Origin of the sequence: Chitinophaga sp., assembly GCF_035538455.1 — a bacterium.
In the GTDB taxonomy this organism is placed as follows: Bacteria; Bacteroidota; Bacteroidia; order Chitinophagales; family Chitinophagaceae; genus Chitinophaga.
Window position 1 is genome coordinate 1 of sequence record NZ_DATLKJ010000191.1, and the last position, 57,671, is coordinate 57,671.

Genomic DNA, 57,671 nt, shown 5'->3' on the forward strand with positions numbered 1-57,671 from the left:
ATAAAAACGAAGACCCCGTTAAGTGAATAACCTTAACGGGGTCTTCGTTTTTATAAATAACATACCACTATCTTCGTACATCAGAAGAATCAAATCAATCACACAAATCACAGTTCCATCCCATTACCTGCTTCCACACACTTTCCAGCTCCGTGGAAAAATGTTTGCTCTTCCAGGCAACAAACCCGTCAGGCCTTACCAGCAAAGCGCCGTCATTGCCTATTCCGGCGGTCGCAGTGATGCTCTTTTCTTCAGGTATGAGATCTCCCTCAGCGCCGATACTGAATACGGTAACGGGCAAACGAAGAATAGCAATCAGCTGCTTCCAGTCAGTATTATCTGTTCCCGTAAACAATACGAAGCGCTTTCCCAGCAAATCCAGTGTGGAAATATTCAGCTGCTGATGTCTCACCGGTAGGTGTGGCATACGCGTACCGGCCGTGCCATCCAACGCTCTGGCACGGCGGTATTCCTGTGATGGTGTGTTTCCGTTAACGATAGCGGTGGAGGTATATTGGTAATCTGGGAGTCCTGCTATATAGGCTATGTTTCGCATACAGAGGCGGCTGCTTATCTTATACAGGCCCAGCATTTCTGCCATGCCCGCACGTAGCGCGGTACTGACGAGCCCTGTTACTACTGCCAGGTTCTTCACCAGCAACCCGCGTTCATCGGCCCACCTGCCGGACTGCAATGCATTGTGCAACCCTACCGGCTGCCGCTCTGCACTATAGGTTTTCAGTAGGGCAGGGCCAGCCCTCCTGTTTAATACAGCCGCTATTTTCCAGGCAAGGTTGTGCACATCCTGGATGCCACTGCTGGCGCCTTTTCCGCCGTATGGCGGCATCACATGCGCGGCATCGCCCGCCAGGAATATACGCCCGTGCTGCATGTCATTAACCACCTTCACAGTAGGCTGCCAGGGCAATACGCTGATGATACGGATGGGAATATTACGCAGCCCTGTTACCTGTCGCAGGATAATAAGCAATCTTTCCTCCGACAGATCTTCCGGTTGGGCGCTCGTATCATAATGCAGGTGAAATACCCAGCGGTTACTATTGTTAATGGCTGTGAGCATGCCATACATATCCGGCTCCCTGACCAGCAGGATACTGAATTCACGGCCTTTCACAAAAAATTCCAGGTCTGCTTCAAAATAAATATTCAGTAGGTTCCCCAGCACGCCTGTACCGGTGACAGGCGCCCGCAATGTTTCCCGGATACCGCTTTTAGCGCCGTCGGCAGCGATCATATAGTCCGCCCTTACCGTCAAGGCTTCACGGGTATCACGGTCGCGGATATACGCAATAACACAATCATCGTGCTGCGTGAAAGACTCCAGCTCCGTATTAAAACGTACATCTGCTCCCCGCTGCTTCGCGGCGGCCACTAATACAGGCTCTGACAGATCCTGTGTACAACGCGCGCCTTTCTCAGGACTAAGCCCCGCCAGTCCTTTCAGCTTCATCAGCTTTTCCGGACCCGATTTCTTACCAGGCTTTTTACCCTCCAGGGCAGCAGCCACAGAAGAAGCATGCAGTATACCCCAGGCCGGCGCCAGCGCTTTCCCTGCTTCACATATCTGCCCGCTTATCCCCAGCTCCCGGAAAATCTCCATGGTACGCGCATCAAACCCTCTCGCACGGGGATGGATAGAAGTACCTTTATGCTTTTCCACCAGCAATGGTGTAATGCCCTGCTGCTGCAGACATAGCAATGCCGACAATCCTGCCACGCCGCCACCTACGATCAGAACCGGGACCTGTATATCCGCTTTGTCCGTTGTATTCATAACCCTCTTTGTTTTGATTCTGTTGTAAAAGTGAAGATTACATGGCCTTTGTATTGGCATAAAACGGATAATTTTGTACCTTAAACGGAGCTTTTAAATAACGGGCTATGGACAACGGGCAACAACAAGACGCCAACCACTTTCCCACATTCGAAGAATACTGCACATTTGCCGACCGCGATGAGCCCCTTATATACCAGGTCAGTTTCCCGGAAGTAACAGGCAACCTGAGAATGATGAAAATGGGTAGCATAGCTGTTAGTGACGGCTATCTCAAAATATCGGATAAAGCAGCAGGACATGGCAAACTAAAACACTTCAATGAACTCCCACTCGTGGAAATGAACTTCGTCATGGAAGGGCGCATTAACCAGCAGCTTAGCTATCTCAAAGAGCCGTTGGTCCTGACGAAAGGCTATCACAATGTCATGTACAACCGCGGCGAATGGGAAAGCAACCGCTTCATCGGCAGCGGCGCCCATAATACTTTCACCATCAATATCGATACAGAACGATTCATACAACTCTTCGCCGCTTATTCCACAGAAATGGATCATATCGTGGAAAAGGTAGCAGCAGGTAAACCATTCCTGGTACAACAACCCCAGGCTCTCTACACTCCCTATATGCAGTCCGTCATTCAGTCAATATGGGACAGCCCTCTCAAAGGCAGTCTCAGAAAGCTGTTCCTGGAAACAAAAATGATGGAACTGATGTTATTGCAATGGTCGCTGTTCACACAACCACAGAATAAGGAAAGCATACTGAAAAACAGGCAGGACAAAGAGCGTATCCATCTCGCCAGGGAAATATTGCTGAAAGATATACAGCAGCCGCCCTCGCTGACACAACTGGCAGTGTTATGCGGAATGAACGAGTTCAAACTGAAGAAAGGATTCAAGGAAGTGTTCAATGATACCGTATTCGGATATTTCAACAAGATCAGACTGGAACAGGCGCGGCACCTGCTGCTGCACACCGACAAAACGATCACGGATATCGCTTACGAAACAGGATATGCGCATCCGCAACACTTCAACCGCGCTTTCAAAAAACAGTTCGGCATTACGCCCGGCAATATAAGAGCATAATTATTTCTTTCTTAAACCTTAATAACTGTTATGAAAGTTCTGCTTTACATTCTCCTCGTTATCGCAGCCCTCATCGGCCTGTTGCTGATAACTGCGTTATTCGTTCCCAAATCCTATACTGTTGAAAGGGAAGTTGTCGTCAATAAACCGAAACAGGCAGTATATGATTACATTAAATACCTGAAAAACCAGGACAATTACAGCAAATGGAATCAGCTGGACCCCAATATGAAAAAGAGCTACACCGGAACAGACGGTACAGAGGGCTTCTCCTATGCATGGGACAGCGATAATAAAAATGCAGGCAAAGGATCGCAGGACATCGTCAAGCTCACGGAGGGAGAAAGAGTGGACTTTGCCATACATTTCATTAAACCATTCAAAGCAGATGCTACTGCCTACATGACCACCACCGCCGTCTCTGATACCCAGACTAAAGTGAAGTGGGGGTTCAATGGCAACATGACTTATCCCATGAACCTGATGCTGGTCTGCATGAACATGGATAAAATGGTGGGTGACGACCTGCAGGTCGGTCTCAACAATCTGAAAACATTGCTGGAAAAACAATAAGGAAACAAGGTTTAGCTGATAGCCATGAGCTATCAGCTAAACCTTGCCAAAAATGACGTAATACCCCCCATTATTGTCGTAATTACAACCCATGTAATCAAATACGACATACTAGATTTGCAATACAAGAGTTGCAAACAATTCCACTCATTCATACATGCCTGATGGTTACAAAACAAAAACGGGTAGTGATAACCTGCAGGCATCGTCATGCATGAACATTGTTACGGGCTGCAACTCTTGTATTATCTATAGCAGACAACTTCTTTCATTTTTCTATTGATACGCTACAACGATACCACTTATGACCACTCCTGCAACAAACGGACATCATGCACTTGCCACGCGGCGTGAATGGATAGGATTAGCCACTATTGTATTACCACTGATGGTCCTGGCAATGGACCTCACCATTCTTCACCTTGCAGTACCTACACTGGCAACTGCCCTGAAACCTTCTCCTGTACAACTGTTGTGGATGGTAGACATCTACGGCTTCTTTCTGGCCGGATCACTGATCACGATGGGCAGCCTCGGTGACCGTATCGGCCGCAGAAAATTATTGATGGCAGGCGCAATCGCTTTCACAATTGCTACAATACTGGCAGCCTTTGCCACCAGCGCCAATATGCTGATAGCTGCACGCGCCATACTGGGCATCGCCGGCGCTACCCTGGCGCCATCTACGTTATCACTCATCCGCAATATGTTTCACGATGATCGCCAGCGCACCACCGCCGTGGCAGTCTGGGGTACCAGCTTCGCTGCCGGCGGTATGTTAGGTCCGCTGGTAGGAGGGTTACTGCTCGAACATTTTCAATGGCATGCTATCTTTCTCGTGCCCGTACCGGTGATGCTGGTATTGCTGATAGCCGCGCCACGCCTGCTTCCTGAATACCGTAACCCGGCCCCTGGTTCACTGGATGTATTCAGTGCAGTGCTGTCCTTGTCCGCCGTATTATCCCTGATCTACAGCTGTAAACACATAGCGCAGGAAGGCATGAATGAACTGTCGCTGATTTTCTTCCTGCTTGGTCTCCTGCTGGGAATATTCTTTGTGCGCCGGCAACACAGGCTGGAACATCCGCTGATAGATCTGCAACTCTTTCGCAGCCCGGTTTTCAGCGCCACCGTGCTGATACTGGTAATGAACGCCTTTTCTATGTTTGCTGTCTCGTTCTTCAATGCACAGTACTTCCAGCTGGCATTGGGGATGAGTCCTGCCATCGCCGGACTATGGACACTCCCCGGCGGTATCATGGTGATCATCAGCTCCATGTTCTCTCCGGTATACGTGCGCCACCTGGCCCGGCCTGTTGTGATAGCTATATGCCTGATGATATGCGCACTTGGATTTGCGGTACTCACCTTTGCCAGTCCGGGCGGACTGCCGGTGATCATTGCCGGCATGTTACTGATTTGCATAGGCGCTGGTCCTGTAGGCACGTTGTGCTCTGACGGTATTGTCAGCGCTGCCCCGCCCGAACGTGTGGGAACGGCAGCTGCATTGCCTTCCACAAGCGCCGAGTTTGGAGGCGCGCTGGGCATTGCATTGCTGGGCAGCGTAGGTACAGCTATCTTCAGGCTGGATGTTGCAGGCAAAGCATTATCAACCACCCCTTCCACTATGAGCGATGCCATTACGCTGGCACAGCAACTGCCGCCCGATGCCGCCGCCGCTGTAATGAGCGCCTCGCGGCATGCATTTGTTCACGGCTATGCCGTAGTTGCGGCCATCAGTGCAGTATTGATGGTGATGGCAGCAATTATTATGTTAACAGTGGTATACCGGAAAAAAACTTCGGTGCTTTCTATCGTACACTGATCACGCCACCTTCACCACTGCTATCAGCGCAGCAGCAACCGTAAGCCCCAGTAACCAGAACAGTTGCTTCCTGCTCTCAGGCTTGTTGCCATTCATCACATTAATAACCGTCACAGCGAGGAACAGCCCCAGCTTGGGAACCACCTTGTAATAGTTGATTGCCGGGTATTTCATCCCCACAAGTATAAAGCCGGTAACCAGTATGATGATGCCGAGTACAAGCCCCTGCTTGTCTTTGGGTGCTCCCGGCCTGGCGAGCAGGTTCACCAGTTTGCATACATATACCAGGAAGGCCGCAAAATGAATAAGGAGGATGATGTTGAACAGGATCATATCGTTGCTGTTGTTTTTACGTGAATAACTGACGCAAAACTAACACCAACGCAAAAGCTTTTGATGCACCTGGGTTAATAAATCAGGACGAAGCCATTCTTTTACGGATACGGCTCAACGATTGCGGCTTCACCCCCACGAAGGAAGAAATGTAATATTGCGGGATACGTTGCTGAAGGTCCGGATAGCTGTTGATGAAACGCAGATAGCGCTCCTCCGGGGAATCTGCATATAAGGAGGTAATCTTCCTGATGGCGTCAACGTACAACTGTTCACACACAAGCCGGCCAAACTTCTGCCCTTCAGCCACCCGTTCATACAACAGCTGCAGGTCCTCATAAGATATCGTCAGCAAAACAGCATCTTCAATAAATTGTATGTTCTTGGCCGAAGCAGAATGATCCAGGAAACTTTCATAATTGCACACAAAATTATTCTCCTGCCCGAATTCATAGACCTTATCTTCCCCATCTGTGACCTCAAAATACCGGATCACCCCTTTGAGGATAAAGCCTACTTCTCTGCATATCTGTCCTTCCTGCAGGAAATAATCTCCACGGTTATAATGCTTCTCCCGGAAAATATTCTTCACAAACTCTTTCTCCTGGTCATCCAGGCGGATAAAGCTTTCTATGGCGTAAATTAGATTGGTGTGCATGCCACAATATTAAACAAAAAAATGTAGTGTTAAAATGGCTTAAAACACCTCTTTATTGTCGCAACTCCACCGCAATTATTTTACCATAAGCAAGTAGGTTTGTAACATCATTTTACCACCTAAATTTATCAAAATGGATAAGCAGGAATTATTGATAGAAGTAGAAAATACTTCGGCAGAACTACTGAAATTATTTTCATCACTGGATGAAGAACAATTGAACAAAGTACCCTTCGAAGGTAGCTGGACAGCCGGGCAACTGGCAGAACACCTGATCAAAGCCACATCAGCAGGATTATTATATACCAGCACAACACCTACCATCCGCCAGCCGGATGAAAAGCTGGAACCTATCCGTAACTTGTTTATGAACTTTGACGTGAAGTTTGAATCCCCTGACTTTATTCGCCCTACCAGCACTTACCATAAGAAAGATGAAGTGGAACAAACATTGCAGAGCCGCTGGAACGAAATGCAGCAGGCGGCAGAAACACTTGATCTCACTGCCACCTGCACCGGTTTTGACCTCCCTGGATTCGGGCAGCTTACACGCATGGAGCTTATCGGCTTTGCCGCCATTCATACACAGCGGCACATCCGTCAGCTCAGGAATATCATCAGCAAAGTGAAAGCAACGCCCTCACTTCAGCCATAATTCCATGTGAACGTTGGCACGCGCATACGGGGAAGGCTCACCTTTTATCTTCTTGAAGCCCAGTTTATGATACAGGCTGATGGCAGGTTTCAGAACCGTGTTACTTCCGAGGTATAACCGCTTTGCACCCAGGCCTTTCGCTTTATCAATAATAGCCTTGCCAAGCAGGTAGCCGATACCCTTACCGCGGACACGCTCTGTTACGGCCATCTTAGCCAGCTCATATGAATGATCATCCATCTTAATCAAAGCGCAGGTGCCTACCGGCTCACCATCGTAAAGCGCCATAAGAATATAGCCCCCCTTACTGAGAATGTGCTCTTTGGGATGATCCAGCGCCTTGTAATCAGAAGCCTCCATCGTAAACAATCGGGTAATCCATTCTACATTCAGGTTCCTGAAATCGTGATGGTACTTCGGCTGATAATCAACAATCTCCACAAGCCTGCCTTCGCGGGCTTTCTTTTCTTCCACCACCCTGCTCACCAGCTCTTTCTGGTCCAGCATAAATTCCCACTCCTCTATCGCTTTCCAGAGATTGTAACTGCTCTCATCAAGCATGTTCTTAATAATGGCCGTCACATCTTCGCACTGCTCCTGCATCGTACGGTTGGCAACCTTCCCCTTCTCCGACAATACAAACTGGCTTTTGCGGCCATCCCCCTCTTCCTGCTGCACAGTCACATAACCGGCCTTTTCCATCTCTTTCAACGTTTTACTCACCGATGCATGACTGTGCCCAATCTCCTTAGCAATATCCGTCACACATTTATTGCCCTCCTGTCCCAACATATAAAACACCGGAAACCATTTGGGATGAAAATCAGTATGATACAGACTGCAGATCTGCTTCGCCTGATCCGTCATTCTTTCATTTAACCTGCGGAGCCGGCTGCCAATAGCCATTACGCCAGCTTGTTGATAAAACTCCATAATATAAAGGTATTTACGTAACCAGTTACATAAATATAAATACTATTCCGGAAAATATCAAATCAACAGCGTGACTGGATAAAAATTTTATGGCGAATAATTACTTTTTGAATGAAAAAAGGAATATTTTTCCATCCGGACAGTACAGACCAATCATACCCCCTGATATCAACGATTGAAATGAACAGATTTTTGTGTGCCATTATCATCGTTCTGTTATCAATCGCATGCCGTAAAAATCCTGGAGAGAACCAAAATGAAATACTGAAAAACAAAATAGAGACGGTAGCAAAAACCTACCGTATCCCTACGCTTTCAGTATTCATCAGGAACCAGCACGGCGAAATGGCGTTTAGATACATGGACAATGAACGAACTATTGCTCCGGTGGAAACATACGGGATTGCCAATGCGACCAATATGCTGGTGGCACTGCCGTTATTGAAGCTAGTGGAAAATCACAAAATAAATCTGGATAGCCCGGTAGTCAAATACCTTCGCCAGACATCCCTGAGCAAAAAAATACCCTGGATGAGTGCCATCAAGATCCGGCATCTGCTGTCACATACCAGCGGTATCCCCGACTTTACACGCCACCGTTCCTGGATGACGCTTCTCCTCGCAAACCGCGCTCCCAGAACATACGCAGAAAAGATTGCACTCATAGAAACACCAGACAGTACACAAAAACTGGATCGCTACTGCTACAGTGCCAGCGACTATGTAATCCTGGAAAGAGTGGTGGAGATTGTCACTTCCCAAAAGGGACCAGCGTATTTCAAAAATTTCTATGCAGATCTTGGCCTGCCGGGCATCACCCTCGACAAGCCTTCAACAGGCACACAAACCTTCTATGCACAGCAGGTGGGCGCCATCACCAATAACACCAACTACAGCGAAAACTACAGCTATGAAGGTGGTGCATATGCCAAAGCACCAGATCTGGCCCTGCTGCTCAAAAAAGTGTTTACAGATAAAAGTGTGCTGAGTCAGGAAAGCCTGGACGAGATGCTCACCTGGAACGACATGCAGAAATACAGGATCAGTTACAGTAACGTACAGATCGCCCGTTATGGCGGAGGATTAATGCAATGCGAAATGCGCGACCAGCAATACATCGGACATGCCGGCATCTCCTTAAAATACCAGTCGTTCATTTTCGTGGATCCCTCCACAGGTTACACAATCATCGTACTGACTAACTGCAGCGGCAAATTCTTCAACAACGCCTTTGCCGTAGAAATCATCGACAAACTTATCGCACAACAGTAATATTTCTCACAAAAACACAAAGGAAGCAAAGAACTTTGCGCTCCTTGCCTCCTTTGCGTCTTGCGGGAAAAACTACTGGCGAATCTTCACCACAAACGTTTCTGCGGGAATATCTCCCGGCTTCAGGGAAGACAGATCAATAACACAATCCTTTCCCTCCTGCTGCCACTTCACAGGCTTGTCACAGCCAGGAATACTTACAACTGCACCTTTACCGGCATTAAAATCACGGATGCGCAGCTGCGGGCGGTAGTAAGGTACAATACAATACAAGGTGTTATCTTTCCGGGTGAAGAACATTTCAATATAGGCATTACCGTTAGCCGGTCGTACCATTTTTGCCACATCATAGTTTGCCATATAGCTGGCCTCTTTCACTTCAGGTTTTTTGCCTGGGCTCCATTGCCGCGTAAGCTTCCAGGGCTTTGTATCATAAATCGCCTCTCCGTTCACTTTCAGCCAGTTACCTATATCAATAAGCCGTTGCTGCATGATCACCGGTATACGTCCGTCAGCAGTAGGCCCGATGTCCAGCAGGAGATTACCTCCACGGGAAACAATATCAGTAAGCAGCAAAATGAGGTCTTTGCCGGGCTTGTAGTCATCCACATTCTCCATACGGTTGTAACCGTAAGACTGCCCTATCCCCTGGCTTTCCTCCCATACAGCGCCCGGCTGCATGCCGCTGCCATATTCAGAAGTCAGGTACGTGGCGCCATTATTGTGTCCGCGGGTATTGTTGCCCCAGCGGTCATCCACAACCACCTCATCTTTCACGGGTGATTCGTTGAACAGCCAGGCTAGTAATTCAGGGCTGCGCCACACACTGTCGGGCAATTCCCATTCTCCGTCAGAGAAGATCACAGAAGGTTTATAACGCGTCACCAGGTCTTTGAACTGGGGAATCATCACTTCATTGACATACTTCTTTTTATCAGCCTTCCAGTAAGGATTGAACCATTCATACAGGGAGTAATAGTATCCCATGCGCAAACCCGCTTTGCGGACAGCTGTGGTCAGGTCGCCCAGCAGGTCCCGTTTAGGCGTTCCCGTTACTGCGTTCCAGGAACGGCCCCAGGAGGTATTGGCCTCTTTGTTGTCCCACAGGCAATAGCCTTCGTGATGCTTGGAAGTCAGCACCACATAACGGGCGCCGGAGCGGCGGAATACTTCTGCCCACTGATCGGGATTGAAGAGCGAAGCGGTAAACTGTGGCTCGAACTGTTGATAGGTAAAACCTTTGCCATAGTTTTTATCATGAAAAGACTGCACCTGGTCATGCGGCTTATCTTTTGTTCCATCAAGGTTATACCAATACCATTCTGAATAGCCCCCGGGGCCCACCACCGCATATGATGGCACGGCATACACACCCCAGTGAATGAAAATACCAAACTTGGCCTGGTTAAACCAGACAGGTATTCCCCGCTTATTCAGGGATGGCCAACTGGCCGTATATCGCTGTGCAGACAGCCACATACAGGAAAACAACAAAAGGATCGCAGTGCAGGATATTCTTTTCATAACGGGAAAATTTGCATTAGTCGCTTCTAAAAATAAAATGCAAAGGCGCTAAATCCAAATATTCGGTAACCTTTTTTATACCATCATGTTCCTGTTATAACAGCAACGGCTATACCAGCTTCGCCAGTATATCCACACATTTCTTCAGCTCCTCAGGTGTAGAAGACGCAAACCCAAGCCTCGTAGTATTCTCCTGTGGGGCATACAGGGAGCCGTCATGCAGGTATAACCCACGGTTGAACGCCTGTTGCGCTATAGCTTTGAGGTCAATGCCCGCTGCAAAGGTGGCCCATACAGCCAGGCCCCCTACCGGTACCTCAAAGCTAACGGCGTCTTTCAGCTTCTTTTGCATCAGTGCACAGAATACATCCCGGCGCTCTTTATACAGGCGCAGCGACTTGCGCAAACAGCGCTGTACCACACCCTCCTGCAACAGCTCCGCGATCGCATTCTCCAGCACAGTATCCCCCTGCCTGTCGATGATGCGCCGGAACTTCGCAAGATGCGTAATGACGTACTCCGGGCCAGTGATATATCCTACCCGGAAACCCGGTGATATGGATTTGGTGAAGGAACCGCTGTACAGTACCATTCCGCTGCGGTCTGCACTGGCTAAGGGAAGCAAGGGTTTGCTGTGATAGTGAAAGTCGTAGTCGTAATCATCTTCAAAAATAAAAAAACCGTACTTCTCCGACAATTGCAGTAAATGCATGCGCCGGTCGGCACGCAACACCACCGTGGTGGGATAGTGATGGTGCGGAGTTACATACAGCATGCGCAGTTGCTTCCTCCGGCATAATCTCTCCAATGCTACCGTATCAATACCATGTTCATCCACCGGCACTTTCAGCGGATTAGCTCCTGCCTCCACGATATTAGCCATAGCGCTCCCCCACGTAAATTCTGAAATGGCAACATTGTCGCCAGGCTGTAACAGCGCATTCCCAGCCAGGTGCATAGCCATCGTGGTACCACGGACAATAAGGATATTTTCCGGTGATGCATGTAAGCCACGCGTTTCCTGAAGATACTCCGAAAGTTGTTGCCGCAGCCATTGAGAACCCATAGTATCACTATAACCTAAACGTATATACGAATTTCCAGTCAGCAGTTGGCTGCGGTATGCGCGGGCCAGTTCTTCAAGCGGAGCCAGTCGGGGATCAGGGAAACCGTCGTCAAGATGCAAACCAACACCTGCTTTAATGACCATCCTGTTGAGATGCGGCGCCGGTGGTACTTTGATACCTGTTGCTGTCACCGTTTTGGTGGTGCGGGTCGCAGGTAATGCCTGCGGCTGCAGCTTGGGCAAATGTCTCGCCACGAAGGTGCCGCTCCCCGTGTGGCTTTCCAGCCACCCTTGTACCAATAGCTCCTCATATGATTTCACCACCGTTTTGCGATGCACCCCAAGCCATTCTGCCATCTGCCGTGAGCTGGGCAGCCGCTGGCCGGCATGCATCACGCCTGTTCTGATAAGCCCCATGAGCTGATTAGTCAGTTGTAGATACACCGGCTGTTTACTGCTTTTATCAATATGAAGGGAAGAATAAAAAGGCGTCATATAATTGGACTACTTACTTTGTAAAAATTGGACGACAACAAGTAGCCAATAAAGGTACAACTTTGTACAAACAAAGATCAATTATGACGAAACTGCCAACATATCTCGTCCCCAGCCGTTCGGCGAAAAGAGCACACTACGACAGGGAATCCATCGATCCTATTCTCGATGAAGCCTTATACTGCACCGTCAGCTATGCGGCAGACAACCGGCCTTTCTCCATCCCTACCGCATTCGTGCGCTATGGCGATAAAATATATATCCACGGCTCCGTAGGCAGCCACTTTATCCGCGAGCTCGAAAAGGGCATACCGGTATGTATCTCCGTAACATTGATGGACGCGCTGGTAGTAGCTAAATCAGCCTTTCATCATTCTGTCAACTACCGCTCCGTGGTGATCTTCGCTACTGCAGAAAAGATCACCGGTCATGCCGGCAAAACAGAAGCGCTTAAATGGATCACCGAAAAAATGGTCCCCAACAGCTGGGATTACCTGCGGCCCATCAAGGATAATGAGGTTGCCAAAACCACTGTACTGGCATTTAGCCTGGAAGAAGCCGCTGCGAAAATACGTACCGGTATGCCCAGTGACGATAAGGAAGATGAACTGCTGCCGATATGGTCAGGACTCATTCCCCTGCCCAAACGCCGGCTCGCGCCCCTGCCGGACGATCTGAGCCTGAACATACCACTGCCACCGCACCTGCTATGATTCAGGGCAATAGGTTACAATGTCAATGCCAACACCATTGGGATCTTCAATAGCGAAGTGCTTGTCGCCCCACGGCTCCTTCCGTAAGGCTATCTTAACAGGAACTCCCTTCGCCATCACAGCGGCATACATGCTGTCCACATCTTCCACTTCAATGGTAAGATATACACCTTTGCCCCCAAATACCGGCTGGAAAAGAGGTTGCTGACTAGGGTGGTCAGGCAGCAGAAAGCTGATGGCCACCTCCTGCTGCGGCGTATGCAGCAACAGATAAAAATCATTTTCGAAAGTCACTCCGAAATTGAGCACTTCGGTGTAAAATGCTTTACTCTCCTGAATTCTCGTGGTAATAATACCCGCATTTAATTTCATCCTGTTGAATTTTTATTACCACAAAATTCGGCACATGCCGGCTTCTATCATTGTAAAAAAGGGACATAATTATTTCGGTGCAGCCGTTGGCGTTAGCCCATACATAGTCTTGAACTCTTTGATAAAATGAGCCTGATCAGAATACCCCGCATCAAAGAAGGACTTATGCTGCCGGATACTTGCCGCGGAAGGACGGGCATGCAGGAAGTGCTGGAACCTGATCACCTTACTGAATACTTTAGGCGTATCTCCTACATAGAACTCAAACAGCCTTCTCAGCTGGCGTGGGCTGATACCTGTATCTGTAGCCTCTTTCAGAGGTTGTAACCCTTTACTGCTGCAAATATTATCGATGGCCTCCCATACTCTCCCGTCTGTATGCACCTTGCTGTTACCCGTCTGCTTTAGAAAATATTCATCCAACCGGAAAGCTATTGCAGCAAGAGATGTTTCCCGCTGCGCCACGTCTGTAATGCCGGCGGCATGCCGTGGCAACACATCTTTCAACCTCTCGTCACGGCCGGTAAGCGTAGCTGCGTTAATGTTATACAGCAAAGGGAAAGCGGCCGGCAGAAAACGGATACCAGTATAGTTGAAAGCTGCGGGCAGCGGGAACGCTGTATAGACAGAAGAAAACCCTTTGATGAATATGTTTGCAGGGTCAGCAGTTTCAAAATAAATATCGATGCAGCCATCTGCCACCACGTGATAACTGAATGGCGCCACCAGCGACACCGGAGTACTGAGCTGCCAGTAACAGTAAATATATCCTTGTAAACCTGCATGTGGCGGTACTTCCATGTAGCGCACATCCGCGGCATTACAGGCCGCAGGTTGAACGGGTGCGAAGATTTTGCTACAGGGCGAATGGTTCATGACGTTAAATTACATTTTTCACAGATTATCTGCAGGCAGCCAAAAATATAATATCTTGTAGATAATCATAGCCAGATTTCTCATGACCCAGATTTCCTTGCTTCAAAGCATTGCCGGGCTGCTGGCAGGTATCATTGTGATTGTGGTGCTGACAGCCAGATTCAAGGTACACGCATTTTTTGCATTGCTGCTGGCCTGCGTGGTCACCAGCGCCATTCTTCGTTTGCCCGTTACAGATATTATCAGCGTAGTGAAGACGGGTTTCGGAAATATCGTAGGGTCGTTGGGGTTATTGATCATCCTGGGCACTACACTAGGGCTGGTGCTGGAGCATACCGGCAGTACGGCTGTGCTGGCGGCTTTGGTATTGAAAAAAACCGGTGCCGGGCGTTCGTCGTTGGCGATGAACATCATCGGGTATATAGTAGGTATGCCTATCTTCTGCGACTCCGGCTTTATCGTACTAAGCGGTCTTAACAAGGCGCTGGCAAGGCGCTCCCGTATATCCCTGCTCGTAATGGCCTCCTCCCTCGCAGCGGGATTGTATGCAGTACATTGTATGATGCCGCCCCACCCCGGTATTACCGCTGCTACCGGCGCCATCCATGCAGATCTTGGCCGCGTAATGCTGTATGGCCTGCTGATAGCCATTCCCGCTGCCTTCTGCGGTTATTGCTGGTCGGTATATGCAGGCAGCAAGCTGCCGGCGCCGGAGATAGAAACGGAAGAAAGCGATGTCTCTAATGGACAACAACCCTCCGCCCTGATGTCTGTATTACCGGTGGCTGTGCCTATATTTCTCATTGCCTTACGATCCATGCTCACCCTCGAAAATACAGCCAGTTCAGCTGCTATACGGATCATTTCCACACTGGGCATTCCGGAAGTTGCACTCAGTGTTGGTATCCTGCTGGCCCTGGCAGCAAAGAAAAACTGGGAACGCCACAGCATCGGCAGCCTGTTGGAAGAAAGCGCCATCAAAGCTGCTGGCATACTCGTGATCATCGGAGGCGGAGGCGCCTTCGGAGCCATACTCGCCAAAGCTGATATTGGCAGCCACTTTGCACAGAATGCCACGCTCACCGGACTGGGGCTCTTCGTCCCCTTTCTCATCACTACTATTTTAAAAACAGCACAAGGCTCTTCAACCGTAGCAGTTATTACCGCAGCTACTATCGTGCAACCACTATTACCCACCCTGGGACTGGATCATGAAAACGGACGCATCATCAGCGTACTCGCAATGGGGGCAGGCTCTATGATGATCTCCCACACCAATGATGCCTATTTCTGGGTGATCGCCAGGTTCTCCGGCCTGGAGATCAGGGATATGCTGCGGGTGTATAGTACCGGTACTATTGTCATGGGAATAGTAGCGATTGCTTCCGTTTATGGGCTATCGCTATTGATACTGTAACTCTTTCACCCACATCCAGACAAATTTGTCTTAATTTCATCAAGGATAAAAACGACAGCATGGCAAACTATAGCGGCTATACACAATGGCTCAACGGACAGGTAGTAACAGAAGCAGACCGCCAGCAATTGGCAATGCTGAACACAGGACATTTCACAGCACTACAATCAAGAGACGGCCGCGTAAAAGGATGGAACATCCACTTAAATCGGCTGGAAAACGCATCACAACAACTCTTCGGGATAGGCATAGATAAGGAGGCCATTACCAGCCAGGTGCGCAGTATACTCCGGGATCAGCTATCCTGTTCGCTGCGTATCCATATTTTCTCTACCGCCGCAGACCTGCTGCATGTTACTCCCCGCGACCTGCAGGTACTGATTATCCACGCCGCGCCTGTTAATACAGAAAACCAGGAAGCGATCAGCATAAGCACCGCCACCTATGAGCGGTTTTTGCCGGAAGTAAAACATGCGGGCATTTCCATCGCCGCCCTGTATCACAAAAGACAAGCAAGATTGAAAGGATTTGACGATGTGCTGTACACCAATGCTGCCGGCGATATATTGGAAGGCTCCATCTGGAACATCGTCTTTTACAATGGTCAGGAATTCGTATTCTCCGCCGCACAGGCGCTGAACGGAACCATGCAGCAAATGATTATACAAGGTCTGCAACAGCTGAACATTCCTTATCGTGTAACTACCATCAACCAGCAAGAACTACATCTGTTTCAGGCTGCTTTCATAATAAATTCCATCCATGTAGCACGTCCCGTATCCCGTATTGACGAGGTTATCTTCCATTCAGATAGCAACATTGCTGCAATACTTTCCGACGCATATGCGCAAACGCACTGGGAAAGACTGTAAAGCACACCCGGCGGGCATCCGGAAGCGATATATTTGCAACCACGGTGTAAAAATAGATCATGCCGGACCCGGCAGGAATCGTAATTTTGTGACATGCGGTTATTGAGCTTCATACTGAGTATTTGGGTGATCATCTCTGCCATCGTTCCCTGTGCAGATGCAGCCCCTCGTATGAAAACAACGCAATGGCAGCAACAAGCCGCCCTGCGCACCGCTACGGAGAGCCACCAGCATACCGCTGACCAATGCTCCCCATTCTGTGCATGCGCCTGCTGTAGTGTGGCCGGTACTACCGGAAACGTAACTGTAACTGATTACAAGGCGCATCCATTACGAGAATATAAACATTTTTATCTGTGTCTGCTCCCCAGTGAGGTCCCCCCCTCCTGCTGGCAGCCACCCCGGCTGGCATAGCCCTCCCATCAACGGAAACAATACTTTTCATATACAGCACCCTGCTGCCGCCTGCCTGTACACACATGTAGCAGCAGCCGCTTATAAATAATATGCGATGAAAGATAATTCAGCTACAGCACCTGTAACAAAAACAAATGCCCACCGCATGAAAAACACAATCATGCACCCGGTGAAAAGCATGAGCATAGCCATGATCACAACGATGGAAATGACCACGGTCACGACCACACGAAATTCATGTTCCTGGGTAAGAACTCCGAACTATATTTTAGCCTGATATGCGGCGCACTGCTGGGTATCTCCTGGCTGCTCTCCTTCTCCGGCGCAATACCAGCCTGGCTGCCACTCTCGCTCAGCATAGGCGCCTATTTCTTCGGCGGATTCTACACAGCCAAAGAAGCGGTAGAAACAGTATCCCGCGGCGGATTCGAAATTGACTTCCTCATGCTGGTAGCAGCCGTTGGCGCCGCTATACTCGGAAAGTGGCAGGAAGGCGGACTACTGCTCTTCCTCTTCAGCCTGGGTCATGCCCTGGAACATTATGCTATGGAGAAAGCCCGCAAATCCATTACCGCATTGGCCGACCTCGCGCCTAAAACTGCCCTGCTCATGCAAAACGGACAAACAACCGAAGTACCTACTTCACAGCTGCAGGCAGGAGATATCATACTCGTGAAACCCAATACCAAGATCTCCGCGGATGGTATTGTGGTACAAGGTAACAGCAGCGTGAACCAGGCGCCTATTACGGGCGAGAGCGTCCCCGTCGATAAGTTTGCCGTAGACGACGACGCAATAGATGTAAAACAGGCCGGTCAGCTGGATGCCAGATACAAGGTGTTTTCCGGCTCCATCAATGGCAACGGCTCTATACAGGTAAAAGTGACTCAGCCGGCAAGTGATTCCACTATCTCCCGGCTGATCAAACTCGTGAACGAGGCACAGTCGCAGAAATCGCCCACGCAGCAGTTTACAGATAAGTTTCAAAGATATTTCGTACCGGCAGTATTGATACTCGTGCTACTGCTTTGCTTCGCCTTCCTGGTGATTGATGAACCTTTCAGTGCCAGCTTCTACAGGGCAATGTCTGTACTGGTAGCGGCAAGTCCGTGTGCGCTGGCCATCTCCACTCCCAGCGCAGTATTGAGCGGCGTGGCCCGTGCCGCTAAAATGGGCGTCCTGATCAAAGGCGGCCGCCCGCTGGAAGACCTGGGTACCCTCACCGCAGTCGCCTTCGATAAAACAGGTACGCTCACGGAAGGAAAGCCCAAACTCACCCAGGTAGTACCATTCAATGGCATCAGCGAGAATGATTTGCTCGTTACCGCCGTTGCGGTGGAAGCATTAAGCGATCACCCGCTGGCAAAAGCCATCGTACGTGATGGTAAAACAAAATTAGGTAACACGCCCATCCCACAGGCAGATAACCTGGAAGCAGTACTGGGCAAAGGTATCAAAGCCACCCTGAACAATGAGCCGGTGTATGCCGGCAATATGGCGCTGTTCAACTCTCTGGACAATATAACACCACCGGCAGAACTGGTAAGCAAAGTACAGGAGCTGGAAGCAGGCGGTAACACGGCTATGGTTATACGAAAAGGCAACACCTACGCCGGCATCATCGCCGTAATGGATACGCCCCGCGATGAAGCCACTACTTCGCTGGCCGCATTGAAACAGATCGGGATACGCCGCATGATCATGCTCACCGGCGACAACCAACAGGTAGCTGACGCAGTAGCTAAAGAAATAGGCATCACCGATGCCTGGGGTGGACTCCTGCCGGAAGAAAAAGTTGCCGCCATCAAAAAATTGGCGCAGCAGGAAAACAAAGTAGCAATGGTGGGTGATGGCGTCAACGATGCCCCCGCAATGGCCAACAGCACTGTAGGCATCGCCATGGGCGCCGCCGGCTCCGACGTAGCCCTCGAAACCGCCGACATAGCCCTGATGGGTGATAAACTAAGCCTGCTCCCATTCGCAATAGGACTAAGCAGAACAGCAAGCCGCATCATCAAACAAAACCTCTGGATCAGCCTCGGCATGGTAGCCGTCTTAATACCCCTCACCATTACCGGCCTGGCCTCCATAGGCCCCGCTGTAATGGCCCACGAAGGCTCAACGTTGGTAGTCGTGTTCAATGGATTGCGCCTGCTGGCATACAAACAACGATCTGCGTGATATTTCGATTTTCATGATGAGCGGAGAATGTTGTGGACAAGATTGATGTAATTTTAGGGGCAAAGTAATTTATCATTTCCCCAAACACCTGTCATCAACCTAAAACTGCATTATGATGAAATCTTCGCTCATCTGGAAAGTCAACGCTTTCACGCTGATCACCGCACTAGCCTCGCTGCACACTTACAGCCAGAGCGCTCCCACGTTGAAATCTGTTCTACTAAAACAACTGAAAACCACACACAATGTCAAAGAGTGGTTTGTGCCTGTAAATGTAGCGCTGGAAGGACTTACTCCCGACCAGGCTAACTGGAAAGACGGCAGCGGCAATCACTCCATCGGCCAGCTGGTGCAACACCTTATCTACTGGGACTATGATCAGCTGGAAAGATTCCGCGGTAAAAAAACCAGAGACGACGTAAACAACGACAGCACCTTTACATTCGATGAAGCAGGATGGGCCAACGCCGTAAAAAAGGTCGATGCAGTGCTAACGGAATGGGAAAATGAGATAGAGAAAGCAGATGATGCAAAGCTCACCAAATGGTACGGGATTATCGCCAACATCTCTACACATAATGCCTATCACACAGGCCAGATACTCTACATACGCAAACAACAGGGATCATGGAATCCCGAAAAAGGAGTTAAATAAAAAAAACGCGCCACTCGTTTAGTATGGATGGCGCGTTTGTCTTTAGTTGATCTTTATACGGGAAATCTTGCCATCCAGCCCGTTATTCCTGATAAAAGACACAACTACGTACTCATCTTCATAACTACGCTCAAAAGTATCAACAGTATACTCAGGAGCAATCCTTTTTACATTCACAATACAGAAATCATCGCCCGTAGACCCATCAGGGGAGTCATAAGTGGTAATGACGCATCCCGGTCTTACTCCGTATAGTTTCATGGAACGGATTTCATCATTTTTAACAGGACGAAAATTTTGTCCCGGAGTGTCTTCTACAGTTTGTACAATATTTTGTGTACCGTTGTTGCCTTCATAGAATACGATAATGCCCATAAGATTTGATTTTAGAAGTGATTGGATAAATGATTGAACAGTATTAGTTGATTTTTATACGGGAAATCTTGCCATCCAGGCCATTATTCCTGATAAAAGACACAACTACATACTCATCTTCATAACTACGTTCAAAAGTAGCAACCGTATACTCCGGGGATATCCTCTTCACATTCACAATACAGAAATCGTCATTCGTGGAGCCTTCAGGAGAGTCAAATACCATGATCTCACATCCCGCACGTACACCATAGATTTTCATAGAACGGATCTCATCATTTTTAACAGGCTTAAAATTTTGTCCCGGGGTGTCTTCTACAGTTTGTACAATGTTCTGTGTACCGTTATTGCCTTCATAGAATACGATAATGCCCATAATTTTAATTTTTAGGGTGATGAAAATAAATAGAAGAATCTTCCTGTTTCGGGCAGGAAAAGAGCTGATATAGATAGGGGAACAATAGGGCTTAACATGCTACATGTATGAATTCATGCAACATCTTTTTTTTGACTGTATAGTGAAAAGGATTTAGTTGTTAGATAAATGTTATTTTGAGTATTAAAAAGGATTTTCAATAACGCGCACTATAGTACTGTCATGCATTACAGTTTAACTTCCACTCATGTTCACCTGCTGAAATTAAGTAAAAAACGTTAACTATCAAAAAAACAATCCATCCAATTGTATCTTCGCGCAATGAGAACTTTGCTTGATACTTACGGAACACTACAGGAAGAAGATTATGAACAGCTGCACCAATTGCTCCGACCGGTACATCTCAGCAAACAGGACTATTTCATTAAAGAAGGTCAGGTATGCCGCCAACTTGCCTTTATACAGTCAGGGATATTACGGTCATACTATGTGAAAGACAACGGAGAAGAGATGACCGATTGTATCATGTTCGCCAGACAGTTTGTAACCGCCTATTCCAGTCTGATCACCGGCACGCCCGCCTATGAACATATACAGGCCATCACCGACTGTGAATTACTATCGCTGGACAGAGCAGATCTTCAACAGCTCTATAGCAGCAACATCCGCTGGGCCAATACCGGCAGGATACTGGGCGAAAGGGAATTTGTGCTGATGGAAGAACGTATCCGCTCCTTTCAGCAGCATTCTTCCGCAGAACGATATGCACAACTCATACAACTCCATCCTCGCATGATACAGGAAGTGCCGCTGCAATACCTCGCCTCCTACCTCGGCATCACTCCCCAGCATCTCAGCCGCTTACGCAAATCCACGCGCTGATTTCTTAACATTTGTTCAGCGCCAGGAAACAGGCTGCGACTAGCTTTGCAGCCATGAAAAAGATACTGATCATCAACGGACATCCCGACCGGGACAGATATAACAACGCATTACAGGAAGCATACAAAGACGGTGCACTCGAAACCGGCGCTATTATAGATAAAGTAATGCTGAGCGATTTACAATTTGATCCGAATCTACGCTACGGCTACCGCAAACGTATGGAGCTGGAACCGGACCTGCTGCAAGCCTGGGAGAAAATTCAGGCGGCACAACATATCGTATGGGTGTTTCCATTATGGTGGGGATTTACTCCCGCTGTACTGAAAGGCTTTATCGACAGGCTTTTCCTGCCGGGCCTCGCCTTCCGTTACAAAGCAGACGGCATCTATACGGAAAAACTATTACGGGGCCGCACCGCACATATCATCTGCACCATGGATTCGCCGGTATGGTACTACAAACTGGGGTTCCGCGAAACCGGTATACGTACCTTCCGCACCCAGATACTCAGCTACTGTGGCATCAAAACCACCACAACCACTTATATTGCACCCCTCAATCAGCTGAAGGAACAACAACGCAATAAGCATCTGGAAAAAATAAAAGCACTGGGCAGAAAGCTGAAATAATCATCCTGCGTCAACATAAAAATAAACGCCGGAAATCTTACGGTTCCCGGCGTTCAAACACTATAACAATCAACATGAAAACTATAACCACTTTCCAAACCTGCGGATAAACCACCCTTTCACCAGTTGCGTACAAATGCAGTACCCGGTCAGAATTACCAGCAGAAACGGGAAATAAATGAGTGGTAATGGTTCCATCTTCAGAGCGCCGGCCAGCGGCGAAAAAGGAATGCACATACCAACAACCATGATCAGCGAAGTAAGCGCTACCACCGGCGCCGTAGCCCAGCTCTGAATGAAAGGAATCCTACGCGTGCGGATCATGTGCACAATCAGCGTTTGCGACAGCAGCCCCTCTACAAACCAGCCACTCTGAAACAGCGCCTGGTGTTCCGGTGCATTGGCTTTGAAGAAAAAGAACATCAACGCAAACGTGATATAATCAAATATGGAGCTCACTGGCCCCACAAAGAACATGAAGCGTGCAATCCCCGAAGCATCCCATTTCCTGGGCCTTTCCAGGTAATCAGCATCCATCCGGTCCCAGGGAATAGAGATCTGTGATACATCATACAACAGGTTCTGCACCAGCAGCTGCACCGGCAGCATCGGCAGAAAAGGCAGGAACGCACTGGCCCCCAGCATACTGAACATATTACCAAAGTTGCTGCTGGCCGTCATCTTGATATACTTGATGATATTACCGAATGTCCGGCGCCCGTATATAACACCCTTACGCAGTACCATCAGGTCTTTTTCCAGCAGGATAATATCGGCGCTCTCTTTCGCAATGTCTGTCGCCGTATCTACAGAGATGCCCACATCCGCGCTGCGCAATGCCCCGGCATCATTAATGCCGTCGCCCATGAAACCCACCGTATGCCCCTTCGCCTGCAAAACACCCACTACTCTCGACTTCTGCGCAGGACTCAGCTTGGCGAATATGCTGATATTGTCTATCTCTTCCATGAGCATGGCATTACTCATCCTGTCCAGCTCACTACCCAGTACAATATTGTTTATCGGAATACCCACATCACGGCAAATCTTTTTGGTAACGATCTCATTATCGCCGGTAAGTACTTTCAGATCCACACCCAGTTGGTGCAATGCCTCAATCGACGGCCTGACAGAAGGTTTCGCGGGATCGAGGAAGCCAATAAAACCAGTGAGCACCATCCCGCTTTCGTCAGCTACGCCATAAGTGAGCGCACGGCTGTCCGATTCCTTGATAGCCACCAGCAACACACGCAGCCCCTCTTCATTGAGCCGCCGGGATATGCCGAGGATATTCCGGCGCATGGCATCGTCCATCGGAATTACCTTATCCTTCTCCGCGTGCAGGTCTTTGTCTTCTCCCGGTTCAAAAGCATGGGAGCACAGTGCCAGCATCTCTTCCACCGCACCTTTGCAGATGAGCAGGTGGCGCCCGTTGTGCTGCCGCAGTATCACAGACATACGGCGCCGCTGAAAATCGAAAGGTATCTCATCTACTTTGGTGAAGTATTCCGCAGCTTTCAGATGTTCATGTACTTCCACGTGCTCCAGCACCGCCTGATCCAATAGGTTCCGCAGGCCCGTCTGGTGATAACTGTTGAGATAGGCCCATTTGAGCACTTCTTCATCGTCTTCGCCCAGCATATTCAGGTGCCGTTCCAGTACAATCTTATCCATCGTGAGTGTACCGGTTTTATCAGTACACAGAATATCCATGGCGCCGATGTTTTGGATGGCATTAAGCCGCTTTACAATCACCTTGCGCTTGCTCATATTCATCGCGCCCCTGGCCAGGTTAGCGGTAACGATCATCGGCAGCATCTCTGGCGTAAGCCCTACCGCTACTGCAATGGCAAAAAGTAATGCCTCTATCCAGTCGTGCTTCACCAGCCCGTTGATTACAAATATCAGCGGCGCCATGATCAGCATAAAGCGGATCAGCAGCCAGCTTACACTGTTCACGCCTTTGTCGAAGCTGGTTTCCGCGCGCTTGCCCGTGAGAGATGCACTGATAGAACCAAAATAAGTCTGGTTACCAATATTCACAGCTACTGCCGTAGCCGCGCCACTCACTACGTTGGTGCCCATGAAACAAATGTTGTCAAGTTCCAGCGGCATACGGCTGTCTGCATCTGCAATACTGAACCCCTGCTTCTCCACAGGCAGCGCTTCGCCGGTAAGTATAGCCTGGCTTACAAACAAATCTTTCGACTGGATGATCCTGCAATCCGCAGGAATCATATCACCGGCGGAAAGCGAAAAAATATCTCCCGGCACTATTTCTTTAATGTCAGTTTCGCGGCTACCGCTGGCTGCCCGTAACACCAGCGCAGTGGTCTTCACCATACTCTGCAGCTGCTCAGCCGCCTTGTTACTCCGGAACTCCTGCCAGAAACGCAATACAGAGCTAAGGACGACCATTACACCCACAACGGTGACGGTCTTAAAATCTTCCTCTCCCGGCGCAGCCATGATCACATCCATTACCAGTGAAATAAGCGCAATCGCTATCAGCACACCAATAAACGGATTGATGAATGCCTGCATAAGCTGCTTGTACCATGCAGGAGCTTTCGTATGCGTCAATTCATTCAGCCCGAAGATCTTCCGTTTCGCCAGCACCATGGCCTCCGACAACCCATTCTCTTTGCTGTCGAGCATAGCGAGATAATCCGCTTTATCACTTCTGGCCACATTTTTTAGCTTGGTGGCTGCCGCCGCGTTAAAACCATCGCTGCTGGTCTGGATGGAAAAAGGCATGCGGCGTCTGATGGTCCTGGTCTTTGTTGTCATGGCTGCTAAATGTCTGATTGTTGTCCTGTTACTTCCCATTTTACTTTTATCACTTCCCGCTCTATCGTTAATCTCCCCGCTACTTTCTCCATGAGCGCATCCTGCGGGGAAGCGGCAGATATTTCAGCGGTGATGATAGCATTCTTCGGATCCCCGTTATCGCTGCTGGTGAGTGATCGCAGCATCAGTTTATCATCATTGCCCAGGTGCTGCATTAGCAACACACGGATATGATTCTCCACTGTCTCCCTGCATTTAATTGTGAAGAGATAATCTGTCTGTGTATCAAGCGTGCGTACCTTTGGCTGCTGCATCAGTAATATGCTCAATGGCCGCATCACGATATGTGTAAGGATAATAACAACAGTGGTCACCGCTGCCTCACCGAAGAGGCCAAAGCCTGCGAGAGATCCTACTGCCGCAGAGCACCAGATGGTAGCCGCAGTGTTCAGCCCCTGAACATTAAGCCCGTCTTTCATAATAGCGCCCGCACCGAGAAAGCCTATACCACTGATAATATAGGAGGCAACACGCCCTACCGCATCGCCGCCGATGTTCACTGAAAGACAAAGAAATGCCGCCACACCTGTGCATACAAGCGTGTTGGTACGAAGGCCCGCGCTCTTCTGCCTCCACTGCCGCTCAATGCCGATCAGTGCGCCCAGCAGGAAAGCAAGGCCAAGCCGGATGGTAAAATTCATTAAAGTCATCGCCGTTCTTTTAAACCGTGAAAAATGGCTTCCAGCGCCACCTGTTTAAAAGAACAGCGGCTCAGGAAGGATTACTGTGGGTGTCAGCAGGTCCTGATTCCATGATGATTCGTGTTTTGTTGACAATGCAAAAATAAGAAGGCCCCTTTACAGGGGCCGTTAGAGGGGCTTTAGAAAAAAATTAGAAATTTATTAGAACCAGACTTATTCCGCTCTCAGGCTTTTTACAGGATTCATCAACGCTGCTTTCATAGCCTGGAAGCTTACGGTGAGCAGTGCAATGACAATCGCCATCACACCAGCCAGCACAAACACCCACCACTGAATGCTGACACGGTAGCTGTACCGTTGCAACCATCCGGACATCAGCCACCAGGCAAGCGGGAATGCAATAACCGCGGAGAGCACAACCAGTTGTATAAAATCTTTCGACAACAACCCTGCTATACCCGAAACACTCGCCCCAAGTACCTTACGGATACCTATTTCGCGGGTTCTGCGCTCTGCGGTATAAGCGGCCAGACCAAACAAACCCAGACAGGAAATAACCACCGTCAGCACAGCAAACAACCTCGATAAACGCCCCATCAGCATTTCATTATTGAACATAGCATTGAACTCGTCGTCGGTAAACTTATAGCTGAAGGGATACTGCGGGTTGACTTTCCCCATAACAGCGCCGATCTTCGCCAACGCCCGTTCAGGATCACTGCCGGTTTTGATACGCACAAACATCACGGAAGCATCCCGGCCACTGCACAGGAAGATCACAGGATCAGGCTTTCCATACATATTTCCATAAACATAATCGTTCACCACGCCCACTACGGTAAAGGTATTAAAGGAACCGTTCGGACCGCCCGGCGACCTGACTGTCTTACCTATGGCACTTCCGCTGCCCATCATTTTGGCCATGGAGGCTGTGATCACTATACTCATCGAATCTGAAGCTGCCACCTGGCTGAAATCACGCCCCTCCAATACTTCCAGGCCAAAGGTCTTCATGAAGGCAGGACTTATTATCCTGTAAGACACCAGTACCTTTTCGGCAGGCTGCTGATCCCAACGGAAAGCATCTGTATTATTGCCATCGTAGATAACAGGATGACTGGCATAGGCTACATTCGCCACAACGCCCGTCGCCAACAGGTCCTCGCGGATAGCATCAAAATTGCGGGCCATATTGCCCTGCATATCCAGCATGAGCAAATTATCTTTATTGTAACCAATATTCCGGTGTTTGACGTGTTGTAATTGTTGGTAAATGATGATCGTGGAAATGATCAATACAATAGATACGGTGAACTGCACTACCACCAGCCCTTTCCTGATATAGGTTGCACTACCTGCCTTTAGCTTCAGCCCTTTCAGTACGGAGACCGGGTTGAAGGAAGACAGGTAGAGAGACGGATAACTCCCTGCTATCAGTCCGCATATCAATATAATCAGTACAATGGCGGTCCAGTGGGAGGGTTGTCCAAGCCCCAGGCCGATATGCTTGCCCACCATCGCATTAAAAGCGGGCAATATCAACGTGATGAGCAATACCGCCAGCAACGCCGCGATAGCAGACATCACCAACGCTTCGCCGGCAAACTGCAGCATCAACCTTCCTTTCCCCGCTCCCATCACTTTCCGGACACCCACCTCTTTGGCGCGCTTTTCACTACGTGCAGTAGCCAGGTTCATAAAATTGATACAGGCAATGAAAACAATGATCCAGGCAATAAGTGAAAACAACCTTACATATTCAATACGGCCGCCGGTCTGTTTACCGTCTTCAAAATGGCTGTGCAGTTGCCAGTCGTTCATGCTAAGCAGGAGCGGCGTGGCAATTTCTCCCCTTGTCATCTTTGCTACCGCTGCGGCCATCTTCTCATTAACAGCTGCTACATTAGCGCCGGGCGTCAGCTCTATAAAAGTATGGATGGAATTGTTGCCCCATTCATTCAACCAGGGGTTGGCCTGCAGATAAGTAGGAAATGGAGCCAGCCATTCAAAACGAATGGTATTATTCTCTGCGGGTTCCTTCAGCACCGCAGTAACCGTATATACGTCCTTGTTATCCACCGTCAGGGTACGGCCTACTACGTTTTTGTCTGTGCCGAAAAATTTGCGGGCAGTCTTCTGCGTAACAACCAGTGAATGAGGATCTGTGAAAATGGTACTCCTGTTGCCTTCCGCAATGGGCAGCGTAAACATACTGAAGATAGTACTGTCGGCATACAGACCCGAGGCATACACCTTAGTGTCGCCGTCAGTGAATAACATGGGAAAAGGATCTTCATTAGCCCGGCAGAAATTCGCTACACCCGGTATCCCCGCTTTAATAACAGGACCCATAGGACCAGGTGTAGACCAGAATGTGCGGATGTTGCCACTATAGTTCCAGTTCTGCACCACCACATGCAGCTGGTCCTTCTTTTCATGCGACCCGTTGTAGTTTAACTCATCTTCCACCCACAGGAAGATCACGCCGGCACAGGCAATACCGATCATCAGTCCGAAGATGTTCAGGAAGCTGTATCCTTTATTTTTCCATAAATGACGAAGCGCCATCTTTACATAATTCCTGAACATCTTTTTACTGATTTTTGGTTAAATATTAAACGTGTAATGTCAGATCGTCGTCCACATTCATCCGCATATGCAGCAGATGTCTTTCAAATCCCGCCTTTTCATAGGCATTGACAGCAGAAGTATTTTCATCGTATACATCCAGCCTCAGCTCCTTCACATCCTGCAGGTATGCCCATGCCTTCAGTGCCGCTATAATCCGCTGGTTAATCCCCTTTCCCCTGTGTTCCGGCTTTACGTACATAAAGCCCAGATAGGCATGCTTCCCATGCTTCAGGTAAGGCTTTGCATTTTCGATACGTGCATATCCGGAGCCAACCGCTTCACCATTCACAGTAGCCACTAATACTTCTACTTCAGGTGAATTAATCATCGCCTCAATGTCATAATAATGAATACTTCCGTCCTTCATTGTAACATTAAACGGCCTTTCTGCTGCTACAATGCCTTGCTCAAATTCAAGAAGTGTGTCAAGATCAGCCAGTACGGCTTTTCTTATTGCTATCAGTTCCATAATACCGGTGTTTAAAAAATTAAACCCCAAATTACGAAATCCGTATTACCATGCTCCGGGTATTATTCTCGGTATCATTCTGATCTTAAACTCGTTACGGGATTCATCAGCGCCGCTTTGATACTTTGGAAACTCACCGTAATAAATGCAATCAGCAATACCAATACAAACGGTAATGCAAACTGCCACCAGGTAATAACTGTATGGAAAGCATAGCCCTGCAACCATTGCGCTGCACTGTACCAGGCCAGTGGCGCAGCTACTACGAAGGCTAACAACACCAGCATAGCAAACTCTTTATATAACAACACAACGATACCTGTTACAGAAGCCCCCAGTATTTTCCTGATACTGATTTCTTTTGTGCGTTGCAGAATGGTAAAGGAGGCCAGCCCGAAAAGCCCCAGGCAAGCTACCAGTACTGCCAATGTCGTGAACAATCCGAACACACTGCCGAAACGCTGGTCTGCCCGGTATTGCTCATCGAAATGCTCATCCAGGAAAAAATATTCAAACGGATTGCCCGGGAAGAAAGTTTCCCAGTTACGTTGTATAACACTAATGGTCTGACGCGCTTCGCTGGGCGACATCTTCACAGAAAAATATCCCATTGCGCCCGCATCCAGGCGCAACAACAACGGCTCAAATGCTTCCTTCAGCGACTGCTGATGATAATCCTCCACCACCCCTTCAATCCGCAGCTTACGTCCCCAGAAATCAATCTCCTTGCCTATCGCATCCTGCGGATTAGCGAAGCCCAGCTCTTTAATACCGGTTTTATTGAAGATAACAGCATTACCATCCGCACCGAAATCCTTTGAAAAATTACGGCCGGCAATCAACTTCAGTTCGTAGGTTTTCACAAAATCATAGTCTACATCCAGTACCCGGTACTGTCTTCCGTTTTTGGGATCTGCTCCCCACAGGCGGATACCACCTGCATTCATCGGTGAACGGTCTCCCGGTATTACAGAAGAAACAGACACTCCGCGTATGGCCGACTCCTGTACTAAATGCTCCTTAAAAGCAGCCATGCGTTTTACAAACGTAGAGTCGCCACGTCCTGTAATTGGCGGATTAATAACCAGCGTCTGCGTAATATTGATACCAAGCGATTGAGAACGCATATAACTGATCTGACGAAATACCGTCAGCATTCCTGCCAACAGGAAAATAGAAGCCGCAAACTGCACCACCACCAGGGATTTACGCAGTGTGCCGCCTTGCCGCGATGATATAGCCTTTCCTTTCAGCACCACCACCGGCTTAAAGCCTGACAACACAAATGCAGGGTATAAACCAGACAGGAAAGATCCTGCCAGAAACAATATACCCAGCACCACCCAGAATGTCGCACTACGCAGCAATGCAAAAGAAAGCTGCTGGCCCGACAGGCTGCTGAACAGTGGCGCAGAAATCAGCACCAGTAACAGGGCGGCCCCTACAGCCATTCCGTTCAGCAGCACAGACTCCGTCATAAATTGAAATATCAGCTGGCTTCTCAAAGAACCTACCGCCTTGCGGACACCTACCTCCACAGCACGGTTCACAGACCTTGCCGTAGCAAGATTAATATAGTTGATCCATGCAATCACAATGATGAACACCGCGATACCAATGAGCAGGTATACCGTTTGCCCGTCACCGTTAGCCTCCGCTTCCAGCATGAAGTGTGAATAAAGATGAATATCCTTCAAGGGCTGCAGCGTAAATGCCACCTGCGATCCGTCCTGGCTTTCCCCCGCAAGCCTTTTTACCAGAGCCGGGAACTTAGCTTCCAGGGCATGTGGGTTTACACCTGGCTGCAACAACAGGTAGGTAAGGCAACCATCCCAGGACCACGCTGTTTCCGGATCATCCGGCTTCACGGCCTGCTGAAAGGTAGCATAGGAAAACAATATCTCCGGGTGCAGGTGAGTATTAGCCTGCATATCATTATACACACCTGTAACCTTAAAGGCATGCTTGTTATCTTGTGTAATAGTTTTACCTACCGGGTCTTCGTTGCCAAACAAACTGCGCGCAGTAGATGCAGATAAAGCCACTGTCCCCGGCTCTTTGAGAATAGTACTCACATCACCGGACAACAACGGATAGGAAAATACCCGGAAGAAAGCCTCGCTGGCATAAAACGCCCTACTTATTTTCAGGCTTTTATCGCCATATCCCAGCAGCAACGGCCGGAATCCTATCACTTTCACATAGTCCGCAATCTCCGGCAGATGATCCTTAAAACTATTACCAACAGCATAATTACCCGCTGCCCATTCTGTACTGAGCTTACCATCGTTATAACGATCCTGTTTTATCCGGAAGATGCGGTCGGCGTTTTGATGGAACCTGTCGTAGCTCAACTCGAATGATACATACTGAAGAATCAGCAAAGCAGCAGCTATACCAATAGCCAGTCCGGCTATATTAATAGTAGAGAAAACTTTGTTGCGGGAGAGATTTCTCCATGCGATCCTGATATAGTTTTTCAGCATGACGGGTACTTTTTTAACGAATGTCGTTCCTCAACCAATAAATTTGCCATATATATAAACCTTTACTGGTATTACATTCTAAGGAATCATTATTCTCCCGGGTGTTTCATAAGCGTACATACGGTGTCCATTTCCGGACATCCGGCTGCAATGTCAACCTTTTTTAATTAAGATATGATTAACCACTGCCACACTGGTATTTTCTATTCTTGTACAGATATATCAACTGATCACTACTATGCACCAGCCTTACCTGAAGAAAACAAACGGAGTATGGCATCTTTATCACGCGAACCTTACAGAGGCCTATGACCGGGAAGTCCTGCTGGCACGGGAAATGACCAGGCGCCAGGAAATTGCGGCAGAAAGAAATTTCAGAAGACTCATCTATATCTATGGGAATTTAGCCATCGAAAGTATGCACGACCTGGCGGAAATATTGAATGGAAGCGGCCGCGACATCGAGGGCAATGCCCTTATACATAAAGCGCACCTTATCTGCATGGAAGCTATTCCTTCAGAATTTAACCCCGGTAACGACGAAGTAATCTGGGAGATAGCAGAAAACAGACCCTGGCTCCGGTCGTTCTTCCTGGTAGCGCAGGAATACATGAAAGAAAAACAATACCGCAAAGCATTGGACAAAATCTACTACCTGCTGCAGATAGACCCGCAAGACCATTTCGACATTGTAAGCCTCATCCCCGAATGCTATATGCAGCTGCATATGTTTGAAACCTACCTCGACATCTACCACCGCATCTTTGCCGCAAGAGGCGGACTTGAAACAGAATACTGGGCCTTCCTCTCCTACTATAAACTGAACCGGCTGCGCGAAGCAGCAGAACAATTCAAAAAAGCCCGGCAACTATATCCGCACATGGCCACGGAACTGAGCAAAACTGTCCATCATTTCCAGGGCGATGGCTTCGGGCTCCTCGATACAGGAGAAGTAGAACAGGGCAGCAGGCAACAGGCATTCCGCTACTGGGTACACACACAGCATATGTGGAGCTCAGAACCTGACCTCCCCGAATTTCTGCGGTGTATCAGCTGACGTAAAGACACCCATTGCGGGCAGATTGCAGTAGCATTCATTAATTTGATTGCACTCAAAATAACTGTATGTCTGCAAGTCAGCATAATCCTCTGCCAATACATGATGCGGTAATACCGCCGCATCTCAGAAAATACCTTGTGCCATGGACGGAAGCCTCCTGGCAACAATATGCATTTGGACACGTACTGTTTCAGCAGTACCGTACCTGCCACTTCACCATCAAACATTACCGCGCACAAATCAGCAGGCAGGTGAACCTGTTGTATAGCCAGCCCCGCGCCATGACCGCTCTGCATTTCCTGCTGAGCGGCAACAACATAACCGGTGCCCTGCCGGATGCCGGCCGGGTATCCATCGCAGAAACCACTTGTAATATCCTTTATATACCCGCAGGTTATCATGAGATCACATTACAGCCTGGCGACTATCTCTCTGTACATATCGAACTGTCGGAGGATATGATTCATCTGGTCGCCGACGGATGGCCCCAGTTGCAGGAACTGCAGCAGCATATCAGCAGCACACCCGGAAAAGCTTACGTGCTGGAAAGCGTGCCCCTGGACTATGCAATGCAATGCCGCATCAACAGCATGTTCAATACCGGTAAAACAGCACCGGCACTCACACTCGAGCTGAAAAGCCGGATCATAGAACTGCTGCTCTGCTATCAGCAGGGCACACAGATAGAACGGGACCGCCTGTCGCTACCAGCGATAACCTACCGCAATCAGCTGGTATGTATCATGGAAAGCATACAACGGCAGCCCAATATCCACGAACACTCCCTGAAGCGCCTCGCGAAATCTTATTATATGTCAGTAAACACACTGAGTGCAGGTTTTAAAAACCTCTTCGGACACCACCTCTCCGACTTTGTATTGCAGCAATGCATGCAGAAGGCGCGACTACTGATAGAAACACGTACGCATACACTAAACGACATTGCCTTTGAGTTGGGCTATTCAGACAGAACCAATTTTTCAAGAGCCTTCAAACGGTTTCATGGTGTATTACCAAGGGAGGTGCAGGGCGTGTGCAGACAGAAGTAATCATGCGCCCGGTGAGGTGATATGCAGTACGTCGTCTGTGAAGTAATAATCCAGTGTACCTGTACTTTTAAGGGCCTCCATGAAGGAGTCAAGGCGGCGCAATTTATCAAGACAGCCGGTATACTTTTCATGCGCCATCATGGGATCATCAAACACTACTTTCACATCAAACCAACGGGGTATCATAGCAGTTACCTCACTGAGCTGCATGTCGTGGAAGTAGAATTTTCCATTCATCCAGGAGAGTGCATTCGGCTTTTCAAAACTGTTCATTGACACATGCCTGCCGCTGAACACCGCTTCCTTACCAGGGCGCAGAAGGGTATGCTGGTTGTGCTGCACTACATCCACAGCGCCCTTTACTAATGAAGTTTTGATCCTGGTATGATCATAGGTATTCACATTGAATTCGGTACCCAGCACGTGTATGGTGTTCCCGGGGGTATATACCGTGAAAGGATGCTGCGGGTCATCAGCAATTTTGAAGTAGGCCTCCCCATCAAGATATACGGTCCGGGTACTGCCGAAGGCTGCAGGGAAGCGCAGTGTGGTGGATGCATTCAGTCTTACCGAAGATCCGTCAGGCAAAATGACGGTATAATCGAGCCTGGCCGGAACCTGTAACTCATTCATCCCGGCAACGCCGCCGCCTGTACTGACAATGTGCATAGATCTGTTATTCGCTGCTACTTTGAGCGTCGACATCGTGATGCTGATAGTATCCTTGTTCTGAAAAGGAACCTCTCTGCCGTCGGATAACTTCAGACGCACACTACTTTTGCTGCGCGCTTCCGCCACCTTGTTCAGGAGAAGTTTCTCCTGGGAATACTGGATGCTGATGTAACCAAAAGCGCCCAGCATAACGGCCATAGTAACCATTATAGTAAGAAAACCAAAAGCATGTATATAATCGCGGCGCATAAGACGGTCTTCCACCTCAAGCCAGCTACCGCCTGCATCATCTATATTTTCATAGGGGTTAATAGCACCCTTGCGGATCATACGGCGATATTCCTTTGCCACTCTCCGGGCATTGGTCACCTGATCCATGAGATAACATAGTTCACTGGTATCCTTGTCACACCGTTTTTTTGACTTACGTCGGTTCAATAGTAAATAAAAGCGCGTCCAGAGATTTTTCAACATAAATACATTTGTTTGTTAAACATACCCGGATGGCCTGGTTGTCTTGTATTCATCTGGAATAATTTCTTTGTTCGAACTATCAGCCGGCTGCTGAAAGTGTGTACAGTCATCATTTGTGCTATTACTTCCTGCGGTCAGTTTCTCCGGGTGAGGGAGAACAATGGATCTTCCCTGTGACAGCGATAGTGATTCATCTGTTGACTGCTCCTGTTGTTTCTCTTCTAACGTCAGAATAGCCTTTTTATGTATCAATTATGAAGAGATATAATTTCCAGGCCTGAATCTTCATTCAGGTATAGTTTCCGTGACCAGGATGCTGCTAGTGTGTTTCTGTACAAGGTCTCCACCGAAAAATTCTTCTTCCCGGAATAGTAAAACCCTGTCGTGTAACAGGCAGTAGTATTTCAAACAAACCTTTTCCAGATACTTCTTTATCTCCGGATATTATCCTGTGAGTACGGGTCAGGGGCAATTTCGGATTTTCTGTTAAGCAGATTTCTAAAAGGCTAAAATTGAAATGCTACAACATATTAACGATCAAAAGAGATATTCGGATTTTCTATCGCCCGTTTTATCCGGCCAGTTACGTACTCTACCTTGCTACATCAGCCACCATAGATACTTTACAGGCATATCCAATAGTGAATAAATGCTGACAAAAAGTGGATTAACGACTGATTTACAAAAAAAATCTTCGCAGGAGGAACAGAATTCACGAAATTAACAGTGTATAAAAAAATTCTCAGGGCAAACACCGGGTTATTAAAATGAAAAACCGGATAACCATCAGCCAATAACCATTAACACCGGTTGAAAATATGAATAGTTTAAAAGAAGGCCCAGAACCGCAGAAAAAGAAGGTGCCTGATAAACCGGCAGATACCTCCGGTGTCCCACCCTCGCCGTTACCGCCGCCACCGGTTCTCCCGCCTAAAAAGATACGCGGAGACACCGATGGTAACATCGACAAATGGCTTGGCCGCTTCACGGTGATGCTCATATACGCTTCTACCGCTGCTGTCGTGCTGATCATCATCTGCATTATACTCCACCTGCTGCCTCTCTCCAGTAGCATCTTCCTGTTGCCCGACAAACTATTTGCCGCATTACTGCTCGGCTCCACCATATTACTCACAGCCCTCTTCGCCTTCCTGCTGCGATGCTTCTTTCCGCAACTGTTTAAAAAACAACCACCACCCCATAACAGGGAACAAAAATAAAAAGCCGGCAGCTCTCTCTTCCACCGGCTTGTATGTTCCATGAATAATGATACTATTTCAATTGTGCCACTGTCAATATCGGACACCCCAGTTTTTCCGGATGCAGATACCGCAGCAGGAAATGTAATATGCCGGCGCCCCCAGAAGCCAGTTCTGCTACCGGGAAATTCGTATTACAGGTAAACCAGTAACGGCTTTTGTCCTCCGCATACTTCCAGGTATGCATGAAGTAATGCACCAGCCAATCTGTACGCTCCTTCCATTCCGGATCTTTCAATACCCGCTGCGCTTCAAGGTATACTTCGCCAAGGCCAGCCAGCCCTCTGTATTGCGACAACTCAAGATGTGCAATATATGCAGGGAAGAGATGCAGCAGCTTTGTTGCAAACGCCTTGTATCTTTCATCTCCGAAAAGCTCATAAGCTTTAATGAAACAAAGGGCAACCCCAATATCGCCATCCAGCATCCAGGCGTTTTTGTCTGTGTTCATAGCGTAATCTTCCCAGGCCGGTAGAGGCTTCTGTTTACTACGCTCCTGCATAATCCACTCAAGCGCCTTCAACAAAGGTGCTTTCGTACGCTCGTGCGGGTAAAGGCTGTAATAAGCCAGCATGAACCACGCAATACCACTCACACCATTGCGCAAACCCGTAGTATTCGTACTTTCATCACCCAACACCTCAGGACCAAATTTCCAGGAACCATCCTTACCCTGGTTAGCCACCAGGAAATCATGACATCCCTGCAGCTGTGTATAAGTGAATTCTTCCGGAAGCAGCGAGGCACACTGTAATACGGCTATACCCAGACCAGCGGCTCCCGCCGACAGCCCATAGCCTCCCGCCGGTATGCTCAGGCAACTTTGTATCACCTGCTTCATCTCTTCACTGCCGTCCAGCATCTTACATCTGATGCCCAGCGCAATAGCAACTGCAGTTCCATATGAGCCGTCATAAAGACCCGGAGCTACCTCTGGCAAACTACCCAGTTGCGCCTGGCTGATAAACTGCCAACCCTGACCCAGCGCTTCGGAACAGTTTTTAAGGCTGTATCCCATAGCAGTGGCCAGCGACAAAAAGTAACTCACACCAGCCACACCAAAGTACAGACCCGGATACAGCTGTGTATCGAAACGCATATGTCTTTCATTCTGTGCAACAAGACGGTTGTAAGAGAACCATAATTTGCCGGGAGTAACCAGCAATGGACTGGCCAACGCTGCTATACCGGATTGTATCACCTCACTGAGCTCCTCCGGTGGCGGCAATACAGGCACCCCGCTATGCGGACGCTCTTTGAATGCCTTCAGCCCCCCAATGATCTCATTAATCTCCGGACGGCTGGCTGCATCTGGTTGCAGACAGCTGATAATCAACTGTACGAAAGCCGCGTCTCTGATATAAAACCGGAGATTCGACTCCAACACAGAAAGGTCAGACATTTCCTGCCGCCACGGCCCTATACGGAGAAACGCAATCACCAGTGTAGCACCGATGGCGTAAATATCTTCTTTGTGCGTTGGCAATATCGCCGCTATCTGCTCAGGCGACATATATCCTGGCGTCCCCGCCCTGAATGGAGGCACAGGCTTCTGCAGCTTGCTGCTGTAAGTCATCTCCATATCAATCAGCCATATTTTCTCATGCACGTCTATCATGAAGTTCTCAGGAGTAATATCCCGATGTACATAACCTCTCTTATGAAGCCTGTCCACAATCACTACAATTTCCAATAATTTGTCAATCACATGCTGCTGCTTGTCTCGGGACAATGCCAGCCAGCTATTGCCCTGAAATACACTCAGAAGCCAGGCATCAAAAGACTTCCCGTCAATACACTGCATAATGAGGTAGGAAGTATCGCCTTCTTCAATGAAGTCGTATATCTTCGGCACAGGTAACTCACCCGAAAGGTCATTGTGCAGTTCATTCTGCCATGCAAGGCGGTCCTGTATGAACCTGCCCGATTCATCACCCCACATATATCTTTTCGCTTCCTTGATAATACACCACTTTATGTTCAGCCGCTTCAATGAAATGCCTTTAATCACCATTCCCTTGGCGTCAGATTTGAGCAACATATATGGAAGATACTTTCCCCTTATAATCCTGCGGAAACTGCCATTTGTAAATTTATGAACCGATGCAAAAGGCCATTTCACACCTTTGGGAAGAAAGAACGGCATATGCAGCTCATCTTTCACCAGCTCCCCCTTTTTATCATAAATAAAACGCTCATAATTACCTGAGGCATCCTGCATGATCACAGGATTAAAACTGCCATACCTGGTATAGACCGTGCCTCCCAAAGGCGCATCTGAGGGAATACCAGGCCCCCTTGTATCGGTCGTTATCCTTACCAGCAGTTTCGCCAGCTCCACCGCCATACGCTCATCCGGCGGATAAATCCCGACTATCTTGCCCAGCTGCTCTTGACCCAACATACCTGTCAGCAACATCTTAGCAGCATCTTCGGAAATTGGGATTTTAAAAGGTATGTTCCTTTGGGAAAGGAAAGGAATCAATTCCTGCAATAAGGAGATCAGTTCCGGTTTGATCACCGAAACATGCAGTATCCAACCCTGCGTTCCGGAGATCTCTCCTACCTGCAGATATGGATACGCTTCCTGATAAACCAGGTTATGTTGTTCCAGCAGTTCAGCATAACTGGTGATACCACCATCGGCTTCGGAGGTTAATAATTCGTTTGACTGCATCGTTTGTTCCTTAATGGTTATTCATTTAATGGCAGATAACAGCGGGCTCCAGGTCTGCCGGTGATTCAGGGTTCTACAGGGCCTTATAAAGATACTGATCGTTGCCGCCCTGCTATACCACCGCATAACATAATACACTGCCAGTCAGACCCAAATCGAATATCAGAAAATGATGATGAATGAAAGAATCATTCTACACCTAAATAAGATCATTTTGGTGATATGTGACCGCATGATAGCATAAGGATTTTTTATGCGTCAAATGCAATCGTACCATCGCTTTTTAAAATGAATGAAAATGAATACAGATTCAATAAATGAACAAAATGAACGAAGGTTTACTTAATTTTTGTAAATACATTTGTTTCGGGTTAACAAACAATGGATAATGATAAGCGGCTCCTTTTTAGGAGCCGTAATTTTAACAGTAAAATTTCTTAACGAAGAATCTCCAATGATATATTAACAGATAAAGGCAGAACCCGTTCAGATCTCTTCTGGACGGGTTTTTTGTTACCTCCGTCACTTATCCCGTTAACAAACACACGCATCTTCCTCCCAACAAAGCAATTATGTTAATCTCCATCACTATGATACCCCTGTGATTTGCATTTCCTGTTTAATATTTAATAAAAGAAATTTCAAGAGTCAGTTGTTTTAATTGATGAGATGAGAAATCCAAAAGCGGTTCCTTTCCAGGAGCTGTTTCTTTGCCGGATGCTGTAAACGTGATGCAGTACAGCATTACACAACGATTTCCTTAATCAATAAAAACATAATTATCACAGCTTAACAGAAACCGCCACCCAAAATCATTATGCCTTGGAACAACACCATATCCTCAGCTTCTGGCGAGATGTAGAAGTATTCAATCTCCCCCCAATAAAGGATAACTATTTCATCCCCCTCCGCATTGCCGCATTACCCTGGCAAAAACCCGCTCTAGCAGCACCCGGTAAAACATGGAAGTTCACAGTATGGTTCGGAAAGATCCAACATGAACAAATCGTGCAGACCATCGAAAACATACTCAACAACCCCGCCTCCGAAAAGGCAGACTGGATAACACCCGCAACAGGCCTTACCTGTCTCGCTGCACTCGTGCTGGATGAAAACGGAAGACCAGATGAAAAAAGCTACGTGCAACCCACCTTTGTACAGGGATTAAAATGCCTCCTTCATCAAACACCCGTATCATCAGTATCCCAGCTCATGCAACATGTCCAGGCTGATTATGAAACACGTTACCTCATTCCTCCCGAAGAGCAACTGAATGGCCGCCGCTGCGGAGACCCGCTGAATGCAACACAACTTCAGCAGGAACTGGAATACCACCAACAACTCACTGCTGCATGGCTACACACACCCATTGAAATGTACTGCACCGTACAGGAAGTACCGGCCGACAATACCCCAGACACCAGCTTCCTCAACAGCTTCTACCTCGACGACCTGCAAACACTCATCAACACACCGGTACCCCAATGGAGCAAACCATTGCAGGAATACATGACCGTGCATATCAATAAAGATGAACGAACCGATCTCCTCGCCTCGGAAGATGCACTCATCCAAACACTGGACCCCGCCCTGCTACCCGCTGGCAGATGGCCTTCAGATATTACACACGGCCTCTATACCGCACAACGCGGCGCTGTAAACACTCTCTTGCATGAATTGGAAACCACCGGCGGCATGCAAGGCATCAATGGTCCCCCGGGAACCGGTAAAACCACTCTCCTGCTGGATATTATCGCACACGTCATCGTCGCACGTGCAGAAAGAATATTGCAGACGGGAACAGACAACTTCTTCATCAGCAAATACAATAAAATACAACGCGATCAAAAGAAATTCGCAGGCTACTACCAGACCAATCCGGATATCTTTGCAGACAGCAGCATCGTGGTCGCCAGCAACAATAACGGCGCCGTCGAAAATATCTCCCGGGAAATTCCTGCCACCCGCAAAATCGACACACGCCACTTCGCCTCCGCCAATTACTTTGCTGAAGCAGCACAACGCCTATTGCAGGAAGAAAGCTGGGGCATCATGAGCGCCACACTGGGCAGCTATACCAACCGCATCGACTTCAACAACAAATTCTGGAGAACCGACAAAACGAAAAACAGTCCAGGCTTTCATGATCTCCTGCATGCTATCTACAAAGACCCCGACAATGATCAGTCTCCCTCCTGCCATACCCTTTTGCAGGAGACTGCCAGTGAACTATCAACACTATTAGAACAATTCAGGCAATTCAAACAGGACGCCTCCGCTGTATTCTCCCAGCTCCCAGCCATACGCATCGCATTACAGCAATATGATGACTACGAAAAAGAATTATCGCAATTGCAAGACAGTATCCTCTCCAAAGAAGACAGAGGCCAGGAGCTGCGCCGTACCATCCGTACACTGAACGACAGTATCCCGCAAATACAGCAGTCATTAACATTGCATAGTCAGTACAAACCCCGGTGGCACTGGTTTCACAAGCTATTCAACACCCCCCTTTACAGAAAATGGTACAGCTTCGCTGCCTGCCTCCTACAGGAACTGAAACAGATAAATAACAATAAAACGGTTGCAAAACTGGAGCTGGATCATATCGAGGAAGTACTCACCCTTCAATATGAACGGCATAATGAAGTAGTAAAACGGGAAGAGGAAATCGAAGCGCAGGTAACCGCTTATGACAAACTACGCGCCACCTTACACGCCACATATGGCTTGCCGCTGGAAAACATCGTGGACACCGGGTTCTATGCACAATCACTTCAGCAGAAGCATCTGCGTTGCCCCTGGTCTTCCCCGGCGGTGAACAAACTGCGCAGCAACATACTGCTCAAAAGCCTGCAGCTGCATCAATACGCTATCATGGCCAATGCCCGGCAGTTCAGAGCCAATCTCGATCTCTTCTTTGAAATGCTGACCGGTAAGGCAATTGTAAAAGACAGCATAGTCAGAGAACTATGGAATACCTTTTTCTTCAGTGTACCGGTAGCCTCCACCACGCTCGCCTCCGCAGGCCGCCTGTTTGCAGCACTAGGCAAAGACGCCATCGGCTGGCTGCTCATCGATGAAGCAGGCCAGGCCACCCCGCAATCGGCAGCCGGCATCATTGCCCGCTCCCGCAGGTGTATCGCCGTAGGCGATCCCATGCAAGTGGAGCCTGTAGTCACCATCCCATCATCACTTGTGCGGATACTCGCGGCAGAAAACCAGACAGCGCCGCAATGGTCGCCTCTTACAACTTCTGTACAGCTGCTGGCCGACAGAATCACCACTAAAGGCGCCTGGATACAACCCGAAGACCAGGAAGAGAAAATATGGACAGGGTTTCCGTTACGCACACACCGCCGCTGCAATGACCCCATGTTCAGCATCTCCAACACCATCGCCTACGGTGGTCAGATGGTAAAAGCAGTGAAAGACAAAGAAGACTCATTTGCTACAGGCCCCTCCACCTGGTTTCATGTGAATGGCGGCAATGTACATCACAAACAAGTAGTAGAGGAAGAGCTCCTTTTGCTCGATGAAAAGATCCGTGAGCTGGAGCTCTCCGGCTACACCGAACCCATTTTTGTGATCACGCCCTTCAAAGCCATAGAAACCGCATGCCGACACGTTTTCGCAAAGCGGAAGCAAGTGGCCTGCGGCACTATACACACCTTCCAGGGCAAGGAAACAGACATCGTATTTCTTGTACTAGGCAGCGATCCTGCCAAAGCAGGTTCACGCAAGTGGGCCTCTGCACAACCCAACATGCTGAATGTAGCGGTTACACGGGCAAGGAAAAGACTGTACGTGATCGGTAATAAAATACTGTGGGAACAACATCCGTACTTCAATATCATGGCACAGCAACTCTATACAGGCGCCGGCAGGCTCAAATCTTCAGATTTGCTTTAGGATTTATCGGTACTTTTAACCGATGAAAGTACTGATTATAGAAGATGAACCAGGGCTGAGATCCAGCATCCGCGAATACCTGGAACACCAGGGCTTCGTCTGCGAAGTAGCGGATGATCTGCATCAGGCGATGGATAAAGTCAATGAGTTCGAGTACGATTGTGTCGTGGCCGATATTGGCCTGCCGCACGGCAATGGCCTTGAAGTAGTAAAGGAACTGAAAGACCTGAGATCCCGCGCCGGCATTATTATCATCTCCGCCAAAGATTCACTGGAAGATAAACTGCATGGCCTCGGACTGGGCGCAGATGATTATCTCACCAAACCATTCCACCTGTCGGAACTCAATGCAAGGGTCAACGCTATCCTCCGCAGGAAGAACTTTGACGGCCATATTGCTGTCACCTTCTCTGAAATCACCATATTACCTGCCTCCAAAACAGTACTTGTGCATGACAAAGAACTGGTGCTAACCGGTAAGGAATATCAATTACTGCTTTATTTCATTGCCAACCAGCACCGGGTAGTCACCAAATCCGCACTGGCAGGACACCTCTGGGGCGACGCCTATGATCAGGCAGGATCTTACGATTTCATCTACACTCATATCAAAAATCTCCGTAAAAAAATGCTGGACGCCGGCGGGGAAGACTATATCAAAACGGTATACGGCACCGGTTACCGCTTCGGCTGAAAAATCTTTTATATGCGGCTCCTCTCTAAAACAACACTCTTATTCCTCTTACTCATGCTGCCGGTATTCGCAGGCGGCGCCTTTTATCTTTTCCATAAGTTCCAGAAAGAGATAAAACACGAAACAGATGAAGAGCTGGTAAACGATAGATTGCAATGGATACGCTACCTCGATACCGCCAGCATCAACACGCCCATATTGCATATCAATACACAGGAGTTCAGCCTTAAGCCCACCAATGATCCCTTGCAGAAAAAACCTAAACTCAGCAGCGTATCATTATACCAGGAAACGGAAGATGTAATGGCGCCCTTCCGGGAACTGTCGCAGGTAATCAGCTTCCACGATGCTAACTACCGGTTAATACTGCGGAAATCGATGATAGAAAAAGATGACCTTATTAAAAACATCGTGTACGTAATGTTACTGGCATTCGGTGGATTACTGCTGTTTGCACTTATATGCAACTGGTTTATCAGCAGAAGTGTGTGGAAGCCTTTCTATTATTCACTGGACAAAATCAGGCATCTGCAACTGAACAAAATGGATTCGCTTACCTTCCCTGCTACAGAAACCCTCGAATTCAGACAGCTCAATACCGCGCTGGAAAGTATGAGCCAGCGTATCCACCAGGACTATATCAACATGAAAGAGCTGACGGAAGACGCAGCGCATGAAATGCAAACACCGTTGGCTATTGCACAGGGAAAGCTGGAGCTGTTACTACAGGACGAAGCCCTCACAGAAAACCAGATAAAATTGCTGGCACAAAGCAGCGATGAGCTGCAACGCTTGTCCCGCCTCAATCACAACCTGTTACTGCTCGCAAAGATCGAGAACAGGCAATATCCTGTAACCGGTGAGTCTGACCTCCATGAAGTAATGGAAAAATATCTGTCACTCTTCGAAGAGCTGACAGGTGAAAAAGAACTTACGATTGAAAGTAACCTTGCACCGCACAGTTATCTCCCGCTGCATCCTGCCCTGGCAGACATCCTGGTGAGTAATCTTCTCGGTAATGCCATCAAATACAATCATCCCAAAGGGCATATCCGTATTACACTTACCACTTCTTCTCTTACTATCGCCAATACCAGTCCTTATCCTGAAATACCATCCGGCAGCCTTTTTCAACGCTTCAGAAAGCATACGTCAGGCCATTCCGGCTCCAATGGACTTGGCCTTGCCATCGTAAAAAAGATCGCGGATACACATCGCTTCTCTATCACGTATGCGTATAAGAACGATGAACACATCTTCCACTGCCTATTCCAGTAAAATACTCACCGATAAATCCAGATACTAAATAATAACTTACTATCCACAAAATCTCCCAACACCTTCTCCTCTCATCACCATCATCGCCAAAATCAAATAAATCACAGTTCAGATTTACTCCAGATTCACTTCTTTTCTTTGTGAACAGATATTATTTAATATGCGACTAATCCTTTCAATTATGTTTTGCGGTCTTACAGTTACCGCAATGGCCCAACAGCAGCGCCAGCCTGCCAAAGACACCACACTACCCGTAAAAGACACGACCCATGTTGATAAGGTATCCGATCTGCAGGAAGTAATCATATCTTCTACCCGAAACAACAGTCGTATTGAAGACCTGCCCATGAAAGTAGAAGTACTGGGTAAGGAAGAAATGATAGAAGAAAGCGGTATCAAACCGGGTAATGTGGCCAGCATCCTGGGCGATCTCTCCGTTATTCATATACAGAACACTTCTGCTGTGAATGGCAACAACGCCATCCGCATGCAGGGCCTCGATGGAAAGTATACCCAACTGCTCCGCGACGGCCTCCCCGTGTATGAAGGGCTGAGCGGTAATTTCGGAGTGCTCGCTATCCCCCCGCTGGATCTGAAACAGATCGAAATCATCAAAGGCTCTGTATCCACCCTCTACGGCGGTGGCGCCATCGCCGGCATGATCAACTTCATCTCCAAAACACCCACCAATAAACCAGAACTAACATTACTGGTTAATCGCAGCACGCTGAAAGAAAGCAACGTCAACGGTTACTATGCACAACGCTGGGGCAAAACGGGACTTACCCTCTTTGCCGGCGTAACCACACAGAATCCTGTGGATGTAAACAATGACGGCTTCAGCGACGTACCCAAAGTAAGACAATACCTGCTGCACCCTCGCTTCTTCTGGTACCCCAACAGCAACACCACACTGGTAGCAAGCTATACCGGCACCATCGAAAAACGTGAAGGCGGCGATATGCAGGCACTGGAACACGGCGCCAGCAGCCAGCACAGCTATACGGAGGCCAATAACAGCGAACGTCACAGCGCTGATGTACAATACACCCGTCGTAATCTCGGTGGTGGCACACTTACTGTAAAAGGCGTGGCCAGCTTCTTCCACCTGGAAAATATTGCCGGCGGCTTCCCCCTGAATGGACGCCAGACCAACACCTACCTGGAAGCAAACTACAATAAACACAGCGGCCGCCACGACTGGGTAGCAGGCATCAGCAACACCGGTGAAATATACAGGAAAGCCAACGCCGACAGTACCCTCCTGGGCAACTACACCTACAATACTATGGGCGTATTCCTCCAGGATGGCTATCACATCACCGACAAGCTCGTAGCTGAAGCCGGACTAAGAGCGGATTATCACAACGTCTTCGGGTGGTATATTCTCCCCCGGCTTGCATTCGTGTATAAACCCATCGACGCTCTCTCCCTGCGTCTCAGCGGTGGTACGGGATATAAATCACCCGCTGTCTTCTCTGCACAAACACAGACCATCGGTTACCGTTACCTGCTGCCGCTGGCCGCCGGGCTGAAGTCTGAAAAAAGCCAGGGCATTAACTTTGATGCTAATTACCACACCACCTGGGGTAAAGTGGATGTAACACTGAACCAGGCCCTCTACTATACACACATTACAGATCCCGTATTACCGGTGGCAAGCCCCTCCGATAAAAACATGTACATGCTCGTCAATCAGCCTTATAATGTAAACAGCATCGGTACAGATACTTATATACGCCTGGGACTGGACCACCTTGAACTATACCTGGGTTACAACCATACCGTTTCAAAATACACCGATGCCCGTTCCACCTACGTACCGTTTGCACCACAGGATAAATTTGCAGGTACGCTGGCGTATGAGATAGAAGGCAAATGGCGCTTCGGTATAGAAAACAGCTGGGTTGGTAACCAGTATTTATACGATAATGAAAAAGCCCCTTCTTACTGGTTCTGGGCAGCGATGGTCTCCCGGCAGTTCGGAGAACATATAACCGTAGTACTGAACGCCGAAAACGTTTTCGATGCAAGACAGGGCAAGAATGCTCCGCTATTCACAGGGCCAGTCACCAATCCTCACTTTGCACCATTGTGGGGACCTATCGACGGACGCGTATTGAATCTTTCAGTGAAATTTAATTTATAGCTTTTTCTGTCGAAACGGCGTACCTTTGCGCGTTAATTTTTCATTAAGCTATGAATGGTGCCAAGAACAGGTACGCCGTGCTGTCCGGCTTTATCTTTTTATTCCTTATTCTGTCTTTTGTAGTAAGAACAGCCCTGCTGGTATGGGCCTTCCCTCACTCCGGTCTTTCTGTCACAGATATTGTCACGCTTTTCGCCAGAGGATTTGTTTATGATATTGGGATAGCGTTGTTTTTCACGATCGCCTATGCCTTATATCTGTTGTTGCTGCCACAGCGGCTCAACAACACCTTATTCAATCGCATATTCACTTACACCGGTTTTTTCCTGGCGTTGATGATTGTGATATTCTCCTTTTTCGCAGAATTTACTTTCTGGGGAGAATATGAAAGCCGGTTTGACTTTATTGCAGTCGATTATCTGATCTACACATACGAAGTGATCAGCAATATTAACCAATCGTACCCGCTGCCCCTGCTGATAGGTGGCGTGTTGCTGGCAACAGCAGCGCTTACCTGGCTGATGGCGCGCCGCGGAACATTCCGTAACAGTTTTCAGTCGCGCACCGCATTCGGGAAACGTCTGGCTACCTTCCTCTTTCTCCTGGGCCTTACCTGTGCGCACGCGTTCCTCGTAAGCAACACCTGGGCGGAAAAAGGCAAGAACCGTTACCAACAGGAGCTTTCCAAAGCCGGTATCTACTCCTTTATATCTGCCTATCTCAACAATGAACTGGCATACGATAAGTATTATTTACAGGAAGACAATGCCACCGCCTTTGCAGATATCCGCATACTGCTGGAGTCGCCCGATGCGCGCTTCCTGGAAAATGGCAACAGTATCTTCCGGCATATAACGGACACGGCTACACCGGTGAAGCCCAATGTGATCATGGTAACGATCGAGAGTTTCAGCGCCGATTTCATGGAGCGTTTCGGGAATACACAACATATTACACCAGTACTGGACAGCATCGCAAAGGAAAGCATTCTGTTCACCAACATGTACGCCACCGGCACCCGCACGGTAAGAGGTATGGAAGCCCTCACACTGGCAGTGCCGCCTACACCGGGCCAAAGCATTGTACGCCGCCGCAACAATGAGCAGCTTTTCTCCGCCGGCAGCGTCTTTGCAAAGAATAGCTACGACCGCACTTTCTTTTATGGCGGCGACGGCTACTTCGATAACATGAACAAGTTCTTCGGCAACAACGGCTATGACATCACCGACCGCCTGCGTCACCGACTGGTAGACGACCGCCTTGCTTCCACCCGCACCAATATCCCTGACGGCACTGTAAGGTTTGAAAATGCATGGGGTATCTGTGATGAAGATATTTACGATGCCGCTATCCGCAGCGCCGATGCCAAATATGCCGCAGGCAAGCCTTTCTATGATTTCGTGATGACCACATCCAATCACCGGCCCTACACTTATCCCGCAGGCAGCATAGACATTCCTTCCGGCACAAGCCGCGAAGGCGCCGTGAAATATACCGATTATGCTATCGGACGTTTCCTTCAACAGATCAGGAACAAACCCTGGTTTAAAAATACGGTGATCATTTTTGTAGCAGATCATTGCGCCAGCAGCGCCGGTAAGAATGAAATAGAAGTAAGCAAATATCATATCCCCTGCATTTTTTACAATGTACCGGGAATCGCCCCGCAGGAAATACCGGTAATGTGTTCGCAGATAGACATTTATCCAACATTGTTAGGAATGCTGCACTGGTCGTATAACAGTAATTTCTACGGAAAAAACGTACTGGAAACGGGTTACCAGCCACGCGCCATGGTAAGCACCTATCAGAAGCTGGCCTGGCTGGAAACAGGGAAGCTGGTGATTTTAAGTCCGCAGCAAAAAGCACAATGCTTCATCTGGAGCCGGGACAGGAATGATCTGCAACCCGCCGCGATGGACAGCAACTTGCTGAAACACAGTGTGGCAGCCTATCAGACGGCATACTACCTGTTTAAGAACGGCGGCATGCGTAAATAAAATAATTTTTGATCTGACTTATTTTAGTATATTAGATACCGCATACTCCTGACCCTTGCTTGCTTAAAGCCTTTTACCTGTAACCATTTGGCTAATGTTGTCGCAGCAAACAATTCTGGATATAATCAGTCAGGTCAATCATGATTTTGCCGAAAACAGCAACCCGGTATCGGCTTGTGAACGTTTCCTGCATACTTTGGTAACCGCTACTAAGAGTGAATCGGGCTTCATGGCCGATGTACTGCCGTCTGCTCCGGCTACGCCGCTGCTCCAGCTGCTCACTGCTGCCGGAGCTCCTCCTGACAACGCGATGCTACAGTATTATGGTGCGCAGATGGGAAAAGAAGGCACGGTACTCAGTAACACCCTTGCACTCTTTGGCCGTGTCGCCATCACCGGAAAACCGCTGCTAAGCAATAATGTAGCTGATGATGAAAACAACGCCGGCTTCTCCGGCACACCTGCTTCATTGCATACTTTTATCGGATTTCCGCTTATCTACAATAATACTTTAACGGCCATACTCTGCCTGTTCAATAACAGGGATGGTTACGATACGGCGCTGATCAGTCAGCTCGAACCCGTACTGATGACATGCAGCTCATTACTGTATGCCAGTCGTCATCGTGATACCTACGAAAGAATGAGAGCAGCCAGTACAGAAATGATGTCTGACCTGGTAACGCTTACCGCTGCACTGGATGATATTGTTTTTGAAATGAACGATCAGAAAGTGTTTACCAAAGTATGGTGCCGCGATGAAGAGATGCTGTTTCGCCCGCCGGCAGAAGTGATCGGAAAGACAATTACAGAAGCATTGGGAAAATTTGCCACTCCATTTGATAATATTGCGGACGCTGTTTTACGCTCCGGGCTGGAACAGGAATATGAATATCCTGATATCAGAACCAGCGTATTTAGATGGTATCGTATGAAGATGAACCTTATCCATCATCCTCCTTCATCTCCCAAAAAAATATTAATACGCATACAGAATATTACACAGCGCAAACGTAATGAAATGGCGCTGCGGCAAGCCAATGCTGATCTCACCAGATACAATCACCTGCTGGATATATCCCAGGAGATGGGCCTCACCGGCGGATGGGAACTGAATATCGTCACCGGCGAAATATACTGGACGCGGCAGATGTATGTATTAAGGGAAGTGCAGCCTGAATACCCTGTGACATTTGAAGGCATCGCAACCTTCTATCATCCGGATGACCGCAACACATTCTTAGAAGCGCGCCACAACCTGCTGCACCATCATCAGCAGTTTTGTCTTGATCTCCGCATGATCACGGCCACCGGCCGCGAACGCTGGGTGAGATCACTCGGTACGCCCGCTTATACCAATGGTATCATTACCCATTTCAGAGGTATCGTTATGGATATTACCAAAGAAAAACTGCAGGAGCTGGAGATCAACGAAGCCCGCCTCAGTGCCGAGAAAGCCGCCAAAGGGAGAAGCGAATTTCTCTCCGTTATGAGCCACGAGATACGTACGCCACTGAACGCAATTGTAGGCATCGCTGACTCATTACAGCAATATCCGGAAGCCCATAATCCTGAAACATTCTACAACCTTCGCTTCTCTGCCAATCATCTGCTGGCACTGGTAAATGATATTCTCGATTTCAGTAAGATAGAAGCAGGGAAAGTGGATCTGGAAAATATTCCCTTTGACCTCGCGGAGCTGCTGCAGGGCATCGCCGGCAACTACCTTCCACAGGCCAGAGCCAAAGGCATCAAACTCTTTACATACTTTGATTATGAACTGCCACAGCGCATCACAGGAGATCCGCTGCGGTTATCGCAAATACTCAACAACCTTACCGACAACGCGATCAAGTTCACCAGCGAAGGCGCCGTGACCATCGAAGTAAAACTGGAAGATACCACCGACACGCAATACCGTATCCGCTTTGCGGTGAAAGATACAGGTATCGGCATTGCCCCGGAAATGCAGGAACATATCTTCAATAGCTTTGTCCAGGAAGATTCCGCTACCACCCGCAGCCACGGCGGCACCGGGCTTGGGCTGGCCATCAGCCGCAGATTAGTGGAACTGTACCAGGGCAGCATATCCCTGCAAAGCGATAAAGGCGCAGGCGCCACCTTCAGCTTCACCATCAACTTTGACATCCCCGGGGAAAGCCAGGAAATACAGGAAGAAGAAACACCGCCACCGGCAGACTTTCTCAAAGACATGCAGCTGCTCATTGTGGAAGACAACTCTATCAACGTCCGGGTACTGCAATTGCAACTGACCAACTCCGGCGCACAACTCACAGTGGCCACCAATGGCAAAAAGGCGCTGGACCTGATGCAGCAGCAACAATTTGACGGTATCATCCTCGACCTGCATATGCCGGAGATGAACGGCTATGAAACCATCCCATACATTCACGAGCTGCAACGTAATGCTTTTGTCATTGTGCTCACCGCCGATATTATGCCCGAAGTAACCGGCCGGCTTCGCGCACTGAATGTCACAGACATGCTGCCAAAGCCTTATCCGGCAAAGGATCTGTTCGAGATTCTGACGAAGTATTATTCGCCACGCGGCTAAAACCTTATAGCAGCAAAGTTTGTTTTTTCCTACATTTGGCCCCATGTTACAAACAACAGTCAACACACTTCCGGAAAGAGACCTTGCAGTGATATGGCACCCTTATACGCAGATGCAGACAGCGCCCGCGCCCATCGGCATTGTGCGCGGAGAAGGAGCCTGCCTGTACGACGAACAAGACAACGCTTATATAGACGCCACTTCAAGCTGGTGGGTAAACATACATGGCCATGCACATCCATACATGGCACAGCAGCTGGCCGCACAGGCCCTGCAACTGCAACACTGCATATTTGCAGGCTATACACATCCTCCCGCGGTGAACCTGGCAGAAAGGTTATTACAGATACTTCCGGACAACCAGGCCCGCGTGTTCTACTCCGATAACGGCTCCACCGCAGTGGAAGTAGCACTCAAAATGGCGCTGCAATACTGGGATAACAAAGGACAACGCAAACACAAACTGCTGGCTTTCAAAAATGCGTATCATGGCGATACCTTTGGTGCAATGAGCGTCAGCGGCAGAAGTGTATTCACCCGCGTATTTGAGGATCTCCTCTTTGAAGTGCATTTCCTTGATGTGCCTTCCCCGGAAAATATTACACAGATCATCGCTGATATAGCAGCACAAGACCCGGAACAGGTGGCCGCCTTTATATTTGAGCCGCTGCTGCAAGGCTCCGGAGGCATGATCATGTACGATGCCACGGCATTTGATCAGTTACTGCAATATTGCAGATCGAAGGATATACTGTTGATAGCTGACGAGGTGATGACCGGCTTCGGCAGAACCGGCAAGAATTTCGCGATGGAAAACATCCGCACGCAACCCGATATGATCTGTCTCTCCAAAGGGCTTACAGGCGGCAGCATGGCATTGGGCGTTACCACCAGCACAGCAGCGATATACGATGCCTTTCTGTCGGCAGATAAACTAAAGACGCTGTTTCACGGGCACTCCTTCACTGCCAACCCGCTGGCCTGTACCATGGCGCTGGCCAGCCTTGACCTCTTCATAAAGCCTGAGTGTGGTGAACAACGCCAACGTATACAAATCCGCCACCAGCATTTCCTGGACGAACTGCAACAACAGCCATCCGTCAAAAATCCCCGGCTGCTGGGCACGATCCTCGCCTTTGAAGTGACCACCAATAACGCCGACGGTTATACGAATAACCTGGCAGATCATCTGCATCGCTTCTTTAAATCGCGCCGCATCATGCTGCGCCCGCTGGGTAATACACTCTACATCTTGCCACCCTACTGCATTACAGACGAACAACTGGATGCCGTGTACGACAGCATCCGGCAGATGCTGGCAGAACTGAAAGAGATAGTGTAAATTTGGGAACTATGTATGCCGCTATACTGTCCCATATCAACCGTTATGTTACCTTCACCGAAGAAGAAAAAGAAATTTTCTGCGCCGCCCTGGTCCATAAAAAAGTTAGGCGGCGGCAGTATCTTTTACAGGAAGGAGAAATCTGCCAGTACGACTACTTCGTGATCAGCGGCTGCCTGCGGCAATATGAAGTGGGCGACAATGCCCGCGAAAACGTGGTGCAGTTTGCATTTGAAAACTGGTGGATGTCTGACTGGTACAGCATGCTCTCCAACACACCGTCGGTCTACAATATTGACGCACTGGAAGACACAGAAGTATTTGTCATTGAAAAAAGAGTGCTCGACAAACTATTCATCGATATTCCCGCGATGGATAACTACTTCCGTAACATGCTGCTGCAGTCCTATGCCTCATTGCAACGCCGCATACTTTATCTGCAGAAGCCCGCAGAAGAAAGATACGCGGAGTTTGTAAAGCGCTATGCCTGGTTCGAGCAACGGGTGGCACAGCAACATATCGCCTCCTACCTGGGTATCACCCGCGAAACGCTCAGCCGGTTGAAAAGCCAGCAACAAAAACATCCCCGATAATATTGTGATTTTTATCACAGTATAATTTTATCAAATGTCACGTAAAAATAATGCCGCATGTATCAATTTTGTACTGTAAAAATCAACGATACATGTACAAACAATTTATGCAATGGGCACTGTCTACAGATGGTAACTGGACAGGCCTTGTATTACGGCTCACACTTGGACTGGTACTTTTTCCTCACGCGGCACAGAAACTTTTCGGATGGTTTAACGGTCCTGGATTGAGCGGGGAAATGAATTATATGACACAGGTAGCAGGATTGTCTGCCTTTGTTGCTGCAGCGGCTATAGCGGTAGAATGCCTTGGTATGTTGCTGCTGGTATTGGGCGCCGGTACAAAACTCGCGGCTATCAGTGTATTCTTTTTATTCATAGGGATGATAGTGGTAGAGCATGGCGCCAATGGTTTCTTCATGAACTGGTTTGGCAAAATGCCTGCTGGCAGGGAGGGCTTTGAATATCATCTGCTCGTATTGGGAATGTGTATCGCCATCATGCTGCAAGGCGGCGGGCGCTTCTCAGTGGATAAACTGTTGAAATAAGTGATATTTCCTGCAAAGTTATATGAGCACAAAAAACACTAAGGATTGTTTAAGTCGGAAAAGAACTGTAGCCCGTATTGAACAGTCTTATTCAACTTAAATAATCCTTAGTGTTTTTTGTACCGCCCAGGCGGTACTACGAGAAATTATTTCACTGGTACTGATACTTTTGTATCATCCCATTCAAATACCACTGCATTAGAAGGAAGTGTGAAGGTAAGTTTCTCTGCCGGCTGGGAAAGCGCTACACGCGGTACTTTCACGGCAACAACATCTTCTCCTTTGTTCTTATCATAATCATAAGCACCCCACTGACCCAGTTTACCGTTGAGGATAATGGTCCAGGTTTTAGGATCAGGAATAGTGAAGAAGGTATAAGTGCCTTTCTTTACCGGTTTGCCGCCAAATACCACATCTTTGTTGAAGGTGATCTCAGTAGCTTCATCAGCACCAGTACGCCATACTTTACCGAATGGTTCCAGTTTGCCGAAGATTTCACGGCCTTTTTTGGAAGGTTGACCGTACACAACCTTAATATCTTTGTTTTCTACGGACACGTGTGGGCTTTTGCGCTGTTTTTCCTGAGCAAAGCCTAAGCTGGTAGTGGCAAGAAAGAAAGCTGCCATTAAGAGGTGTTTCATTTTTCAGATTTAAATGTGTTGGGAAATATGTGGAACTAAGTTGATTACAATGTACCCTATAAATCTGATGCAAGTGAAACGAATAGGACCAATGGTTTTTAATTTTTATATGTGGTTATAGGAGATTTTGGGATTTAGGGATTACTTGATTTAGGAATTTATAGATGCAATGAAGATTATATCATTGTTGTTTTCAAATAATTGTAACAAAATATGATCTTCATTGCATCTATAAATTCCTAAATCAAGTAATCCCTAAATCACTAAATATGTTCACAGATCTTACTTAACCGGGTGAGTCCTGTATCCATAGAAGGGCCATAAATCTTATCCGATACAAAGCCTCTCAGTTTCCACCAGGGCAGTAATCCCAGTTTTATTTCCATATGCCACAGGATAGCAGTGCCTTTGCCGTCGGGGGTGCGCCTGAGTTCAATACCTCCGTTAACGGGGCGCATACGTTGTATGTCCATAAGGTAGTGGATACCTTTGGCAGGGTCGCTGTCTTCAATAGTTACTTTACCACTGTTGAGCTTACCGTCCCAGCTGTACCAGGCGCCAGTACCTTGTGCAGGAGATGAAAAGATGAGTTTCGCCGTAGTATCCGGACGGCTCCAGGGGTTCCACTGTTCCCAGGCTTTGAGATCGCCAATATGAGCATATACGGTATCCAGTGGTGCATTGATCACTCCGGTACGCTCAACTACAGCAGTGGAGGGAAATATCAGCGATAATGCAAAAAACAATGATCCAAAAATAACAATGCTGATGACCAGCAGTTTAAAAAGACGCATGTATAAAAATATTACGAATAACGAACAACCAGTTTCTCTATACCTTTCAGTCCCTTTTCGAAATCACGGCCTACCCATTTATCCATCAGCACCCCCATTACCTTCCGGAGCGGGTGCTGTCCCATGTTGCAGGTTATAGACCAGGTAACCAGGGTGCCGGTCTGCACCGGGTCAAAACGGAATGTACCTTTGGCGACGCCTATCGCCATGAAGTCTGTCTCGGTAGCGATATATTGATCCGGTCTTGACTCTGTAATGATCATATGTCCTTTCCCTACATTGCGGTTGTTGCTTTCCCAGCTATAACCGGCACCGGCGCCACTCTCTTTTTCTCCGTAAGTGATCCGGATAGCGGGGTCCTGCTCTTTCCAGGGCGACCACAATTCCCAGTTGCGAACGGAATTCACCAGGGGGAATATCTTATCGGCAGGCGCCGCAATAACCTGAGAGCGCGTCACCTTTACGGCAGGGGGAAGAAATAAGCTGAAGATGAAAAGCCCCAGTACCAGGACGATCAATGCGCCCAGAATAATAAAAAAGGCCTGCATTAGCTGGATTTTTTAGGTAAGCCAAAGCTAACGAAAACCTGCTACTCCCAGCGGAATACTTTTACCGCTACCGCATATACTACCACACCCCAAATGGTGAGAACAGCAATATCCCAACCCACATTCCACAAATGCAGCCCTTCAAATGCCACCTTACGCAGGGCATCTATGAGATAGGTCAGCGGCATAATGTTACATACCGGTTGCAGCCAGGAAGGGAAAGCGTCTATAGGGAAAAAAGTACCTGCCAGCAGGAACTGCGGCAGGGTAACGATGTTGGCAAGAGGAGGAATGGTGCTCTCATTTTTAGCGAGACTGCTCACCACAAAACCAAATCCCATGAATACAAGCAGCCCGAATACGGATAATACCAGCATCTCAGCAAAGGTGGCCCAACCATGCACCAATGTAAAACCAAAGGCAAAATGCCCCAGGCCAATAATGATCACAGAGCTGATCAGCTGAAAGAACATACGGCTCAATGCTTCTGCCAGCACAATGTAAGTACGTTTTATCGGGGTGGCGAAAAACCGCTTCAGTACTAATGTCTGGCGAAGGCTGTAGAAAAGAAAGGCTGTACCAAATACCGCAGCACTCATCAGGGCAAAACCTAGCTGTCCGGGTAAGATAAAATCGATGGTTTTGAATGCGCGGCCCGGCACCTCTTCCTGGATAACGGCAGCCACCGTGGGGCGTTTGTATACCTGATCATCCAGCGCGGTGGTTACATTCTTGAGTATAGATAAAAGAATATTTTTCTTCGCTGCATCAGAGGCGGTGGAGGTCTTCACACGTACGTCATAGGCCGGGATGCTATCGGCCCCACTGCGGGGCACTATATTAAGAATAGCCGTGATACGCCCTTTCCGGAGGTCGTCTTCCATCTGGGCTGCGGGCTGGTCGGTGATCAGCTTCAACGTCTTCACCTGTGAGAGCCCTTTGTAAAAATGACTGTTGATGTCTGTATGGCGGTCTACTCCTACTTTCACAGACACGCTGCCATTACCTATAAACCCGAACACCAGTATAAATACTAACGGAAATCCCAGGCTGAACACCACTGCAGAAGGGCTTCTGAATATTGCTCTCAAACTTCCTTTGGTAATAGCCAGCATGGCCCTCCACTGACTGTACTTCGCTCCGTTCATCTAGTCATTTTTAAAAACGGAGCAAATTTAGTATTTATTTATTTTGATATTTAGGTATTTAAGTATTTAAAATGCAGCGGAGACCAATTTTTGTTAAAACAATTATTGGTCTCCGCTGCATTTTAAATACCTAAATACCTAAATAACTACATACCTAAATAATTAAAGGGCAGTTTGGCCTGGATGTCGCCATGCATTTCCTTCACTTCTTTCAGCTGCTGATACAGCCTGTATTCCTCTCCCAGCTCTCTTTTGAGCATACGTGTTTCCACATCTCCGCCTACGCTTTTCAGCAGTTTGGAGAGTTTATCTTTCACTTCAGGATATTCTACCAGCCGGTAAGTGGTCAGTTTGGCCATACGTGCTGCACATGCACGGGCATCACTGATACCGCCGATACGGTCTACCAGTCCCAGCTTCACGGCATCCTGGCCGGTCCATACGCGGCCCTGGGCAATGCTGTCAACGATAGCTGGCGAGAGCTTCCTGCCGACAGCCACGCGATCTTTGAAGGATGCATATACGCTGTCAACTGACTTCTGTACAAAGTGTTTCTCTGCCTCTGTCAGCGGACGGCCAATGCTACCCAGGTCTGCAAACGGAGCAGTCTTCACACCATCGAAAGTTACGCCCAGCTTATTTTTGAAGAAGCTCTGCATATTAAACATCACCCCGAACACACCAATGGACCCGGTGAGGGTATTGGATTCTGCGAAAATACTATCAGCCATGCAGGAGATGTAATATCCGCCGGAGGCGGCATAGTCTCCCATAGAAACCACAACGGGCTTCACTTTGCGGGCGAGCGACAATTCACGCCAGATCACCTCAGACGCCAGTGCACTGCCACCGGGAGAGTTCACCCGGAAGAGGATAGCTTTCACATTCTTGTCTTCACGCGCCCTGCGTATATCACGCAGGAAATTCTCACTGGCGATGGTATTCTCTTTGTCGTTATCCCCACTCACAATACCACCTTGCGCATATATCAGGGCGATCTTGTTTTCCCCGGAGCCGTTGTCGATGGTCACAGCGCTATTATATTTAAAGAGAGTCACGAGGTTGAGCTTCTCAGTATCTTTCAGTCCTGTTTTGCCTTTCAACTCAGCTACCACTTCATCGTCATATTTAAGGGCATCCACCAGTTTGTATTTCAGCGCATCAGCCGGCTCCTGGATGAGGTTTTCATTGGC

At 48.3% G+C, this 57,671-nt stretch carries 47 protein-coding genes (1 of these 47 running past the window's edge); 25 read left to right on the forward strand and 22 right to left on the reverse strand.

From position 1 onward, the window contains the following. Positions 1 to 94 precede the first annotated feature (94 nt). Positions 95 to 1,795 carry an FAD-dependent monooxygenase gene (locus VM802_RS22820; protein WP_325534944.1) on the reverse strand — a complete coding sequence of 567 codons (1,701 nt, stop codon included), beginning with the start codon at positions 1,793 to 1,795 and terminating at the stop codon, positions 95 to 97. 107 nt (positions 1,796 to 1,902) lie between these two features. Here VM802_RS22820 and VM802_RS22825 point away from each other — a divergent pair, with 107 nt between their 5' ends. The 3 genes from VM802_RS22825 to VM802_RS22835 all read left to right on the forward strand — a co-directional run bounded on the left by VM802_RS22825 (position 1,903) and on the right by VM802_RS22835 (position 5,284). Beyond that, a complete protein-coding gene (locus tag VM802_RS22825) occupies positions 1,903 to 2,886 on the forward strand; it encodes a helix-turn-helix transcriptional regulator (RefSeq protein ID WP_325534946.1) in 984 nt (327 codons plus the stop codon). A gap of 30 nt (positions 2,887 to 2,916) precedes the next feature. Continuing rightward, on the forward strand, positions 2,917 to 3,459 hold the full coding sequence (locus VM802_RS22830; RefSeq protein WP_325534948.1) for an SRPBCC family protein: 543 nt from the start codon (positions 2,917 to 2,919) through the stop codon (positions 3,457 to 3,459). A gap of 304 nt (positions 3,460 to 3,763) precedes the next feature. Continuing rightward, positions 3,764 to 5,284, forward strand: a complete 1,521-nt coding sequence (locus VM802_RS22835) for an MFS transporter (protein ID WP_325534950.1) — start codon at positions 3,764 to 3,766, stop codon at positions 5,282 to 5,284. On the opposite strand, the gene VM802_RS22840 is transcribed toward VM802_RS22835, so the two are convergent. Both VM802_RS22840 and VM802_RS22845 read right to left on the reverse strand, forming a co-directional pair. Beyond that, positions 5,285 to 5,617, reverse strand: coding sequence for a hypothetical protein (locus VM802_RS22840; RefSeq protein WP_325534952.1), 333 nt, complete (start codon positions 5,615 to 5,617; stop codon positions 5,285 to 5,287). It lies immediately after the preceding gene. A gap of 82 nt (positions 5,618 to 5,699) precedes the next feature. Then, positions 5,700 to 6,275 (reverse strand): Crp/Fnr family transcriptional regulator, encoded by a 576-nt coding sequence (locus VM802_RS22845; RefSeq protein WP_325534954.1) that lies wholly within the window; start codon positions 6,273 to 6,275, stop codon positions 5,700 to 5,702. A 133-nt stretch (positions 6,276 to 6,408) separates the two neighbouring features. Here VM802_RS22845 and VM802_RS22850 point away from each other — a divergent pair, with 133 nt between their 5' ends. Continuing rightward, positions 6,409 to 6,930: a DinB family protein gene (locus VM802_RS22850; RefSeq protein ID WP_325534956.1), complete on the forward strand. Its 522-nt coding sequence runs from the start codon at positions 6,409 to 6,411 to the stop codon at positions 6,928 to 6,930. Here VM802_RS22850 and VM802_RS22855 read toward each other — a convergent pair. After that, positions 6,916 to 7,863: a bifunctional helix-turn-helix transcriptional regulator/GNAT family N-acetyltransferase gene (locus tag VM802_RS22855; protein ID WP_325534958.1), complete on the reverse strand. Its 948-nt coding sequence runs from the start codon at positions 7,861 to 7,863 to the stop codon at positions 6,916 to 6,918. The two genes, VM802_RS22850 and VM802_RS22855, sit on opposite strands and share 15 nt — an antisense overlap. 180 nt (positions 7,864 to 8,043) lie before the next feature. Here VM802_RS22855 and VM802_RS22860 point away from each other — a divergent pair, with 180 nt between their 5' ends. Next, complete coding sequence (locus tag VM802_RS22860; RefSeq protein WP_325534960.1) at positions 8,044 to 9,135, forward strand: serine hydrolase domain-containing protein; 1,092 nt, start codon at positions 8,044 to 8,046, stop codon at positions 9,133 to 9,135. Positions 9,136 to 9,207: 72 nt separating this feature from the next. Here the strand turns inward: VM802_RS22860 and VM802_RS22865 are convergent, their stop codons facing one another. Further along, positions 9,208 to 10,659: an alpha-L-fucosidase gene (locus VM802_RS22865; protein WP_325534962.1), complete on the reverse strand. Its 1,452-nt coding sequence runs from the start codon at positions 10,657 to 10,659 to the stop codon at positions 9,208 to 9,210. 109 nt (positions 10,660 to 10,768) lie between these two features. Continuing rightward, positions 10,769 to 12,220, reverse strand: coding sequence for an aminotransferase-like domain-containing protein (locus tag VM802_RS22870; protein ID WP_325534964.1), 1,452 nt, complete (start codon positions 12,218 to 12,220; stop codon positions 10,769 to 10,771). 83 nt (positions 12,221 to 12,303) lie between these two features. Here VM802_RS22870 and VM802_RS22875 point away from each other — a divergent pair, with 83 nt between their 5' ends. Beyond that, on the forward strand, positions 12,304 to 12,933 hold the full coding sequence (locus tag VM802_RS22875) for a pyridoxamine 5'-phosphate oxidase family protein (RefSeq protein ID WP_325534966.1): 630 nt from the start codon (positions 12,304 to 12,306) through the stop codon (positions 12,931 to 12,933). Here VM802_RS22875 and VM802_RS22880 read toward each other — a convergent pair. Further along, positions 12,928 to 13,305, reverse strand: a complete 378-nt coding sequence (locus tag VM802_RS22880; RefSeq protein ID WP_325534968.1) for a VOC family protein — start codon at positions 13,303 to 13,305, stop codon at positions 12,928 to 12,930. The two genes, VM802_RS22875 and VM802_RS22880, sit on opposite strands and share 6 nt — an antisense overlap. A gap of 69 nt (positions 13,306 to 13,374) precedes the next feature. Beyond that, positions 13,375 to 14,181, reverse strand: coding sequence for an AraC family transcriptional regulator (locus tag VM802_RS22885; protein ID WP_325534970.1), 807 nt, complete (start codon positions 14,179 to 14,181; stop codon positions 13,375 to 13,377). 82 nt (positions 14,182 to 14,263) lie between these two features. On the opposite strand from VM802_RS22885, the gene VM802_RS22890 reads away from it, so the two are divergent. The 5 genes from VM802_RS22890 (at position 14,264) to VM802_RS22910 (ending at position 19,723) form a co-directional block, all read left to right on the forward strand. Further along, the gene (locus tag VM802_RS22890; protein WP_325534972.1) at positions 14,264 to 15,598 is read left to right on the forward strand and encodes a GntP family permease; all 1,335 of its coding nucleotides are present in this window, start codon (positions 14,264 to 14,266) and stop codon (positions 15,596 to 15,598) included. A gap of 59 nt (positions 15,599 to 15,657) precedes the next feature. After that, entirely contained in the window at positions 15,658 to 16,470 is an 813-nt protein-coding gene (locus VM802_RS22895; RefSeq protein ID WP_325534974.1) for an aminotransferase class IV, read from the forward strand. A gap of 93 nt (positions 16,471 to 16,563) precedes the next feature. Further along, a complete protein-coding gene (locus tag VM802_RS22900; RefSeq protein WP_325534976.1) occupies positions 16,564 to 16,884 on the forward strand; it encodes a DUF6660 family protein in 321 nt (106 codons plus the stop codon). Positions 16,885 to 17,124: 240 nt separating this feature from the next. Beyond that, positions 17,125 to 19,068, forward strand: a complete 1,944-nt coding sequence (locus VM802_RS22905) for a heavy metal translocating P-type ATPase (protein ID WP_325534978.1) — start codon at positions 17,125 to 17,127, stop codon at positions 19,066 to 19,068. 112 nt (positions 19,069 to 19,180) lie between these two features. Continuing rightward, the gene (locus VM802_RS22910; RefSeq protein ID WP_325534980.1) at positions 19,181 to 19,723 is read left to right on the forward strand and encodes a DinB family protein; all 543 of its coding nucleotides are present in this window, start codon (positions 19,181 to 19,183) and stop codon (positions 19,721 to 19,723) included. A gap of 42 nt (positions 19,724 to 19,765) precedes the next feature. Here VM802_RS22910 and VM802_RS22915 read toward each other — a convergent pair whose 3' ends face one another. Together VM802_RS22915 and VM802_RS22920 are read right to left on the reverse strand one after the other, a co-directional pair. Then, positions 19,766 to 20,098, reverse strand: coding sequence for a hypothetical protein (locus VM802_RS22915; protein WP_325534982.1), 333 nt, complete (start codon positions 20,096 to 20,098; stop codon positions 19,766 to 19,768). Between the two features lie 43 nt (positions 20,099 to 20,141). Next, positions 20,142 to 20,474: a hypothetical protein gene (locus VM802_RS22920; RefSeq protein ID WP_325534984.1), complete on the reverse strand. Its 333-nt coding sequence runs from the start codon at positions 20,472 to 20,474 to the stop codon at positions 20,142 to 20,144. 321 nt (positions 20,475 to 20,795) lie between these two features. On the opposite strand from VM802_RS22920, the gene VM802_RS22925 reads away from it, so the two are divergent. Together VM802_RS22925 and VM802_RS22930 are read left to right on the forward strand one after the other, a co-directional pair. Further along, entirely contained in the window at positions 20,796 to 21,356 is a 561-nt protein-coding gene (locus tag VM802_RS22925) for a Crp/Fnr family transcriptional regulator (RefSeq protein ID WP_325534986.1), read from the forward strand. 53 nt (positions 21,357 to 21,409) lie between these two features. Next, a complete protein-coding gene (locus VM802_RS22930; RefSeq protein WP_325534988.1) occupies positions 21,410 to 21,988 on the forward strand; it encodes an NAD(P)H-dependent oxidoreductase in 579 nt (192 codons plus the stop codon). A gap of 81 nt (positions 21,989 to 22,069) precedes the next feature. On the opposite strand, the gene mgtA is transcribed toward VM802_RS22930, so the two are convergent. From mgtA to VM802_RS22955, 5 genes are all read right to left on the reverse strand, one after another. Next, on the reverse strand, positions 22,070 to 24,778 hold the full coding sequence (gene mgtA, locus VM802_RS22935; protein ID WP_325534990.1) for a magnesium-translocating P-type ATPase: 2,709 nt from the start codon (positions 24,776 to 24,778) through the stop codon (positions 22,070 to 22,072). 5 nt (positions 24,779 to 24,783) lie between these two features. After that, positions 24,784 to 25,488 (reverse strand): MgtC/SapB family protein, encoded by a 705-nt coding sequence (locus tag VM802_RS22940; protein ID WP_325534992.1) that lies wholly within the window; start codon positions 25,486 to 25,488, stop codon positions 24,784 to 24,786. 204 nt (positions 25,489 to 25,692) lie between these two features. Continuing rightward, complete coding sequence (locus VM802_RS22945) at positions 25,693 to 28,068, reverse strand: ABC transporter permease (protein ID WP_325534994.1); 2,376 nt, start codon at positions 28,066 to 28,068, stop codon at positions 25,693 to 25,695. Positions 28,069 to 28,093: 25 nt separating this feature from the next. Continuing rightward, complete coding sequence (locus tag VM802_RS22950; protein WP_325534996.1) at positions 28,094 to 28,579, reverse strand: GNAT family N-acetyltransferase; 486 nt, start codon at positions 28,577 to 28,579, stop codon at positions 28,094 to 28,096. Between the two features lie 74 nt (positions 28,580 to 28,653). After that, the gene (locus VM802_RS22955) at positions 28,654 to 31,065 is read right to left on the reverse strand and encodes an ABC transporter permease (protein WP_325534997.1); all 2,412 of its coding nucleotides are present in this window, start codon (positions 31,063 to 31,065) and stop codon (positions 28,654 to 28,656) included. A 238-nt stretch (positions 31,066 to 31,303) separates the two neighbouring features. Here VM802_RS22955 and VM802_RS22960 point away from each other — a divergent pair, with 238 nt between their 5' ends. Both VM802_RS22960 and VM802_RS22965 read left to right on the forward strand, forming a co-directional pair. Continuing rightward, complete coding sequence (locus VM802_RS22960; protein ID WP_325534999.1) at positions 31,304 to 32,122, forward strand: tetratricopeptide repeat protein; 819 nt, start codon at positions 31,304 to 31,306, stop codon at positions 32,120 to 32,122. Between the two features lie 68 nt (positions 32,123 to 32,190). Next, on the forward strand, positions 32,191 to 33,174 hold the full coding sequence (locus VM802_RS22965; protein WP_325535001.1) for a helix-turn-helix transcriptional regulator: 984 nt from the start codon (positions 32,191 to 32,193) through the stop codon (positions 33,172 to 33,174). On the opposite strand, the gene VM802_RS22970 is transcribed toward VM802_RS22965, so the two are convergent. Further along, positions 33,175 to 34,320 carry a FecR family protein gene (locus tag VM802_RS22970; RefSeq protein WP_325535003.1) on the reverse strand — a complete coding sequence of 382 codons (1,146 nt, stop codon included), beginning with the start codon at positions 34,318 to 34,320 and terminating at the stop codon, positions 33,175 to 33,177. A gap of 818 nt (positions 34,321 to 35,138) precedes the next feature. Here VM802_RS22970 and VM802_RS22975 point away from each other — a divergent pair. Then, on the forward strand, positions 35,139 to 35,540 hold the full coding sequence (locus VM802_RS22975; protein WP_325535005.1) for a hypothetical protein: 402 nt from the start codon (positions 35,139 to 35,141) through the stop codon (positions 35,538 to 35,540). 52 nt (positions 35,541 to 35,592) lie between these two features. On the opposite strand, the gene VM802_RS22980 is transcribed toward VM802_RS22975, so the two are convergent. Further along, positions 35,593 to 38,256, reverse strand: coding sequence for a class III lanthionine synthetase LanKC N-terminal domain-containing protein (locus VM802_RS22980; RefSeq protein ID WP_325535007.1), 2,664 nt, complete (start codon positions 38,254 to 38,256; stop codon positions 35,593 to 35,595). An 822-nt stretch (positions 38,257 to 39,078) separates the two neighbouring features. On the opposite strand from VM802_RS22980, the gene VM802_RS22985 reads away from it, so the two are divergent. The 9 genes from VM802_RS22985 (at position 39,079) to VM802_RS23025 (ending at position 53,347) form a co-directional block, all read left to right on the forward strand. After that, positions 39,079 to 42,168 (forward strand): DEAD/DEAH box helicase, encoded by a 3,090-nt coding sequence (locus VM802_RS22985; protein WP_325535009.1) that lies wholly within the window; start codon positions 39,079 to 39,081, stop codon positions 42,166 to 42,168. Positions 42,169 to 42,190: 22 nt separating this feature from the next. Next, positions 42,191 to 42,862 carry a response regulator transcription factor gene (locus VM802_RS22990; RefSeq protein ID WP_325535011.1) on the forward strand — a complete coding sequence of 224 codons (672 nt, stop codon included), beginning with the start codon at positions 42,191 to 42,193 and terminating at the stop codon, positions 42,860 to 42,862. Positions 42,863 to 42,874: 12 nt separating this feature from the next. Continuing rightward, positions 42,875 to 44,140, forward strand: coding sequence for a sensor histidine kinase (locus VM802_RS22995; RefSeq protein WP_325535013.1), 1,266 nt, complete (start codon positions 42,875 to 42,877; stop codon positions 44,138 to 44,140). 181 nt (positions 44,141 to 44,321) lie between these two features. After that, positions 44,322 to 46,289, forward strand: coding sequence for a TonB-dependent receptor plug domain-containing protein (locus tag VM802_RS23000; RefSeq protein WP_325535015.1), 1,968 nt, complete (start codon positions 44,322 to 44,324; stop codon positions 46,287 to 46,289). A 50-nt stretch (positions 46,290 to 46,339) separates the two neighbouring features. After that, positions 46,340 to 48,289: an LTA synthase family protein gene (locus VM802_RS23005; protein ID WP_325535017.1), complete on the forward strand. Its 1,950-nt coding sequence runs from the start codon at positions 46,340 to 46,342 to the stop codon at positions 48,287 to 48,289. 94 nt (positions 48,290 to 48,383) lie between these two features. Then, positions 48,384 to 50,864: an ATP-binding protein gene (locus VM802_RS23010; protein WP_325535019.1), complete on the forward strand. Its 2,481-nt coding sequence runs from the start codon at positions 48,384 to 48,386 to the stop codon at positions 50,862 to 50,864. A 43-nt stretch (positions 50,865 to 50,907) separates the two neighbouring features. Further along, positions 50,908 to 52,206: an adenosylmethionine--8-amino-7-oxononanoate transaminase gene (gene bioA, locus VM802_RS23015; RefSeq protein ID WP_325535021.1), complete on the forward strand. Its 1,299-nt coding sequence runs from the start codon at positions 50,908 to 50,910 to the stop codon at positions 52,204 to 52,206. A gap of 11 nt (positions 52,207 to 52,217) precedes the next feature. Beyond that, a complete protein-coding gene (locus VM802_RS23020) occupies positions 52,218 to 52,799 on the forward strand; it encodes a Crp/Fnr family transcriptional regulator (protein ID WP_325535023.1) in 582 nt (193 codons plus the stop codon). Positions 52,800 to 52,891: 92 nt separating this feature from the next. Beyond that, complete coding sequence (locus VM802_RS23025) at positions 52,892 to 53,347, forward strand: DoxX family protein (RefSeq protein ID WP_325535025.1); 456 nt, start codon at positions 52,892 to 52,894, stop codon at positions 53,345 to 53,347. 146 nt (positions 53,348 to 53,493) lie between these two features. On the opposite strand, the gene VM802_RS23030 is transcribed toward VM802_RS23025, so the two are convergent. The 5 genes from VM802_RS23030 to sppA form a co-directional block, all read right to left on the reverse strand. Continuing rightward, positions 53,494 to 53,988 (reverse strand): DUF2911 domain-containing protein, encoded by a 495-nt coding sequence (locus VM802_RS23030; protein ID WP_325535027.1) that lies wholly within the window; start codon positions 53,986 to 53,988, stop codon positions 53,494 to 53,496. A gap of 263 nt (positions 53,989 to 54,251) precedes the next feature. After that, a complete protein-coding gene (locus VM802_RS23035; RefSeq protein ID WP_325535029.1) occupies positions 54,252 to 54,782 on the reverse strand; it encodes an SRPBCC family protein in 531 nt (176 codons plus the stop codon). 11 nt (positions 54,783 to 54,793) lie between these two features. Further along, positions 54,794 to 55,330, reverse strand: a complete 537-nt coding sequence (locus VM802_RS23040; RefSeq protein ID WP_325535031.1) for an SRPBCC family protein — start codon at positions 55,328 to 55,330, stop codon at positions 54,794 to 54,796. A gap of 41 nt (positions 55,331 to 55,371) precedes the next feature. After that, the gene (locus VM802_RS23045; protein WP_325535033.1) at positions 55,372 to 56,478 is read right to left on the reverse strand and encodes an ABC transporter permease; all 1,107 of its coding nucleotides are present in this window, start codon (positions 56,476 to 56,478) and stop codon (positions 55,372 to 55,374) included. Positions 56,479 to 56,624: 146 nt separating this feature from the next. Continuing rightward, a protein-coding gene (gene sppA / locus VM802_RS23050; RefSeq protein WP_325535035.1) for a signal peptide peptidase SppA crosses the window boundary here: on the reverse strand, positions 56,625 to 57,671 show its 3' portion. Its footprint extends 708 nt past the window's final position; 1,047 of the gene's 1,755 nt are visible here — the last part of the coding sequence; its start codon lies off the right edge, out of view — the gene reads right to left on this strand; it ends in the stop codon at positions 56,625 to 56,627.

What these genes read in the sequence shown, in the direction of transcription:
- bioA (WP_325535021.1), top strand. Translation starts at nt 50,908, where the DNA reads ATGTTACAAACAACAGTCAACACACTTCCGGAAAGAGACCTTGCAGTG.
- VM802_RS22890 (WP_325534972.1), top strand. Translation starts at nt 14,264, where the DNA reads ATGACCCAGATTTCCTTGCTTCAAAGCATTGCCGGGCTGCTGGCAGGT.
- VM802_RS22945 (WP_325534994.1), bottom strand. Translation starts at nt 28,068, where the DNA reads ATGTTCAGGAATTATGTAAAGATGGCGCTTCGTCATTTATGGAAAAAT.
- VM802_RS23000 (WP_325535015.1), top strand. Translation starts at nt 44,322, where the DNA reads ATGTTTTGCGGTCTTACAGTTACCGCAATGGCCCAACAGCAGCGCCAG.
- VM802_RS23025 (WP_325535025.1), top strand. Translation starts at nt 52,892, where the DNA reads ATGTACAAACAATTTATGCAATGGGCACTGTCTACAGATGGTAACTGG.
- VM802_RS23040 (WP_325535031.1), bottom strand. Translation starts at nt 55,330, where the DNA reads ATGCAGGCCTTTTTTATTATTCTGGGCGCATTGATCGTCCTGGTACTG.
- VM802_RS22975 (WP_325535005.1), top strand. Translation starts at nt 35,139, where the DNA reads ATGAATAGTTTAAAAGAAGGCCCAGAACCGCAGAAAAAGAAGGTGCCT.
- VM802_RS22950 (WP_325534996.1), bottom strand. Translation starts at nt 28,579, where the DNA reads ATGGAACTGATAGCAATAAGAAAAGCCGTACTGGCTGATCTTGACACA.
- VM802_RS22905 (WP_325534978.1), top strand. Translation starts at nt 17,125, where the DNA reads ATGTTCCTGGGTAAGAACTCCGAACTATATTTTAGCCTGATATGCGGC.
- VM802_RS22955 (WP_325534997.1), bottom strand. Translation starts at nt 31,065, where the DNA reads ATGCTGAAAAACTATATCAGGATCGCATGGAGAAATCTCTCCCGCAAC.
- VM802_RS22930 (WP_325534988.1), top strand. Translation starts at nt 21,410, where the DNA reads ATGAAAAAGATACTGATCATCAACGGACATCCCGACCGGGACAGATAT.
- VM802_RS22900 (WP_325534976.1), top strand. Translation starts at nt 16,564, where the DNA reads ATGCGGTTATTGAGCTTCATACTGAGTATTTGGGTGATCATCTCTGCC.
- VM802_RS22980 (WP_325535007.1), bottom strand. Translation starts at nt 38,256, where the DNA reads ATGCAGTCAAACGAATTATTAACCTCCGAAGCCGATGGTGGTATCACC.
- VM802_RS23030 (WP_325535027.1), bottom strand. Translation starts at nt 53,988, where the DNA reads ATGAAACACCTCTTAATGGCAGCTTTCTTTCTTGCCACTACCAGCTTA.
- VM802_RS22835 (WP_325534950.1), top strand. Translation starts at nt 3,764, where the DNA reads ATGACCACTCCTGCAACAAACGGACATCATGCACTTGCCACGCGGCGT.
- VM802_RS22965 (WP_325535001.1), top strand. Translation starts at nt 32,191, where the DNA reads ATGTCTGCAAGTCAGCATAATCCTCTGCCAATACATGATGCGGTAATA.
- VM802_RS22970 (WP_325535003.1), bottom strand. Translation starts at nt 34,320, where the DNA reads ATGTTGAAAAATCTCTGGACGCGCTTTTATTTACTATTGAACCGACGT.
- VM802_RS22895 (WP_325534974.1), top strand. Translation starts at nt 15,658, where the DNA reads ATGGCAAACTATAGCGGCTATACACAATGGCTCAACGGACAGGTAGTA.
- VM802_RS22820 (WP_325534944.1), bottom strand. Translation starts at nt 1,795, where the DNA reads ATGAATACAACGGACAAAGCGGATATACAGGTCCCGGTTCTGATCGTA.
- VM802_RS22915 (WP_325534982.1), bottom strand. Translation starts at nt 20,098, where the DNA reads ATGGGCATTATCGTATTCTATGAAGGCAACAACGGTACACAAAATATT.
- VM802_RS23045 (WP_325535033.1), bottom strand. Translation starts at nt 56,478, where the DNA reads ATGAACGGAGCGAAGTACAGTCAGTGGAGGGCCATGCTGGCTATTACC.
- mgtA (WP_325534990.1), bottom strand. Translation starts at nt 24,778, where the DNA reads ATGACAACAAAGACCAGGACCATCAGACGCCGCATGCCTTTTTCCATC.
- VM802_RS22885 (WP_325534970.1), bottom strand. Translation starts at nt 14,181, where the DNA reads ATGAACCATTCGCCCTGTAGCAAAATCTTCGCACCCGTTCAACCTGCG.
- VM802_RS22880 (WP_325534968.1), bottom strand. Translation starts at nt 13,305, where the DNA reads ATGAAATTAAATGCGGGTATTATTACCACGAGAATTCAGGAGAGTAAA.
- VM802_RS22850 (WP_325534956.1), top strand. Translation starts at nt 6,409, where the DNA reads ATGGATAAGCAGGAATTATTGATAGAAGTAGAAAATACTTCGGCAGAA.
- VM802_RS22960 (WP_325534999.1), top strand. Translation starts at nt 31,304, where the DNA reads ATGCACCAGCCTTACCTGAAGAAAACAAACGGAGTATGGCATCTTTAT.
- VM802_RS22925 (WP_325534986.1), top strand. Translation starts at nt 20,796, where the DNA reads ATGAGAACTTTGCTTGATACTTACGGAACACTACAGGAAGAAGATTAT.
- VM802_RS22910 (WP_325534980.1), top strand. Translation starts at nt 19,181, where the DNA reads ATGATGAAATCTTCGCTCATCTGGAAAGTCAACGCTTTCACGCTGATC.
- VM802_RS22865 (WP_325534962.1), bottom strand. Translation starts at nt 10,659, where the DNA reads ATGAAAAGAATATCCTGCACTGCGATCCTTTTGTTGTTTTCCTGTATG.
- VM802_RS22855 (WP_325534958.1), bottom strand. Translation starts at nt 7,863, where the DNA reads ATGGAGTTTTATCAACAAGCTGGCGTAATGGCTATTGGCAGCCGGCTC.
- VM802_RS22870 (WP_325534964.1), bottom strand. Translation starts at nt 12,220, where the DNA reads ATGACGCCTTTTTATTCTTCCCTTCATATTGATAAAAGCAGTAAACAG.
- VM802_RS23010 (WP_325535019.1), top strand. Translation starts at nt 48,384, where the DNA reads ATGTTGTCGCAGCAAACAATTCTGGATATAATCAGTCAGGTCAATCAT.
- VM802_RS22860 (WP_325534960.1), top strand. Translation starts at nt 8,044, where the DNA reads ATGAACAGATTTTTGTGTGCCATTATCATCGTTCTGTTATCAATCGCA.
- VM802_RS23020 (WP_325535023.1), top strand. Translation starts at nt 52,218, where the DNA reads ATGTATGCCGCTATACTGTCCCATATCAACCGTTATGTTACCTTCACC.
- VM802_RS22825 (WP_325534946.1), top strand. Translation starts at nt 1,903, where the DNA reads ATGGACAACGGGCAACAACAAGACGCCAACCACTTTCCCACATTCGAA.
- VM802_RS22830 (WP_325534948.1), top strand. Translation starts at nt 2,917, where the DNA reads ATGAAAGTTCTGCTTTACATTCTCCTCGTTATCGCAGCCCTCATCGGC.
- VM802_RS23035 (WP_325535029.1), bottom strand. Translation starts at nt 54,782, where the DNA reads ATGCGTCTTTTTAAACTGCTGGTCATCAGCATTGTTATTTTTGGATCA.
- VM802_RS22840 (WP_325534952.1), bottom strand. Translation starts at nt 5,617, where the DNA reads ATGATCCTGTTCAACATCATCCTCCTTATTCATTTTGCGGCCTTCCTG.
- VM802_RS22990 (WP_325535011.1), top strand. Translation starts at nt 42,191, where the DNA reads ATGAAAGTACTGATTATAGAAGATGAACCAGGGCTGAGATCCAGCATC.
- VM802_RS23005 (WP_325535017.1), top strand. Translation starts at nt 46,340, where the DNA reads ATGAATGGTGCCAAGAACAGGTACGCCGTGCTGTCCGGCTTTATCTTT.
- VM802_RS22920 (WP_325534984.1), bottom strand. Translation starts at nt 20,474, where the DNA reads ATGGGCATTATCGTATTCTATGAAGGCAATAACGGTACACAGAACATT.
- VM802_RS22940 (WP_325534992.1), bottom strand. Translation starts at nt 25,488, where the DNA reads ATGACTTTAATGAATTTTACCATCCGGCTTGGCCTTGCTTTCCTGCTG.
- VM802_RS22845 (WP_325534954.1), bottom strand. Translation starts at nt 6,275, where the DNA reads ATGCACACCAATCTAATTTACGCCATAGAAAGCTTTATCCGCCTGGAT.
- VM802_RS22995 (WP_325535013.1), top strand. Translation starts at nt 42,875, where the DNA reads ATGCGGCTCCTCTCTAAAACAACACTCTTATTCCTCTTACTCATGCTG.
- VM802_RS22875 (WP_325534966.1), top strand. Translation starts at nt 12,304, where the DNA reads ATGACGAAACTGCCAACATATCTCGTCCCCAGCCGTTCGGCGAAAAGA.